Origin of the sequence: Mycobacterium gordonae (assembly GCF_002101675.1) — a bacterium.
Classification (GTDB): Bacteria; Actinomycetota; Actinomycetes; order Mycobacteriales; family Mycobacteriaceae; genus Mycobacterium; species Mycobacterium gordonae.
This window is the reverse complement of sequence record NZ_LQOY01000197.1, coordinates 1-57,181: the sequence shown is the minus strand read 5'-3', so window position 1 is coordinate 57,181 and position 57,181 is coordinate 1. Positions and strand designations below refer to the sequence as shown.

54 protein-coding genes and 1 pseudogene (1 of these 55 cut by a window edge) are annotated in these 57,181 nt (G+C 65.0%); 33 read left to right on the top strand and 22 right to left on the bottom strand.

What is annotated here, in order from left to right; genetic code table 11:
• From AWC08_RS24710 to AWC08_RS24675, 8 genes and pseudogenes are all read right to left on the bottom strand, one after another.
• Positions 1-358, bottom strand: partial view of a MarR family winged helix-turn-helix transcriptional regulator gene (locus tag AWC08_RS24710; protein ID WP_065136894.1) — the 5' portion only. Its footprint begins 137 nt before the window's first position; the window shows 358 of its 495 coding nt (coding positions 1-358); it begins with the start codon at positions 356-358; the stop codon falls past the left edge of the window.
• A gap of 88 nt (positions 359-446) precedes the next feature.
• Positions 447-613: pseudogene (locus AWC08_RS38635) on the bottom strand (peptide ABC transporter ATP-binding protein); the annotation flags it as partial.
• Positions 614-691: 78 nt separating this feature from the next.
• Entirely contained in the window at positions 692-1,399 is a 708-nt protein-coding gene (locus AWC08_RS24700) for a GntR family transcriptional regulator (protein ID WP_065136892.1), read from the bottom strand.
• A 100-nt stretch (positions 1,400-1,499) separates the two neighbouring features.
• Entirely contained in the window at positions 1,500-2,300 is an 801-nt protein-coding gene (locus tag AWC08_RS24695; RefSeq protein ID WP_065136890.1) for an LLM class F420-dependent oxidoreductase, read from the bottom strand.
• 17 nt (positions 2,301-2,317) lie between these two features.
• The gene (locus tag AWC08_RS24690) at positions 2,318-3,220 is read right to left on the bottom strand and encodes an alpha/beta fold hydrolase (protein ID WP_065136889.1); all 903 of its coding nucleotides are present in this window, start codon (positions 3,218-3,220) and stop codon (positions 2,318-2,320) included.
• Positions 3,221-3,357: 137 nt separating this feature from the next.
• Complete coding sequence (locus AWC08_RS24685) at positions 3,358-4,461, bottom strand: inositol-3-phosphate synthase (RefSeq protein ID WP_065136887.1); 1,104 nt, start codon at positions 4,459-4,461, stop codon at positions 3,358-3,360.
• 59 nt (positions 4,462-4,520) lie between these two features.
• On the bottom strand, positions 4,521-5,063 hold the full coding sequence (locus AWC08_RS24680) for a PadR family transcriptional regulator (protein ID WP_065136886.1): 543 nt from the start codon (positions 5,061-5,063) through the stop codon (positions 4,521-4,523).
• A gap of 127 nt (positions 5,064-5,190) precedes the next feature.
• Positions 5,191-6,066, bottom strand: a complete 876-nt coding sequence (locus tag AWC08_RS24675; RefSeq protein WP_065136905.1) for a DUF1707 SHOCT-like domain-containing protein — start codon at positions 6,064-6,066, stop codon at positions 5,191-5,193.
• A 124-nt stretch (positions 6,067-6,190) separates the two neighbouring features.
• Here AWC08_RS24675 and AWC08_RS24670 point away from each other — a divergent pair, with 124 nt between their 5' ends.
• The 10 genes from AWC08_RS24670 to AWC08_RS24625 all read left to right on the top strand — a co-directional run bounded on the left by AWC08_RS24670 (position 6,191) and on the right by AWC08_RS24625 (position 16,834).
• Entirely contained in the window at positions 6,191-6,625 is a 435-nt protein-coding gene (locus AWC08_RS24670) for a DUF5318 family protein (protein ID WP_065136884.1), read from the top strand.
• Positions 6,618-9,113, top strand: coding sequence for a transglycosylase domain-containing protein (locus AWC08_RS24665; RefSeq protein WP_372511556.1), 2,496 nt, complete (start codon positions 6,618-6,620; stop codon positions 9,111-9,113). Before AWC08_RS24670 ends, AWC08_RS24665 begins: the two co-directional genes overlap by 8 nt.
• Complete coding sequence (locus AWC08_RS24660; RefSeq protein WP_065136883.1) at positions 9,110-10,723, top strand: glycosyltransferase family 87 protein; 1,614 nt, start codon at positions 9,110-9,112, stop codon at positions 10,721-10,723. Before AWC08_RS24665 ends, AWC08_RS24660 begins: the two co-directional genes overlap by 4 nt.
• Positions 10,723-11,361 carry a DJ-1/PfpI family protein gene (locus AWC08_RS24655; protein WP_065136903.1) on the top strand — a complete coding sequence of 213 codons (639 nt, stop codon included), beginning with the start codon at positions 10,723-10,725 and terminating at the stop codon, positions 11,359-11,361. Before AWC08_RS24660 ends, AWC08_RS24655 begins: the two co-directional genes overlap by 1 nt.
• A 111-nt stretch (positions 11,362-11,472) precedes the next feature.
• Positions 11,473-11,763 carry a 30S ribosomal protein S6 gene (gene rpsF / locus AWC08_RS24650; protein ID WP_055578152.1) on the top strand — a complete coding sequence of 97 codons (291 nt, stop codon included), beginning with the start codon at positions 11,473-11,475 and terminating at the stop codon, positions 11,761-11,763.
• A 77-nt stretch (positions 11,764-11,840) separates the two neighbouring features.
• Positions 11,841-12,350 (top strand): single-stranded DNA-binding protein, encoded by a 510-nt coding sequence (locus AWC08_RS24645; protein ID WP_065136881.1) that lies wholly within the window; start codon positions 11,841-11,843, stop codon positions 12,348-12,350.
• 41 nt (positions 12,351-12,391) lie between these two features.
• Positions 12,392-12,646, top strand: coding sequence for a 30S ribosomal protein S18 (gene rpsR, locus AWC08_RS24640; protein ID WP_065046023.1), 255 nt, complete (start codon positions 12,392-12,394; stop codon positions 12,644-12,646).
• Between the two features lie 32 nt (positions 12,647-12,678).
• Positions 12,679-13,137 (top strand): 50S ribosomal protein L9, encoded by a 459-nt coding sequence (gene rplI, locus AWC08_RS24635; protein WP_065136879.1) that lies wholly within the window; start codon positions 12,679-12,681, stop codon positions 13,135-13,137.
• A gap of 485 nt (positions 13,138-13,622) precedes the next feature.
• Positions 13,623-15,002, top strand: coding sequence for a replicative DNA helicase (gene dnaB / locus AWC08_RS24630; RefSeq protein ID WP_065136878.1), 1,380 nt, complete (start codon positions 13,623-13,625; stop codon positions 15,000-15,002).
• Between the two features lie 140 nt (positions 15,003-15,142).
• Entirely contained in the window at positions 15,143-16,834 is a 1,692-nt protein-coding gene (locus AWC08_RS24625) for an SIR2 family protein (RefSeq protein ID WP_142283789.1), read from the top strand.
• A gap of 289 nt (positions 16,835-17,123) precedes the next feature.
• On the opposite strand, the gene AWC08_RS24620 is transcribed toward AWC08_RS24625, so the two are convergent.
• Positions 17,124-17,492, bottom strand: coding sequence for a hypothetical protein (locus AWC08_RS24620; RefSeq protein WP_065137572.1), 369 nt, complete (start codon positions 17,490-17,492; stop codon positions 17,124-17,126).
• A gap of 669 nt (positions 17,493-18,161) precedes the next feature.
• Here AWC08_RS24620 and AWC08_RS24615 point away from each other — a divergent pair.
• Positions 18,162-19,013 carry a lysophospholipid acyltransferase family protein gene (locus AWC08_RS24615; protein WP_082986816.1) on the top strand — a complete coding sequence of 284 codons (852 nt, stop codon included), beginning with the start codon at positions 18,162-18,164 and terminating at the stop codon, positions 19,011-19,013.
• Between the two features lie 422 nt (positions 19,014-19,435).
• Here the strand turns inward: AWC08_RS24615 and AWC08_RS24610 are convergent, their stop codons facing one another.
• Positions 19,436-20,275, bottom strand: a complete 840-nt coding sequence (locus tag AWC08_RS24610) for an SDR family NAD(P)-dependent oxidoreductase (protein ID WP_065137573.1) — start codon at positions 20,273-20,275, stop codon at positions 19,436-19,438.
• The gene (locus AWC08_RS24605) at positions 20,272-20,610 is read right to left on the bottom strand and encodes a hypothetical protein (protein ID WP_065137574.1); all 339 of its coding nucleotides are present in this window, start codon (positions 20,608-20,610) and stop codon (positions 20,272-20,274) included. Before AWC08_RS24605 ends, AWC08_RS24610 begins: the two co-directional genes overlap by 4 nt.
• A gap of 211 nt (positions 20,611-20,821) precedes the next feature.
• Between AWC08_RS24605 and AWC08_RS24600 the strand changes: the two genes are divergently transcribed.
• Positions 20,822-21,649 carry a MerR family transcriptional regulator gene (locus tag AWC08_RS24600; protein ID WP_065137599.1) on the top strand — a complete coding sequence of 276 codons (828 nt, stop codon included), beginning with the start codon at positions 20,822-20,824 and terminating at the stop codon, positions 21,647-21,649.
• Positions 21,650-21,676: 27 nt separating this feature from the next.
• Here AWC08_RS24600 and AWC08_RS24595 read toward each other — a convergent pair whose 3' ends face one another.
• From AWC08_RS24595 to AWC08_RS24590, 3 genes are all read right to left on the bottom strand, one after another.
• Positions 21,677-22,168 carry a TspO/MBR family protein gene (locus AWC08_RS24595; protein WP_065137600.1) on the bottom strand — a complete coding sequence of 164 codons (492 nt, stop codon included), beginning with the start codon at positions 22,166-22,168 and terminating at the stop codon, positions 21,677-21,679.
• A 539-nt stretch (positions 22,169-22,707) separates the two neighbouring features.
• The gene (locus AWC08_RS36780; protein WP_156781530.1) at positions 22,708-22,878 is read right to left on the bottom strand and encodes a hypothetical protein; all 171 of its coding nucleotides are present in this window, start codon (positions 22,876-22,878) and stop codon (positions 22,708-22,710) included.
• Positions 22,879-23,212: 334 nt separating this feature from the next.
• Positions 23,213-24,508 (bottom strand): PucR family transcriptional regulator, encoded by a 1,296-nt coding sequence (locus AWC08_RS24590; RefSeq protein ID WP_082986817.1) that lies wholly within the window; start codon positions 24,506-24,508, stop codon positions 23,213-23,215.
• A gap of 312 nt (positions 24,509-24,820) precedes the next feature.
• Here AWC08_RS24590 and AWC08_RS24585 point away from each other — a divergent pair, with 312 nt between their 5' ends.
• Positions 24,821-26,332, top strand: coding sequence for an aldehyde dehydrogenase family protein (locus AWC08_RS24585; protein WP_065137575.1), 1,512 nt, complete (start codon positions 24,821-24,823; stop codon positions 26,330-26,332).
• 144 nt (positions 26,333-26,476) lie between these two features.
• Here AWC08_RS24585 and AWC08_RS24580 read toward each other — a convergent pair whose 3' ends face one another.
• On the bottom strand, positions 26,477-28,132 hold the full coding sequence (locus AWC08_RS24580) for a long-chain fatty acid--CoA ligase (RefSeq protein ID WP_065137602.1): 1,656 nt from the start codon (positions 28,130-28,132) through the stop codon (positions 26,477-26,479).
• 254 nt (positions 28,133-28,386) lie between these two features.
• On the opposite strand from AWC08_RS24580, the gene phaZ reads away from it, so the two are divergent.
• The 9 genes from phaZ (at position 28,387) to AWC08_RS24535 (ending at position 37,998) form a co-directional block, all read left to right on the top strand.
• On the top strand, positions 28,387-29,208 hold the full coding sequence (gene phaZ, locus AWC08_RS24575; RefSeq protein ID WP_065137576.1) for a poly(3-hydroxyalkanoate) depolymerase: 822 nt from the start codon (positions 28,387-28,389) through the stop codon (positions 29,206-29,208).
• A gap of 93 nt (positions 29,209-29,301) precedes the next feature.
• Entirely contained in the window at positions 29,302-30,351 is a 1,050-nt protein-coding gene (locus AWC08_RS24570) for a PDR/VanB family oxidoreductase (protein ID WP_082986818.1), read from the top strand.
• Entirely contained in the window at positions 30,348-31,379 is a 1,032-nt protein-coding gene (locus AWC08_RS24565) for an aromatic ring-hydroxylating oxygenase subunit alpha (protein ID WP_065137578.1), read from the top strand. The genes AWC08_RS24570 and AWC08_RS24565 overlap by 4 nt, the downstream gene beginning before the upstream one ends.
• Complete coding sequence (locus AWC08_RS24560) at positions 31,376-32,233, top strand: SDR family oxidoreductase (protein ID WP_082986820.1); 858 nt, start codon at positions 31,376-31,378, stop codon at positions 32,231-32,233. Before AWC08_RS24565 ends, AWC08_RS24560 begins: the two co-directional genes overlap by 4 nt.
• Positions 32,234-32,328: 95 nt before the next feature.
• A complete protein-coding gene (locus AWC08_RS24555) occupies positions 32,329-33,618 on the top strand; it encodes a cytochrome P450 (RefSeq protein ID WP_065137580.1) in 1,290 nt (429 codons plus the stop codon).
• Positions 33,619-33,661: 43 nt separating this feature from the next.
• Complete coding sequence (locus tag AWC08_RS24550) at positions 33,662-34,060, top strand: SCP2 sterol-binding domain-containing protein (protein WP_065137581.1); 399 nt, start codon at positions 33,662-33,664, stop codon at positions 34,058-34,060.
• 27 nt (positions 34,061-34,087) lie between these two features.
• Positions 34,088-35,236, top strand: coding sequence for an NAD(P)-dependent alcohol dehydrogenase (locus tag AWC08_RS24545; RefSeq protein ID WP_372513492.1), 1,149 nt, complete (start codon positions 34,088-34,090; stop codon positions 35,234-35,236).
• Positions 35,237-35,316: 80 nt separating this feature from the next.
• On the top strand, positions 35,317-36,606 hold the full coding sequence (locus tag AWC08_RS24540) for a PucR family transcriptional regulator (protein WP_069434480.1): 1,290 nt from the start codon (positions 35,317-35,319) through the stop codon (positions 36,604-36,606).
• 78 nt (positions 36,607-36,684) lie between these two features.
• On the top strand, positions 36,685-37,998 hold the full coding sequence (locus tag AWC08_RS24535) for a LuxR C-terminal-related transcriptional regulator (protein WP_065137583.1): 1,314 nt from the start codon (positions 36,685-36,687) through the stop codon (positions 37,996-37,998).
• A gap of 23 nt (positions 37,999-38,021) precedes the next feature.
• On the opposite strand, the gene AWC08_RS24530 is transcribed toward AWC08_RS24535, so the two are convergent.
• A complete protein-coding gene (locus AWC08_RS24530) occupies positions 38,022-38,882 on the bottom strand; it encodes a MaoC/PaaZ C-terminal domain-containing protein (RefSeq protein ID WP_065137584.1) in 861 nt (286 codons plus the stop codon).
• Positions 38,883-38,887: 5 nt separating this feature from the next.
• Positions 38,888-40,750 carry a PHA/PHB synthase family protein gene (locus AWC08_RS24525; RefSeq protein WP_082986821.1) on the bottom strand — a complete coding sequence of 621 codons (1,863 nt, stop codon included), beginning with the start codon at positions 40,748-40,750 and terminating at the stop codon, positions 38,888-38,890.
• Between the two features lie 241 nt (positions 40,751-40,991).
• Between AWC08_RS24525 and AWC08_RS24520 the strand changes: the two genes are divergently transcribed.
• From AWC08_RS24520 to AWC08_RS24505, 4 genes are all read left to right on the top strand, one after another.
• Positions 40,992-42,134 carry an acyl-CoA dehydrogenase family protein gene (locus AWC08_RS24520; protein ID WP_065137586.1) on the top strand — a complete coding sequence of 381 codons (1,143 nt, stop codon included), beginning with the start codon at positions 40,992-40,994 and terminating at the stop codon, positions 42,132-42,134.
• 127 nt (positions 42,135-42,261) lie between these two features.
• On the top strand, positions 42,262-43,260 hold the full coding sequence (locus AWC08_RS24515; protein ID WP_065137587.1) for an NAD(P)H-dependent flavin oxidoreductase: 999 nt from the start codon (positions 42,262-42,264) through the stop codon (positions 43,258-43,260).
• Complete coding sequence (locus AWC08_RS24510) at positions 43,257-43,676, top strand: nuclear transport factor 2 family protein (protein WP_065137588.1); 420 nt, start codon at positions 43,257-43,259, stop codon at positions 43,674-43,676. Before AWC08_RS24515 ends, AWC08_RS24510 begins: the two co-directional genes overlap by 4 nt.
• Before the next feature lie 110 nt (positions 43,677-43,786).
• A complete protein-coding gene (locus tag AWC08_RS24505; protein ID WP_065137589.1) occupies positions 43,787-45,001 on the top strand; it encodes a cytochrome P450 in 1,215 nt (404 codons plus the stop codon).
• A gap of 4 nt (positions 45,002-45,005) precedes the next feature.
• Here AWC08_RS24505 and AWC08_RS24500 read toward each other — a convergent pair whose 3' ends face one another.
• On the bottom strand, positions 45,006-46,040 hold the full coding sequence (locus AWC08_RS24500; RefSeq protein WP_065137590.1) for a zinc-dependent alcohol dehydrogenase: 1,035 nt from the start codon (positions 46,038-46,040) through the stop codon (positions 45,006-45,008).
• Between the two features lie 91 nt (positions 46,041-46,131).
• Here AWC08_RS24500 and AWC08_RS24495 point away from each other — a divergent pair, with 91 nt between their 5' ends.
• Positions 46,132-46,908: an SDR family NAD(P)-dependent oxidoreductase gene (locus AWC08_RS24495; protein WP_065137605.1), complete on the top strand. Its 777-nt coding sequence runs from the start codon at positions 46,132-46,134 to the stop codon at positions 46,906-46,908.
• An 87-nt stretch (positions 46,909-46,995) separates the two neighbouring features.
• On the opposite strand, the gene AWC08_RS24490 is transcribed toward AWC08_RS24495, so the two are convergent.
• Entirely contained in the window at positions 46,996-48,087 is a 1,092-nt protein-coding gene (locus AWC08_RS24490; protein WP_197522026.1) for an SDR family oxidoreductase, read from the bottom strand.
• 138 nt (positions 48,088-48,225) lie between these two features.
• Here AWC08_RS24490 and AWC08_RS24485 point away from each other — a divergent pair, with 138 nt between their 5' ends.
• Together AWC08_RS24485 and AWC08_RS24480 are read left to right on the top strand one after the other, a co-directional pair.
• Entirely contained in the window at positions 48,226-49,098 is an 873-nt protein-coding gene (locus tag AWC08_RS24485) for an enoyl-CoA hydratase/isomerase family protein (protein WP_232008004.1), read from the top strand.
• Positions 49,095-50,504, top strand: a complete 1,410-nt coding sequence (locus tag AWC08_RS24480; protein ID WP_065137591.1) for an amidase — start codon at positions 49,095-49,097, stop codon at positions 50,502-50,504. Before AWC08_RS24485 ends, AWC08_RS24480 begins: the two co-directional genes overlap by 4 nt.
• Positions 50,505-50,523: 19 nt before the next feature.
• On the opposite strand, the gene AWC08_RS24475 is transcribed toward AWC08_RS24480, so the two are convergent.
• Both AWC08_RS24475 and AWC08_RS24470 read right to left on the bottom strand, forming a co-directional pair.
• Positions 50,524-51,552 carry a fused (3R)-hydroxyacyl-ACP dehydratase subunits HadA/HadB gene (locus AWC08_RS24475; RefSeq protein WP_065137592.1) on the bottom strand — a complete coding sequence of 343 codons (1,029 nt, stop codon included), beginning with the start codon at positions 51,550-51,552 and terminating at the stop codon, positions 50,524-50,526.
• Positions 51,553-51,637: 85 nt separating this feature from the next.
• Positions 51,638-52,306 (bottom strand): DUF998 domain-containing protein, encoded by a 669-nt coding sequence (locus tag AWC08_RS24470; RefSeq protein WP_085088335.1) that lies wholly within the window; start codon positions 52,304-52,306, stop codon positions 51,638-51,640.
• An 80-nt stretch (positions 52,307-52,386) separates the two neighbouring features.
• On the opposite strand from AWC08_RS24470, the gene AWC08_RS24465 reads away from it, so the two are divergent.
• Complete coding sequence (locus AWC08_RS24465) at positions 52,387-53,013, top strand: TetR/AcrR family transcriptional regulator (protein WP_065137594.1); 627 nt, start codon at positions 52,387-52,389, stop codon at positions 53,011-53,013.
• On the opposite strand, the gene AWC08_RS24460 is transcribed toward AWC08_RS24465, so the two are convergent.
• A complete protein-coding gene (locus tag AWC08_RS24460; RefSeq protein WP_065137608.1) occupies positions 52,998-53,633 on the bottom strand; it encodes a dihydrofolate reductase family protein in 636 nt (211 codons plus the stop codon). The two genes, AWC08_RS24465 and AWC08_RS24460, sit on opposite strands and share 16 nt — an antisense overlap.
• 154 nt (positions 53,634-53,787) lie before the next feature.
• Here AWC08_RS24460 and AWC08_RS24455 point away from each other — a divergent pair, with 154 nt between their 5' ends.
• The 3 genes from AWC08_RS24455 to AWC08_RS24445 all read left to right on the top strand — a co-directional run.
• Positions 53,788-54,603: an SDR family NAD(P)-dependent oxidoreductase gene (locus AWC08_RS24455; protein ID WP_065137595.1), complete on the top strand. Its 816-nt coding sequence runs from the start codon at positions 53,788-53,790 to the stop codon at positions 54,601-54,603.
• Positions 54,604-54,624: 21 nt separating this feature from the next.
• Positions 54,625-55,668: a glycoside hydrolase family 6 protein gene (locus AWC08_RS24450; protein WP_065137596.1), complete on the top strand. Its 1,044-nt coding sequence runs from the start codon at positions 54,625-54,627 to the stop codon at positions 55,666-55,668.
• Positions 55,669-56,168: 500 nt separating this feature from the next.
• Positions 56,169-57,181: PE family protein (locus AWC08_RS24445; RefSeq protein WP_142283788.1), on the top strand; the 1,013-nt coding region annotated here is incomplete at its 3' end.

The window sequence follows — 57,181 nt, the reverse complement described above, 5'->3', positions numbered from 1 at the left end:
GGTTGGCCAGCGACTCGTTGTGCACCGCCCGGCCCTGCGGCGTGATGTCGACGAGCACCGCGCGCAGATCCGACGGGTCGCGAGAGCGCTTGACCAGCCCGACCTTCTCAAGCCGGCGAATTGCCACCGTGGTCGTGGGGGTGCGAACCCGCTCGTGCGCGGCCAGGTCGGTCATCCTGATCGGACCCCGATCGAGCAGGGTGATCAGGATCGACAACTGAGCCAGTGTCAACTCACCGGCTACCGCCCCGCTGGTCGGATCGCCGCGGCGCAGAAGCGTGGACAGCTTGGACAAGGAGCGGTGCAACCCTTCCGCCAGCTCCGACACCTCCGGGGCTGTGGGTTCGCTGTCCGCCATAAACCGGCAGTCTAACCCGCGACGCCCGCGGGTGGAGACAATGCGTGAAGCGGGCGTGGCCGCGCAAGAAAAGTGCGGGTCACAGCACCTAGAAAAGGAACCGCTGTAGCCGCGAGGTCTCTGCGGCTTCGAATATCCGCTCCGGAGGCCCGGACGCTACGACTTTGCCGTGGTCTCATGGGGACCATCACCATCGTCGTCCCGTCGGCGCCCTGGATCCGCGAGGAGTTGCAGGACCCCCTGCACCCTCCCCGGGGTCCGACGCCGACGCACCAGTGCGGGCGATCGCCACCCGCATTGCCGCGAGAGCGTGGCGGTGCGGGTCGTTTTCGTTCAGAGCACGATCGGCGACCGCTCACGCGCGGCTGCCGGCTCAGCACATTCCTCGCGTGTGATGAAAACCCCGCGCCTGCACAGCTCGGCCACCATGGTCTTGGCCATCAGCTCGGAGCGCGCGATGCATGCCGCCCTGGCGGCCTCGGGGTCGCGCCGATGCAGGGCGGCATTCTCCTCTTCGTAAAACGGCAGCATGTCCTCGCGGCTGTGCTGGTAGGTCATGAAAAAGACGCGGGGAATGAGGTTCTGTGACGCCCGAATGGTGGCGTGCAGTCGCGGCCCGGCGTACTCGTCGTTTACCACCCGGCGGTACTCCCAGGCGATCTCGGCGAAGTTCCGCGGCTCCCTGGCGGCGCGCAGCGAGCGCAGCAGCGCATCCAGTTCACTCAGGATGCGTGGCGTCGGGTTGGCCGCAGCCCGGGCGGAGGCGATCCCGTTCAGCAGGCCATCGAGTTCGTGGTGTTCCAAGACGGTCGACTCGTCGAAGCGCTCGACGAACGCGCCGCGGTGGTACCGCGTGGAGACGATGCCGTCATGTTCGAGCTGGACCAACGCCTCCTGGATGGGGACCCGGCTGATGCCCAGTTCCTGGGCTATCTCGTTGCGGTCGACACGGTCACCGCTGCGCAGTTTTCCGGTCAGCACCAAGTTGAGAAGGTGCGTGACCACCTGGTCTTTTTCTTTGATCCCATACTTCTTAGGCATCAGTTCGTTACATCTCTTTTCGCCCCCCGACGGGCTCCAGCGCGGCAAGTTTCTCACGACTGGGCGGCAAGGTTGAGATGTTTCGCAGATGAAGCGCGGCTTAAGACAAACTGTCGCGCCATCGGCAGAGCGCCTCGGCGCCCGAAAGGTCGTAGTCGGGTCCGTCGCAGCCGACAGTCAGCATCGTGACCCCGAGTCCGGCCAGCGCTTCGGCGTTGCTGACCACCTCTGACCCGTTGCCGGCCGAGGCGGAACGTTCGATGGTGGCCGGGTCGCGTCCGACCGCCTCGCAGTGCTGGGCCAGCACCGCCGCCTTGGCCGGGAACTCGTCCTTGGAGGCGAAGCTGTGCCAGATGTCGGCATGCTCGGCCACCAGGCGCAGCGTCTTGCGCTCGCCGCCCCCGCCGATCAGCACCGGGATGTCCCGGGTGGGCGCCGGGTTCAGCTTGCGCAGACGCGAGGTGATCCGGGGGAGTGCGCTGGCCAGATCGTCGAGCCGGCTGCCGGCCGTGCCGAACTCGTAGCCGTACTCGTCATAGTCCTTCTGCTTCCAGCCCGAGCCGATGCCGAGAATGAGCCGACCGTCCGAGATGTGGTCCACGGTGCGGGCCATGTCGGCCAGAAGTTCCGGGTTGCGGTAGGAGTTGCACGTTACCAATGCGCCGATCTGGATGCGGGAGGTCTGCTCGGCCCAAGCCCCGAGCATGGTCCAGCATTCGAAATGGGCGCCATCGGGATCGCCGTAGAGCGGGAAGAAGTGGTCCCAGTTGAACGCGACATCCACGCCCATGTCTTCGCAGCGGCGGACGGCGTCGCGGATCTGGTCGTACTGCGGGGCGTGCTGGGGTTGCAGTTGCACGCCGATGCGGATGGGAAGGTCGGGGAGTACGGGGGAGGTCATAGAGACCACCGTAGGCCTCAAGCCGTGCCGATCACCGTGCGTAGGAGATCGATCAGGGCGCGCGGCTGGTCACTCTGCACCGAGTGGCCGGAATTCTCTACGATGTGCGCATCCTTGAAATACGTTGCACGCCGGCCGAGTTCGGCGACATCGTCGTCATTGACGAACCCCGAGGAGCCGCCGCGGATCAGGGTCACCGGCGCGGTCAGCGCATCGACGTCGTCCCACAACGTGCTGAAGTCTGGGAAGACCCGGATCGCGTCGTAACGCCAGGTCCAGTTGCCGTTGTCCAGTCGGCGCGAGTTGTGGAAGACGCCGCGGCGCAACGCCTTTACCTCGCGGTGCGGCGCGGCAGCGATCGTCAGGTCCAGCATGGCTTGGAAGCTGGGGAATTCGCGCTCGCCGTGCATCAGTGCGACCGTGCCCTGCTGCTCCTTGGTCATCTCGGAGTGGCGCTGCAACGCCGACGGGGTGACGTCGATGAGGACCAGTTCGTTGATCAGCTCCGGTGCCAGGGCGCCGAGTCGGATGCCCGTCAGGCCGCCCAGCGACATGCCGATAACCAGCTCGGCGTCGGGGGCAAGGTCACGCAGGACCGGCGCCAACGCGTCGGCGTTGTGCTGGGGTGAGTAGTCACCGTCGTCGCGCCAGGAGGAATGGCCGTGCCCGGGCAGGTCCACCGCGAGCGCGGGCTCGCCGAGACCGACGATCACCGTGTCCCAGGTGTGGGCGTTCTGACCGCCGCCGTGCAGGAAGACCACCCGCGGCCGGGTTCCGCCCCAGCGCAGCGCGCTGATGGCACCCGCGTCCACCCGCTCGACGGCAGGTAGCGGACCGGAGACGCCGGCCTGTTCGGCGTTCTCGGCCAGCAGGTCGAACTCGGAGAGCCCGGTCAGGTCGTCAGAGGAGGCGTCGGTCACGCCACTGACTCTACGAACCGGCGCAGGACCACCAATAGCTACCTGGCCGCAAAGCGCACCATCCCGCCTGAAGATCTGCAGACAATGTACGAGAAACCCTCTGCAAGACCTCAGTTTCGGCGAGCTACCCCGAGGCTCTAGCCCTCGTTGATGAACTCTTCGAGCTGCGTGCGCGCGATGTCGTCGGCCAGCTGCTCCGGCGGGCTCTTCATCAGGTATGCCGACGCCGGGATCACCGGTCCGCCGATGCCGCGGTCCTTGGCGATCTTGGCCGCGCGCACGGCATCGATGATGATGCCGGCCGAGTTCGGGGAGTCCCAGACCTCGAGCTTGTACTCCAGGTTCAGCGGCACGTCACCGAAGGCGCGGCCTTCCAGGCGCACGTAGGCCCACTTGCGGTCGTCGAGCCAGGCGACGTGGTCGGACGGGCCGATGTGGACGTTCTTGTCCTCGACCTTGCCGGCGAGTGAGCCGGTGAGGTTGGACGTGACGGCCTGGGTCTTGGAGACCTTCTTGGACTCGAGGCGCTCGCGCTCGAGCATGTTCTTGAAGTCCATGTTGCCGCCGACGTTGAGCTGGTAGGTGCGGTCCAGCGTGACGCCGCGGTCCTCGAACAGCTTGGCCATCACGCGGTGGGTGATCGTCGCGCCCACCTGGCTCTTGATGTCGTCGCCGATGATCGGTACGCCGGCATCCTTGAACTTCTTGGCCCACACCGGGTCGGAGGCGATGAACACCGGCAACGCATTCACGAACGCCACCCCGGCGTCGATCGCGCACTGGGCGTAGAACTTGTCGGCCTCTTCCGAGCCCACGGGCAGGTAGGACACCAGCACGTCGACCTTGTTGTCCTTGAGGACCTTCACCACGTCGACCGGCTCGTCGTCGGACAGCTCGATGGTGTCGGCGTAGTACTTGCCGATGCCGTCGAGGGTCGGGCCGCGCTGCACCACCACGTTGGTCGGCGGCACGTCGGCGATCTTGATGGTGTTGTTCTCCGAGGCGTAGATCGCGTCGGACAGGTCAAAGCCGACCTTCTTGGCGTCGACGTCGAAGGCGGCCACGAACTTGACGTCACGAACGTGGTACGGGCCGAACCGGACGTGCATCAAGCCGGGGACGGACGCCGTGTCGTCGGCGTTGTAGTAGTACTCGACGCCCTGAACCAGCGAGGACGCGCAGTTGCCGACGCCGACGATGGCGACTCGTACCTCAGTCGACGCCTGTGTGTTCCCACTCATTGGGCGTTCTCCTAACCTTCGTATCTTTGGATGTCTTGCGTTGGTTTCGTGCGAGGGGATTACGTCTGTTCGACGGTGTTGGGCGCTGCCCGCTCCGCGGCGATGAGCTCGTTAAGCCACTTGACCTCACGCTCGCTGGACTCCAGCCCGAGTTGATGCAGTTGACGGGTGTAGCGGTCAAACGAACTGCTGGCCCGCGCGACTGCTTCACGCAGGCCTTCCCGGCGCTCCTCGACCTGACGGCGCCGGCCTTCCAGGATGCGCATCCGCGCCTCCGCCGGAGTGCGGTTGAAAAATGCCAGGTGCACTCCGAAGCCGTCATCGGTGTAGTTGTGCGGACCGGTGTCGGCGACAAGTTCGGTAAAGCGGCGGCGGCCTTCGTCCGTGAGCTGGTATACCCGTCGGGCGCGTCGCACCGGCGTCCCCGCCGGCGCGGCGTTCTCGGCGATCAGCCCGTCGGCCTGCATCCGCCGCAGCGCCGGGTACAACGACCCGTAGGAGAACGCCCGGAAGGCGCCGAGCAGCCCGGTCAGGCGTTTGCGCAGCTCGTAGCCGTGCATGGGTGACTCGATGAGGAGCCCCAAAATAGCCAGTTCCAGCATCGATTCACCTCCTGTTACGTGGCTTGTTACGACGATACGACGCCTCGGGTCATAGTATCGCTCCGATATATTAGCGACAACAGCACCGTCCGTTAATGCGCTGTTAGTCACATTCGGGTGGCGCCGCTCAGCTCACGTAATGAACCTGCTTGACCGTGCCGTCCCCGGCCAGCTCGATGTAGCCACTGCCGTAGTCGCTGGAGACGTAAATGGTCAGCGACAGCGCGCCGGGAGTGGTGGGATCCTTCGCCGGTTCGACGATCAGGTAGCTCGATTTGACGTCCTGCTGCTTGATGCCGACGGTCTCGGGGGCCCCGCGCAGGATCCCCACCACCGTCTTGACGTCGAACTTGCCCAGGTCCACCAGCTCGCTATCGGTGCTGCTGTTGCGGGCGGAGCTGCTCGGATCGCCCCATCCGCCGCGGTAGGTGTAGTCGAGGACCCGCCGGTCGTCGGTGGGATCCTTGCGATCGATGGAGGCGTAGTCCGGATACACCAGCAGCCGGTAGCCCATGGTGTCGCCGAAACGTTTGCGGGTCTGCTCGAGCAGGCCGGTGAGGCCGCCGAGGGACTGCAGCTGCTTGGGCGGAGTCAGCACCACGGCCGCGATGCCGTCGGACTTGGCACCGGGGTCGGAGGTGAAGTCCAGCGGGGACGTGGTGTTGCCGTACAGGCCCCAGCCGATGCCGATTCCCAGCAGCACCGTGACGCCGAAGGCCGCGGCGGCCAAGCCTAATCCCGAGCGCCTGGCCTGCGTCTTGAGTTTCGGCATCTGGGCGGGGTGCTCACTCTCTGCGGACTGCAGATCGTCGACCAGGTGCTGCAGGTCACCGAGGGTGACGGCGTTGGTGGCGGCGCTGACCCGCTCCCGGTGCTCCTCCATCGACAACTCGCCGTCGTTGAGCGCCTTGTCGAGAATGTTGCAAGCATCCTGCCGGTCGCTGTCCTTGGCCCGCGTCGTCATCGATCCGCCACGGGCAGGTGCGCTCAACCATTTCGCCACGGGATGATCGTAGAAGTCGCGCCTGCGACCGGCACAGCCTGTGATCACCGGATACCTACACACCTGCGCGACAACAGGCTGAGTTGCCTGCCGGTGTCAGCGGCGGCGACGTACTCTGGTCAGCGTGCGACTGCAGCGACAGGTAGTGGACTACGCGCTTCGGCGGCGCTCACTGCTGGCCGAGGTGTACTCGGGGCGCACCGGTGTCTCCGAGGTTTGTGACGCCAATCCGTATTTGCTGCGCGCGGCGAAGTTTCACGGGAAACAAAGCCAGGTGATGTGTCCGATCTGCCGCAAGGAACAGCTCACGCTGGTGTCCTGGGTTTTTGGCGAACATCTGGGTGCCGTTTCGGGCTCGGCGCGGACCGCGGAAGAGCTGGTGCTGCTGGCGACGCGGTTTTCGGAGTTTGCTGTCCACGTGGTGGAAGTGTGCCGGACCTGTAGCTGGAATCATCTGGTGAAGTCCTACGTCCTGGGCGCGGCAGTGCCCGCCCACCCGCCGCGGGGGTCGGGCGGCAAGCGGACGGCGCGCAATGGCGCCCGCACGGCCAGTGAATAGCGGAGGGCGCCACCACCAGTCGTCCAGCGACAAACCGGATGAGTCGACGACATCGGATGGCGGCAAACACTCCGGCGGTGAGCAGCAGGCCGCGCCGCCGCCCCGGCGTCCGGTGCCTCCCGATGACCGGCTGACGACGGTCATCCCGACGGTCTCCGACAATCACCCCGGCCGGCACGCCGACCCGATCGACCAAGTCAAGGCGGCGCTCGATTCTCCCGCGCCCGCTGACCCGCTCGGGCAGGTCAAGGCCGCGCTGGACGCCCCGTCACGGCGGGCCGGGCGCGAACGGCTCAGCGGACAGCGACGTCCGCCTGCCGGACCGCCGCCGTCGGGCCCGGCCGGATCGGCCGGCGCCCGGGGTCCCCGACCGAAGCCGACCTGGTCGCAGCAGATCAACTGGAGATGGGTCCGGCGCTCGCTGTATCTGAGCCTGGCCGTTCTGATCCTGCTGCCGATCGTCACCTTCACCATGGCGTACTTCATCGTCGACGTGCCGCGGCCCGGGGACATCCGCACCAACCAGGTGTCGACGATCCTGGCCAGCGACGGCTCCGAGATCGCCAAAATTGTGCCGCCGGAAGGTAACCGGGTCGACGTCAACCTCAGCCAGGTCCCGGTCCACGTACGTCAGGCGGTGATTGCCGCCGAAGACCGCGGCTTCTACTCCAATCCGGGCTTCTCGTTCACCGGGTTCGCCCGGGCGGTCGGCAACAATCTGTTCGGTGGCGACCTGCAGGGCGGCTCCACAATCACCCAGCAATACGTTAAGAACGCGTTGGTCGGCTCCGCGCAGCACGGGTGGAGCGGCGTGATGCGCAAGGCCAAGGAACTCGTCATCGCCACCAAGATGTCGGGGGAGTGGTCCAAAGATGATGTGCTGCAGGCGTATCTGAATATCATCTACTTCGGCCGCGGCGCTTACGGAATCTCGGCGGCCTCCAAGGCCTACTTCGACAAACCCGTCGAGCAGCTCACCGTGTCCGAGGGCGCACTGCTGGCGGCGCTGATTCGGCGGCCGTCCACCCTGGACCCCGCCGTCGACCCCGAAGGCGCGCTCGCGCGGTGGAACTGGGTCCTGGACGGCATGGTGGAAACCAAGGCGCTGTCGTCCAATGACCGTGCGGCGCAGGTGTTCCCCAAGACGGTCTCGCCCGATCAGGCCCGTGCCGAGAACCAGACCACCGGGCCCAACGGGCTGATCGAACGGCAGGTCACCAAGGAACTGCTCGAGCTGTTCAACATTGACGAGCAGACGCTGAACACCCAGGGGTTGCAGGTCACCACGACGATCGATCCGCAGGCACAGCAGGCGGCGGAGAAAGCGGTGTCGAAGTACCTCGACGGCCAGGACCCCGACATGCGCGCCGCGGCGGTCTCCATCGACCCCCGCACCGGAGCGGTGAAGGCGTACTACGGCGGAAATAACGCGCTGGGATTCGATTTCGCGCAGGCCGGGCTGCAGACCGGGTCGTCGTTCAAGGTGTTCGCCCTCGTTGCCGCGCTCGAGCAGGGCATCGGTCTGGGCTATCAGATCGACAGTTCACCGCTGACCGTTGACGGCATCAAGATCACCAACGTCGAGGGCGAGAGTTGCGGGACCTGCAACCTGGCCGAAGCGCTGAAGATGTCGCTGAACACCTCCTACTACCGGCTGATGCTCAAGCTCAAGGGCGGACCCCAGGCCGTCGCCGACGCGGCGCACCAAGCCGGGGTCGCCGAGAGCTTTCCGGGTGTCGCGCACACGCTGTCCGAAGACGGCAAGGGCGGCCCGCCCAACAATGGAATCGTATTGGGGCAGTATCAGACTCGCGTGATCGACATGGCCACGGCCTACGCGACGCTGGCCGCGTCCGGCCTGTACCACCGCCCGCACTTCGTGCAGAAGGTGGTCAACGCCGAAGGCCAGGTCCTGTTCGACGCCAGCACCGCCGACAACAGTGGCGATCAGCGCATTCCAAAGGCCGTGGCCGACAACGTCACCGCCGCGATGCAACCGATCGCCGGATATTCGCGGGGCCACAACCTGGCGGGCGGCCGGCAGTCCGCGGCCAAGACCGGCACCACGCAGTTCGGTGATACCACGGCCAATAAGGACGCCTGGATGGTCGGGTACACCCCACAGCTGTCCACCGCCGTCTGGGTCGGCACGGTCAAGGGCGACGAACCTTTGGTGAATGCCTCCGGCGGCGCGGTTTACGGCTCCGGCCTGCCCTCGGACATGTGGAAGGCGACGATGGACGGCGCCCTGAAGGGACAGCCGAACGAGACCTTCCCCAAACCAACGGAGATCGGCGGTTACGCGGGTGTGCCCGCGGCGCCTCCGCCACCGCCGCCGCCACCGTCGGAGACGGTGATCCAGCCGACGGTCGAGATAGCACCGGGAATCACCGTGCCGGTGGGCCCGCCCACCACCATCACCGTCCCGCCGGCCGGCCCGCCGCCGTCGGTGCCACCGCCGTCTGACGTCCCGCAACCACCCCCGTGAGCGAGCGCGCCACCATATCTCCGCGGCCGCTGGCCGACGACCGCCGTAGCGCCGACAATCGCGACTGCCCCAGCCGCACCGACGTTCTGGGTGCCGCGCTGGCCAACGCGGTCGGCGGACCGGTGGGCCGGCACGCGCTGATCGGCCGAACCCGGTTCATGACGCCGGTGCGGGTGATGTTCATCATCGCGCTGGTCTTTCTGGCGCTGGGGTGGTCCACGAAAGCCGCCTGCCTGCAGAGCACCGGCACCGGAACAGGCGATCAGCGGGTAGCTAATTGGGACAACCAACGGGCCTATTACGAGTTGTGCTACTCCGACACAGTTCCCCTCTATGGGGCAGAGTTGTTAAATCAGGGGAAGTTTCCCTACAAGTCCAGCTGGATCGAGACGGACGGCAGCGGCACCCCCCAAGTCCGCTACGACGGTCAGATCGCAGTGCGCTACATGGAATACCCGGTGCTGACCGGGGTGTACCAGTACGTCTCAATGCGTTTGGCCAAGGCCTACACCGCGGTGAGCAAGGTACTGCCCGTCCCGGTGATCGCCGAAGTGGTCATGTTCTTCGATTTCGCCGCCTTCGGATTGGCGCTGGCCTGGCTGTTGACCGTGTGGGCCACGGCGGGCCTGGCCGGTCGCCGCATTTGGGATGCCGCGCTGGTGGCCGCCTCACCGCTGCTCATCTTTCAGATCTTCACCAATTTCGATGCCCTGGCAACGGCTTTCGCGATGGGCGGCCTGCTGGCCTGGGCGCGGCGCAAACCGGCGCTGGCAGGCGTGCTGATTGGCTTGGGCGCCGCGGCCAAGTTGTATCCGCTGCTGTTCCTGGGCCCGCTGTTGGTGCTGGGAATACGGTCGGGACGACTTCGCGATGTCTACCGGACCACGCTGATCACGGCGGCGACCTGGCTGGCCGTCAATCTGCCGATAATGGTGCTCTTCCCACGGGGGTGGTCGGAGTTCTTCCGGCTCAACACCCGTCGCGGCGACGACATGGACTCGCTGTTCAACGTGGTGAAGTCGTTTACCGGCTGGCGCGGCTTCGATCCCGCACTGGGGTTCTGGGAACCACCGACCATCTTGAACAGCGTCGTGACCGTGCTGTTCGTGTTGTCCTGCGCCGCAATCGCTTACATCGCCTTGACCGCCCCGCAACGGCCTCGCCTGGCGCAGCTGGCGTTCCTGGTGGTCGCGGCCTTCCTGTTGACGAACAAGGTGTGGAGTCCACAGTTCTCCCTGTGGCTGGTCCCGTTGGCGGTGCTGGCCGTTCCGCACCGCCGGGTTCTGTTGGCGTGGATGACAATTGACGCGCTGGTATGGGTGCCCAGGATGTATTACCTGTACGGCAATCCGAACCGTTCGCTGCCCCTGCAGTGGTTCACGACCACGGTGCTGCTCCGCGATATTGCGGTGACGGCGTTGTGCTTGTTGGTCATTCGCCAGATCTATCGGCCGGAGGAGGATCTGGTGCGCTGGGAGGGTCGTGTCGACGATCCGGCCGGCGGTGACTTCGACCTGGCACCGGACAATCCGCCCGCGTGGCTGCCATCCTGGTTACGTCCGGCCCGCCGGCCGCGGGTCCCGGAACCCGAAGTGGTCGGGCAGAGCTGATGCAGGTCGCCATTCCGGTGTTCCCGCGGTTCACGGCACTCGATGCCGTCGGGCCTTATGAGGTGCTGCAACGCATTCCGTCGATCGACGTGGTCTTCGTCGGTCATCAACGCGGTGAGGTGCGCACCGAGAACGGCATGCTCGGCGTCACCTGCGACGCCACCTTCGACGAGGTCGCCGCCCCCGACGTGGTGGTGGTCCCCGGCGGGATCGGAACCCGGGTGCTGGTCGATGACGAAACCATCCGCGGCTGGCTGCAATCGGTGCACCCGGGTACCAGCTTCACCACATCGGTGTGCACCGGAGCACTGTTGTTGGCCGGTGCCGGATTGCTCGACGGCTTGACTGCGACCACGCATTGGCGCGCGGCCGACGAGCTGAACCGATTGGGTGCGCGGTATGTGCCCGAGCGGGTCGTCGAACACCTGCCGCAGCGGATCATCACCGCCGCGGGAGTGTCCAGCGGCGTGGACATGGCCCTACGGCTGGTCGAGTTGCTCGTCGACCGGGTGGCCGCCCAGGCCGCTCAACTGCTCATCGAGTACGACCCGCAGCCGCCGTTTGACTCCGGCGCGCTGGCCAAGGCCGACGAGGCGACACAGGCCAGGGCGCTCGAATTCATCCAGTCGCGGAAGTGAATTTCGGGTCAGCCCGGCCATCCGGTAGCCTGGGGCGGTTGCCGACGCAGGCGACCCTCCTGCCACGGAGGTTCCGTGGCCGCCCAGACCAGAGGAGGTGATGAGGTCCCTATGCGTCCATACGAAATCATGGTCATCCTTGACCCCACGCTCGACGAACGCACCGTAGCCCCGTCGCTGGAGACGTTCCTGAACGTTGTCCGCAAAGACGGTGGATCGGTCGAAAAGGTCGACATCTGGGGCCGGCGACGGCTGGCGTACGAGATCGCCAAGCACGCCGAAGGCATCTACGTTGTCATCGACCTGAAGGCCGCCCCCGCGACGGTCTCCGAGCTCGACCGCCAGCTGAGCCTGAACGAGTCGGTGTTGCGCACCAAGGTGATGCGCACCGACAAGCACTGACCGCCTCTGTCGGAGCAGGCGCCTAGGCTGATCCAAGGCTCGTACACCCACCCATCAGGCGGACCCAGGAGGCAATTATGGCTGGTGACACGACTATCACTGTCGTGGGAAACCTCACCGCTGACCCCGAACTGCGGTTCACGCCCTCGGGTGCGGCCGTAGCGAACTTCACGGTGGCATCCACCCCGCGGATCTACGACCGTCAGAGTGGGGAGTGGAAGGACGGCGAGGCGCTGTTCCTGCGCTGCAACATCTGGCGTGAGGCGGCCGAGAACGTGGCCGAAAGCCTGACCCGGGGCGCGCGGGTGATCGTTACCGGGCGGCTCAAGCAGCGTTCCTTCGAAACCCGTGAGGGCGAGAAGCGCACCGTGGTCGAGGTTGAGGTCGACGAGATCGGGCCCTCGCTTCGGTATGCGACCGCCAAGGTCAACAAGGCCAGCCGCAGCGGCGGCGGCGGCTTCAGCGGCGGCGGCGGCGGATCACGGCAGGCGGCGCCGGCGCAGTCCGGCGGATCCGGCGAGGACCCGTGGGGCAGTGCCCCCGCTTCGGGTTCGTTCGGCGGCGGCGACGACGAACCGCCCTTCTGACTCCCTAACTTCCACAGCACAAGAACGGAAAGATTGACACCATGGCCAAGTCCACCAAGCGGCGCCCGGCTCCGGAGAAGCCGATCAAGGCGCGCAAATGCGTCTTCTGCGCCAAAAAGGGCCAGAACATCGACTACAAAGACACCAATTTGCTGCGGACCTACATCAGCGAGCGCGGCAAGATCCGGGCCCGCCGGGTCACCGGCAACTGCGTGCAGCACCAGCGGGACATCGCCGTCGCGGTGAAGAACGCCCGCGAGGTCGCGCTGCTGCCCTTCACCTCCTCGACGCGCTGATCACCGCGCGGCCCAACGAAAGTACGTAAACGATGAAGCTGATTCTCACGGCTGACGTCGACCACCTCGGTTCCGTCGGCGACACGGTCGAAGTCAAGGACGGGTACGGCCGTAACTTCCTGCTGCCCCGTGGTCTGGCGATTGTCGCCTCGCGCGGTGCGCAGCGGCAGGCCGACGACATCCGCCGCGCCCGCGAAACCAAAACGGTCCGTGACCGCGAACACGCAAACGAGATCAAGACCGCCATCCAGGCGCTCGGATCGGTCTCGTTGCCGGTGAAGACGGCGTCCGACAGCGGCAAGCTGTTCGGCTCGGTCACGGCCGGTGACGTGGTGGCCGCCATCAAGAAGGCCGGCGGCCCGAACCTCGACAAGCGGATCGTCCGGCTGCCCAAGGCCCACATCAAGGCCGTTGGTACGCACCCGGTGGTGGTGCACCTGCACCCCGAGATCGACGTCGAGGTCGCGCTCGAAGTCGTCGCCCAGAGCTAACTCGCTTCGCCTGCCCGGTGTGGCCCTTGCGGCCGCACCGGGTTTTGTGCTGCCTTGAACCGGCTTCGCGGAGCGGCATTCTGGCGAACTGTTCCGAAGCGCTAACCCGGGGGTGGGCGTAACCCCGCATTAACTCCGCCAAAATCTGGCGGAAAACCAACACGCCCGGCGCGATAACCTGCGCCGACACGCCGTAGAGATTCTTGTCCACATAAATTCGGCGGCGTTGTATGGCGGTTAGCAGCACTGATAGACAAAAACTCCGCTTTGATCCACAGGTTCTCCACACCCCGTTCAACACAGGCGTTCAACGATATGCACACTCGATCCACAGCTTCATGAACAGGCCTTGTTGGAGTCCTGTCCAGCAACGTTTACGTTTCATCCGGCGCGAAGCTAGGGGGTGGGGGTCGGTGCCATGACTTACTCTCGGAATGTCGGTAGTCGAATGTATGTTCGGTGGGCGAGTCGAAGGGAGGTGGTCTGTGGCGGTCGTCGATGACATGCCCCACCCTGGGATGGATACCCCGCCACCCAGTGAGGACTACGGTCGCCAGCCTCCTCAGGATCTCGCCGCGGAACAGTCGGTGCTGGGCGGGATGCTGCTGAGCAAGGACGCCATCGCCGACGTGCTGGAACGGCTGCGGCCCAGCGACTTCTATCGCCCTGCCCATCAGAACGTCTACGACGCGATTCTGGACCTGTACGGCCGCGGTGAGCCGGCGGACGCGGTGACCGTGGCCGCGGAGCTGGACCGTCGTGGATTGCTGCGTCGCATCGGCGGGGCGCCCTACCTTCATACGCTGATCTCGACCGTCCCTACGGCCGCCAACGCGGGCTACTACGCGGGCATCGTGGCCGAGAAGGCGCTGCTGCGCCGCCTGGTCGAGGCGGGCACGCGGGTGGTGCAGTACGGCTATGCGGGTGCTGACGGTGCCGATGTCGCCGAGATCGTCGACCGGGCTCAGGCCGAGATCTACGAGGTCGCCGAGCGGCGCACCTCCGAAGACTTTGTGCCGCTCGAAGACCTGCTGCAGCCGACGATGGACGAGATCGACGCCATCGCCTCCAACGGTGGCATGTCGCGCGGTGTGCCGACCGGGTTCACCGAACTCGACGAGGTGACCAACGGGTTGCATCCCGGGCAGATGATTATCGTGGCGGCGCGGCCGGGGGTGGGGAAGTCGACCCTGGGGTTGGATTTCATGCGCTCGTGCTCGATCAAGCACCGCATGGCCAGCGTCATTTTCTCTCTGGAAATGAGCAAGTCCGAGATTGTGATGCGCCTGCTGTCTGCGGAGGCGAAAATCAAACTGGCCGATATGCGTTCGGGTCGGATGAACGATGACGACTGGACCCGGCTAGCACGGCGGATGAGCGAAATAAGTGAAGCGCCACTGTATATCGACGACTCGCCGAATCTCACTATGATGGAGATCCGCGCCAAAGCGCGCCGTCTGCGACAAAAGGCCAACCTGAAACTCGTCGTCGTCGACTACCTCCAGCTGATGACATCGGGTAAGAAGGTCGAGTCAAGACAGATCGAAGTGTCCGAGTTTTCAAGGCATCTCAAGCTTTTGGCCAAGGAACTTGAGGTTCCGGTGGTGGCGATCAGCCAGCTGAACCGTGGTCCCGAACAGCGCACGGACAAGAAGCCGATGCTGTCGGACCTTCGCGAATCGGGATCACTAGAACAGGATGCCGACATGGTAATCCTGCTGAACCGCCCGGACGCATTCGAACGCGATGACCCACGTGGCGGAGAAGCGGATTTCATTCTCGCCAAACACCGTAACGGTCCGACCAGGACCGTGACCGTTGCGCATCAGTTGCACTTGTCGCGGTTCGCCAATATGGCGAGGTGAGTACAAGAGAGCAGCTTGTAGGTTCCCGGATCCCGTGTCACTTTCCCAATTGAATTGCCGCCAAATTGTCGCTTGCGACATGAAAGCGGGAAGGGTCTTGTTCGGTTAGGCCTGGAGGGCCGGAGATCGATTCGCATGACGTGGCTGTTGCCGAGAGTGCGCCGCCTGCAGTCTTAGATGAGTTGGTGCGCGCTGGTGTGGGTGTGCATCAACTGAGCGATTTTGTTGCGATTTGGGCGGCTCAGAAAGCATCGTTCGGGTGGTTTTTCGGTGCCGGTATTTCAGCTTCGGCGGGTGTGCCGACGGCTACGGCGGTGCGGGATCGGCTGTTGTGTGAGCGTTACGCCATTGAGCACCAACTTGTTCGGCAGGGCTTCGACGAGTCGGATCCGACGGTGTTGCGGAGGGTGCACCATTATTTCGACGGGCGCAACGGCATGCCCACGTTGGGCAGTGACGGCGACTACTCCGCGGCCTTTGAATTGGTCATGCCGGATGAGGCGGCGCGCAAACGGTACTTGGAGGACTTGTTCGGTGGAGCGCATCCGGGTTTCGGGCATCGAGTCCTGGGTGGCTTGTTGGTCGCGGGCTACTGCAATTTGGTCATCACCACGAATTTTGACCCGCTGATCGAGCAGGGCTTCACTGATGCGTTGCGTCGGGGCACAGTTACAGGAGAGCGTGTTGACAGGGACGAATTGAACGTCGCGGGTTTGGAGTCGTCGGCGCGTGCTCGGGTGGCTTTCCAGTCGCAGCGGTGGCCATTGGCGGTCAAGCTGCACGGGGACTTCCGGGAGCGTCGGTTGATGAACACCGAGCCGGAACTTCGTGAGCAGGATAGGGACTTGCGGAGCTTTGTAATCGATGCGAGCCGCACCTTCGGGATTGTGGTGTGTGGTTACAGCGGCCGAGATGCGTCGGTAATGAAGATGTTCCGCACGTCTGCGTCCGTCCCGGATGCGTGGCCTCAAGGCTTCTGGTGGATGGTGCGTAGCCCCGATGCGGTACCAAACTCAGTGCGGGACTTGCTGCTGGAGTTGGCGTCGAAGGGTGTGGCAGCGCACCTAGTGGTTGCGCACAGTTTCGACGAGACGATGGGCGCGATCGCTCGGCACGCGGTGGTAGAGCCGCAGATGCGTCGCTACCTGGATGAATTACGCCCACGGGGTCGGGTCGTCGCGTCAGCTCTGCCGAAACCGTCTAGACGGTGGCCGGTACTGCGGTTCAACGCCTTACCCATCGCGGCAGCCCGCATCGAGGTGGCTCGCGTCGCAATTCCTGCTGGCTGGCGCCGCTCGGACGCGAGAGCGGCACTGCGACCGCGACCGAAATGGCCCGTGGTGGTCTGCGGACCGGGGGAGGTGCTCACTCTGGGCGACGCTGATGACGCGCGGTCGGACCTTGCATTTGCCGGGGTGCAGCGCGGGCTCGCTCCGCCCGGGGAGGTGGGCACCGCAGGGATCAATCCCCTTGCGGTCGACGCGCCGCCACATCACCACCGCGTGCTGGTGCAAGCGATCGCGAAGATGCTCAGTGAGACGTTGCCCGTCCGTATGCAGACCAGCAAGAGCGGATCTGCGCGACTGATCGTGCAGGCCCCGCGCCAGGGCGAGCCCAGCCAACTTCGCGACCGTGCGCAAGCAATTGCGGACTGCGTACGGGGAGGCACTCTACGGGGACTCGCCCGCCCAATGTGGCCTCAAAGACGGCAAGCGGCGCCGGTTCGCGGAGGAAGTGGGTCTCGACTTCGACATTCAGGCAGATCGCGCGTGGCTGCTCTTTCGACCGCACACGTGGGTCGAACCGCCGCAGATTCCCGTCGCGGATCGTGACATTGACCCGGCGACCCCGTGGGTGCCGCGACGCAGCCTCCATGGCGGCAGGCCCGGAAGGACACTCGGGGACGACACTCAAATCCTGCGTGGCCAGCTGAAACCCCGCACACCGGCACTTCGGACAAGTCACTTTCCGGACCCACCAGCAACTACCTTACAACGACACCGAAACGGGCCCCTTGACACAGAGAGGCGCCACTACGACGAGCTCACCTCACTATCGGAGATAGCCGGACCTCATCGGAGCAATGAGCAGGTCCAGGCGGCGCCCCCGCGGCGGGCGCGACTACGCCTGACCCAAACTCGGCCGGTACTGAGCCGCCTCGGCCTCGGCAGCAAGCAATGCCCCCAGCTCACCCTCCTGCTGGGCGACAAACACACCGATCACCTGCCGGCATACCTCCGGCACGCTCACCCCACGCATATCGGCGATACGTTTCAGCCCGACGAGCATTGACGTAGACACGTGAAACTGCACAGCGAACTGACCGCACGAACCATCCTCAGGCGGCGACCCCGGACCCACCACCACAGGTTCATCCACCCCGTACTCGTCCACCTCGGCCCGCCGAGCTCGCTCAACAACCCCACCACCGGCGCCGCCACCAACGCCGTCGGCCGGGTCCCGGAACTCCTCATGACTGAACAAACCCATTCCGCCAACGCTAGACCTCGCAGGATTCCCAGGCCGCCAACCAAGCGACGCCGTTCGCAAGAGACCTAGGCAGGCGAAGCGGGCACCGTACGGTTCTCGGATTCGCCATGAAAAGTGGAGACCCTCTCGCCACTTGACCGGTAACTCACCGAAGCCGACCGGGGTTTCTGCAACAAAGATTGACGGGGTATGGAAGTAATCGATCCTTTGTCATAGTGGCCCGACTTGTCGATCTTCCCTGAATCTCGACAACCCGCTGCTGTCGGGACAGTTCGGGCCCGTTGCGTCTATTGCCACGGTAGAACCCCCGTCGCTGCCGAGCGCACCCATTGAGGAGGTGCCGCACACTGAATTGATGGACACGATGTGGCTGCGAAACCGAGTCTTCGGCAGGGGACTCGACTCGGAGTGAGTATCGGGGTACTCGAGTTTCGCCGTGGCGACCGCGACGTTGTCGGGGGACGCGACTCTCGATAGCGCGGGCTGGACCGCATGGTGTGCGGAAATCACCTGGACTGCGAGACAAGCCTCGGCTGAAACAACACGAGACACACCGAGGATCTACCCGCCGAACTGAAGATTGTTCAGTATCGAGATGCCCAATGGTCTTTGAATCCTTGACGATACTGTTGTCCTTCAGTTCCTGCTGAGGCGAAAGGTGTCTAGCCGATGGCGCTTGAGGAAGATCGCGACGAAGTCGAGGAACTTGCGGATGCGCTGCTCGCCGCAGTCGAACGGAGCGCCGGGGACGGGGACTCCGGCTTGGACAAGGCCCTCGGGGCGTTCCGTCGCCGGGCAATCGAATTCGTGCGACGCTACAACCGACTGCAGATCGACTTTGAGACCGAGACATTCAACGGCCCCGTACTTTTCGTCGCCAACCACGGATTCGGCGGGATTTTCGATCTTAATGTGCTGGCCACCGGTGCCGCGCTGGAGGACCTGGCGCTGGACCGACCGGTCACCTTCCTCACCCATCAACTGGCATGGACTCTGGGCGTGGGGCCGCTGGTCGAACAACTCGGGGCCCGGCCCGCCAGTCACGAAAGTGCGCGCCAGGCATTCGAAGAAGGCCACCACGTCGTTGTGTTCCCCGGCGGAGACCTCGACGCCTTCAAGCCTTTCTCCGACCGCAATCAGGTCATCTTCGGCGGCCGCAGCGGCTTCGCGCGACTGGCCCTCGAACAGCAGGTGCCGATCGTCCCAGTCGTCACCGCGGGCGCCGGCGAGTCGTTGCTCGTGCTCGCCGACGGTGAACGACTTGCCCGCGTCCTGCGGCTGGACAAGCTGTTCCGGATGAAGGCGCTGCCGATCTCCCTCTCACTGCCGTGGGGACTGAGCGTCGGCGGGGTGGGACTCCTCCCGTACTTGCCGCTTCCCACCAAACTGCGCACGCGGGTACTTCCGGCCACTCAGGCGCGGCCGGGTGAGGATGCCGAACTCTTCGCTAAGCGAATTCACACCGCGATGCAGGACGCGCTGACCGAGATGACCGATAACCGACGGCCCCTTATCGGTTGAAGAACCCCCTGCCGCCTCAAGGTCAAAAAAGTTTCGCTCCAACGTAATTCGAAACCAATGTCGACGTCGAAGCTTGGTGAGCGGCAGCGACGGACTCGGCCCGCCAACCGCAGTCGTGGCACGTTCGAGCCGCGTCGTGGCAGCAGCGTTCTCGCTCAACACATTTGGACCCAGCCCAACCGTTTGCCGTGAGCTGGGCTCGACTATTGCCAGTCAGGTCTTCGCCCGCAATAGAACGGCGTTGCCGAAACAGTGACACAGCAGCAACGCATGCCGACAGTCGACCACGCGCCGGCTTGATGCCGACCATCGAGATCTACTTGGTGGGGCCGCGCGCCACACCCGACGCGCCGGCGCCGGTGAGCTGGTGTCCTGTGAGATCGGCTGGCCGGGTTGGGTGTGTGTCTCGCTCCGGCGGCCGATCAGGTGGGGAAATCTGCGCTGCGAGAAAGGCTTTGGTTGACCCGGATGTCGGCCAGGGTCTGTTCCAGGGTGTCGATCACGGCGTCGTATCCGCTATTGCCCAGGACCAGCCGGCGGGGCGGCGGATCTTGAGCCATCGCCGCGATCACCGCACGGGCACCGCGGCGCGGATCGCCGGGCTGCACGCCGTCCATCTCAACGAAGGCGGCGCGGACCTGCTCCAGCATGTCGTGATATTGCGGAATCGCCTCCGCTACAGGCTCATTCGCAAAGCCGGCGTAGGCGTTCGTGCGGAACGCTCCTGGTTCCACAGCCAAGACGGAGATGCCCTGTGCGGCGACCTCGTCGCGCAGGGCATCGGTAATGGCTTCGATGGCGAACTTCGTCGCACTGTAGTAGCCAAATCCGGGCGCTGATACAAGCCCGGCCACCGAGGACACGTTGACGATCCACCCGTTTCCGCGGGCGCGCATCCCCGGCAGCACCGCACGTGTTACCGACAGCACTGCGAAGAAGTTCAGTTCGAACATTGCCCGCACCGAGGATTCGCCCATGCCCTCGATCGATCCGTACCAACCGCGGCCGGCGTTGTTGACCAGCACGTCGATGCCGCCGAAATGCTCCTCTGCGGCATGCACCGCACGCTGCACCTGGGCCGCGTCGGTGAGTTCTAGTGGCACGACGAGAAGGCGCTCGCCGTACTGGTTGGCCCACGTCGCCAACTCGTGCGGGCGCCGGGACGTGAGCGTCACGCGGTCACCGGTCTCCAGCGCCGCCTCGGCGAACGCCACTCCGAAGCCGCCGGGTGTGCCCCCGGTGATGAACCATCTTTTGCTCATGGTTCGATCACCAACCGGCTGATCGACGTGCCGTCCAGCGTGAAGCGGTAGTGCAGATCGGCGACCCCGCCGGGGAAGTTGCCTTCCAGGTGCTGCCCGACGTCAACGGTCGTGTCGGTCGTGGTCGCGCCGGTGAACTCGGAGGTGTAGGTGTACTCGCCGGCCGCGGCGGTCAGCCAAGCCCCGATTTCGTGACGGCCCGTGTAGTCGCGGCCTTCGTCGGTCACGATGGCATCGGCGGTGAACGTGTCGACCGCTCGACCGTCCTCTGGGGTGGTGAGTGCGGTCATGAATGTCTTGATGGTGTCCGGGAGCGCATCCCATTCTGTGGTCATGACCCCACGGTGGGGCTTCCCCTAAGGGGAAGGTCAACCGTGGACCGGTGAATGCGTGCCCGTACCCCAACAGCCAGGCCCCCGGTTCCCCAGGGAAGCCACTGACGGGACTGGACCTTCGGACTCACGCCGCAATGTTGACCTTGCCCTAGGGGGAGACTGCAGGATGGCCTCACCCTTACGCATGCGGCGGAACGCAGAGGAGGATGCCATGGGCGCACGGGTCTCGATCGGTGACTTCGCCGTGATGACCAGCTTGAGCAGGAAGGCGCTCCGGCACTACCACGACATAGGCATTCTCGAACCAGCCCACATCGATTCTCACACCGGCTACCGCTTCTACGACACCAGCCAGGTCGATCATGCACACATCATCCGCCGGTTCCGATCGCTCGGCATGTCTATTCCCGACATCAAGGCGCTGCTGAGCACTGACGACGCCGCGGCTCGCACCGAGATCATCACCACTCATCTCGAACAGATGGAGGTGCAGCTGCAACAAACTCGTGACGCCGTTGGAGCGCTGCGCGAGTTGCTTGCTCCCGTTGGCGCCCCCGCCCACGTGGAAGTGCATCACAAGCCAGCGCTCGCCGTCTGGTCCATCGGCGCCACCATCGAGGTTTCCGAGATTGACAACTGGTTCGGAGTGTCGCTGAGGACTTTGCGCGACGCAGTTGAGACGGCGGATAGCGCACCTCTGGGGGTCTCGCCGGGTGGCCTCTACGACCGTGCGCTGTTTCTTGAATCACGCGGCGAGGCAACCCTCTTCGTCCCGGCGCCGCATTCCGCGCACCCCCCGGAAGGGGTACGTGCCGAGGTCCTGCCTCCGGCCGAGTTCGCGGTGCTCACGCACTCCGGTGGACACGAAGGCATCGACCGCAGCTACGGGGCTCTGGGACGATATGTGAACGAGCATCTGATCAGCAACCAGGGCCCGATCCGCGAACACTACATCGGTGCCACGCCCTCAGCTCCGACAACGTTCACCGCCACAGAAATCTGTTGGCCGATCTTCAGCACCACCCCGTCGGCAGAATGACAGCAGTCCGCGGCCAGCTGAGGCGTCTCACTTGTTGAGTTGCCACACCGCCAGGTTCAGGCAGAGCGCGAAGGTGGTCCAGAGAAGGTAGGGCACCAGCAACCATCCGGCGACCGGGCTGCGGCGAAAGAACAACACCACAGTGGCGCCCAAGACCACCCAGAGGATCGCGATGTCGACCAATGCGATTCCGCGCCAGCGCAGTCCGAAGAACAGCGGGGTCCAGGCCGCATTGAGGGCCAACTGCGCGGCGTACGTGGCGAGCCCACTGCGGGTCGCGCTCAAGGGTCCGCTGCGCCACACCAACCAGGCCGCCACCGCCATCAGCGCATAGAGGGTGGTCCATACCGGCCCGAACAGCCACGACGGTGGCGCCCACGACGGTTGTCGCAGGCGGCCATACTGCTGGGCGCTGTTGGCGGCGAGCCCACCCACCCCGGCGGTCAGCATGACCGCCAGCAACGACAAGCCCAGCGCGACGAAGTTCTTCGCTCCCCGCTGGTTGGCGGCATCTACCATGGGACCACCGTAACGACCGAGTTCGCCCGCCAGCGGCCGGGTGAGGGGCTGATGTGGAGCATCATCGACGTTGACCGCGACCCGGTTCTGCGCCATAGCCCACGCAGAGGGGCACCCAGCCATACATTCTCCGCGTGGAGGTCCGAGGTGAGGAAGGCCCGAAGACGGCCGACCCGATCACCGACCGCTTTCCGCTGCGCGGCGCGCTCGTCGGCGCTAATCGAGTTGCCGAACTGACCTAGAAGGACCGGGCGATGGGGCGCGCCCTGGCGACGCAACCAACAGGATGGTCAACTCGCTGAGCGGCATCACCGAACGCATCCCGCGCCGGCGGTCGACGCGGACGGCTGTGCGTGCGTAGCGCACCGTGGACCGGGACGCCGTCGAACAGTGAGCCGAACCCCGGCCTATTGATCGACGCCGAAGCTCCGGCTTCTGAACCGCCAAAGCTCAGGCACGGCAGCGCCTTTGAGGCAACCCGCCAGGCACGGGGACAACTCCACCCGCATCAGCCGCATCGTGTGACACTTCAGACGACCCTATGCCGCCGCGGGCTGTATGCCGGTGCCGACCGCCTGCGGCTTTTGGTTCACTGAACGCCAATCACGGTAATCGTGCCAGGCGGTCACGAGACCGGGGACGAGCACCGGGCTAAATATCGCCAGGCAGAAACCGATGATGGTGAGGTAGCTGCCGATGATTGCCAACATATTTGTCGCCTCAATTCTAAGTCGAGTGGTCAGATGAGCTGTGCTCTGTGAGAAGCTCTTGTTCAATTCGTCGCAAAGCTATCCGCACCACAGCACAGAGACGATGTGTCCAAGAGCCCAAACTGTTGTCCTGCGGGGACAAACGCCGGGGTCGCTGCTAATCCGAGTCCGCGAAGTTCCGTCGACGCCCAAGCTTGGTGAGCGGCAGCGACGGGCCCGGCCCGCCAACCGCAGTCGTGGCACATTAGAGCCGCGTCGTGGCAGCAGCGTTCTCGCTCAACACATTTGGATCCGGCCCAACCGTTTGCCGTGAGCTGGGCTCGACTATTGCCAGTCAGGTCTTCGCCCGCAACAGGACGGCGTTGCCGAACCAGTGACACAGCAGCAACGCAAGCTCGACGTCAAGCCGATCGTTTGCGATCCCACGTCCGCGCCTAGTCAGCGCCCGCCCCACCCGGTACTTGACCGTATTGAAGTGTAAAACCAACTCTTCAGCGGCAAGCTTGTAACTAGCGCCGCAGTTCAGAAACACTCGCAGTGTGTCGCGCAGTAATGCGTCGTTATCCGTCGGGCTGGCCAGTTTGCCGAGCACATCGGTGACCCACTCCCGGGCTTGGTCGAGATCTCCGCCGAGAAGCGCGGCGGCCGCTAATCCTGGGTCGCTACTGGCCAGCGCAACGGCGCTTGACTTTCCGCAAGCCAGAGCGAGGGTCCGCGCAGTCTCGGCCTGGTCGTGCGATCGACGAAATCCGTCGACACCAGGGGCGAGCGAACCCATCGTCACATTCGGTGATTCTCTGCGTTGCAACGCATATCGCTTCACTGCATCGGTGATCTCGGCCGGCGCGCTTTGAAACGGCAACCATGCCCATGCGCTGGCACGGTCGGTAGCGATAAATAGCGGGGCGGCAGTGGCCTTGACAGCTGCCCCCAACCCCCGCACGAAACGGAGTAAGCGATTCAAGTCATCCGCCTCGGGGCTGGCAACCGGATACCACAACGCCAGCCCCACATGATGCCAATTCAGTGGATAGCGAATCGCGTTGGTAGCCCAATCGGCATCAACATGCGAGCCACCGGCCAAAACTTCTCGAACCCGCAATGCGCGCAAACTGTTGTTGGACTCGAGCCACCGCTCCCGCTCCTCCTCGTAGATGGCGATAATCTGCTGGGACATCCAATCGACGTAGATGAAGAGCATCTCCGTGATCGCCTCCACCACACTGACTCGTGATTCGGGCGCGATATCGATGCTGTGCAGCTCCCCGAAGACCAGGTGAGTGAGTCGTCGCTGCCCCAAACGGTATCCGCGGATCAGTGCCGTCAGTGGCACTCCTTGTTGAGCAAGACGTCGAGTGTGCTCGATCGCCGCGGTCGGCGCTCGCACGTCGTGGACCGAAATGTTGTGGCGCAGTGCGTAAAGGATGGTTTCCACATTGCCCTGAATGGCGTCGTCCAAGAGTGCTATCTGCGACTCGTCACGCGTCTCGGGAATCATTTCGGGAATCTCTTCGCGAACCGACACCTCAATCAGCGAGACCGCATCGGGCACCTTGTCGACGAGGCGCGCCGCAAGCTCGGCGACGCACCGCTCCACATCGCCGGCCCGTGTATTCATCACAGTGTTCATACATTCCCCGAAACACGCCGGACATCGCTGACCGGGAAGGCCCCGGAAAGGGGAGTTTCGCGGCCGTTGCGCGCAGATCGCTCGGCATCGGCCCGTCGCCGAGCGAAACGTACCGCCTCAATAGCTCGTGCCACACCTGTACGAACGGGGTGCTTTTATCTCCTTATTGGAGCGCTGTGTGCGGCCGGCATAGGCAGGGGTCCGGCCGCTTCTTGCGACAGAGCTATCCGAACACTCCGTTCGAGCGATGGTGCGTGCCAGGGCTCGACGGTTCACTGAATTCATCGGGAATCACCAGACGCTGAGGTGGCAATGAACATCAAGCACTATCAAATGCTCATCGACGGCAAGCACGTCGACGCCGACGAGATGGACGAGATAATCGACCCAGCAACTGAAGAACTGTATGCGACGATCGCCAGGGGGACGGTCGAGCACGCCGACGCCGCAGTTGCCGCGGCGCGGGCTGCGTTCGAGTCGGGTACGTGGTCGCGGCTGGCCCCCAGCGAACGGTCGCGCATCATGACTAATATCGCCGACCGGATCGGGCAGGAGATCGACGATCTGGTCGAGCTCGAGATCCACACCAACGGAGCTACGGTGCGGCAGGCGACGGTGTTCCATGTGGGTTATGCCGCCCCTCATTTTCTCTATTTCGCTGAGCTTGCAGCCTCCTACGAATGGCAGCGACAGGTACCTACGGCGGCCTACCCGACGCTGTCAACGAATGTCCTGCACCGCGAGCCCATCGGAGTGTGCGCCGCAATCGTGCCGTGGAACTTTCCGTTGCTCCTTGGCATTTGGAAGATCGGGCCCGCGCTGGCGGCCGGCAACTCGATCGTCGTCAAACCCGACGAGAAGACGCCTTTGACGCTCCTACGCCTCTGCGAGATCGCACAAGAGTGCGGTGTTCCCGACGGGGTGATCAACCTCGTTACCGGGCCCGGGCCCGAGGTCGGTGCGCGGCTGGCCGAACACCCCGATGTCGACAAGGTCGCATTCACCGGATCGACCGCGGTCGGACGCGAAATCATGCGGCTGGCCTCCGGCACCGTCAAGAAGGTGTCACTCGAGCTCGGCGGTAAAGGCGCGCAGGTGCTGTTGGACGACGCCGATCTCGACGTGGCTATCGACGGTGCGCTCTTTGGCTGCATGTTGTACTCGGGCCAGATCTGCGAATCGGGCACCCGGTTGCTCGTCCCTGACGACATGTACGACCAAGTAGTCGACCGGCTGGTCGACCGCGCATCGGCACTGAAACTCGGCGATACCACCGACCTTGATACCGACGTCGGTCCGGTCATTTCGGCCAGACAGCGTGACCGGGTACTCACCTTCGTCGACGGCGCGAAGCACGATGGCGCCAAAGTCGTTCTGGGGGGCGGGGTTCCATACGGAGATCGTTTCACCAAGGGGTACTGGATCGAACCGACGATTCTTACCGAGGTCAACAACGACATGGACGTGGCCAGGGAGGAGATTTTCGGCCCGGTCCTGTGCGTCCTGCGATACTCCGACGAGGCAGACGCGATTCGCCAGGCCAATGACTCTCCATATGGGTTGAGTGCCGGGGTCTGGAGTACCGACTATGAGCGGGCCTTGGCAGTCGCGGCGCAGCTTCGGGCAGGCACGGTCTGGATCAACAACTGGCACCAGATCGATCCGGCCCTGCCATTCGGGGGTTACAAGCAAAGCGGACTGGGACGCGAACTGGGACAACACGCGCTCGACGAGTACACCGAGGCCAAGCACGTCCACGTCGACCTCACCCAGACACTCGAACGCCACATCTTCGACGCGTTGCTCTCGGAACCGCCAAGCTGAACATCCGCGGGCGAGCAACGTCGGGTCCCTGCGGGTTTCGCCCGGGGCCTAGGTCGACGCGGATTGGTGCCTATGTGCACGGAAACGTGCGACGCGAAAAGGCGCTGGCCCGCCGGTCATCTCATGCCGGCGGGCCACCGGTCATCAACCCTTCGGCGGCTGCGCCCCCACCGCCCGCCGCCCGGCCAGTCGGCCTTCGGACAGTTGCTTGCGCAGTTGCTTCTTGTCGAATTTGCCCACGCTGGTCTTGGGTACTTCGGTGATGTAGGCGTATTCGTCGGGCAATTGCCACTTGGCGAACTGGCCCTGAAGGTGTGCATTGAGCGCCTCGGGAGTGGTGAGCTCCCCGCTGTTCAGGACAACACATGGCAGGGGCCGCTCAGTCCAGCGCTCGTCCGGCTTTGCGATGACGGCAGCTTCCAAGACTGAAGGATGAGACATCAGCGCATTCTCCATCTCGATGGAGGAAATCCATTCTCCGCCAGACTTAATGACGTCCTTGGTGCGATCGGTGATCTGAATGTAGCCAAGCGCGTCGATCGTCGCGACATCGCCGGTCCGTAGCCAGCCGTCGTGAAACTTGTCTTCGCCGGCCTGCTCGTCGAGGTAGTAACCCGACGCTATCCATGGCCCGGCCAGCTCGAGTTCCCCGGATTGCTCGCCATCCCAGGGAAGTTCACGACCAGCGGCATCGACGATGCGAGCCTCAACAAGGGGTGTGATGCGGCCGGTCTTGGCTCGGTAACGCCAATACTCCGCACCGCTCGCGCCGGCCGGGGCTTCGGCGATCGCGACCAGCGGGCTTGTCTCGGTCATGCCGAATCCCTGCACCAGCGGAACGCCGAAGGCTTCCTCGAATCGCTGCATCAGCGACAGCGGGACGGCGGCGCCGCCGCAGGCGACCCGCCGAAGCGATGCCAAGGCCTGCGGTTCGAGTGCCGTCCTGCGCAAGACGTCACTCCAGATGGTCGGGACGGCCGCGGCGAAGGTGACCGCTTCGGCGGAGATCAGCTTGACCAACGGGTCGGCCTGCAGGAAACGGTTGGGCATCACCAGTGCGGCGCCCAACATGCCGCACGTATAGGGCAGACCCCAGGCGTTGGCATGGAACATCGGGACCACCGGCAACACCCGGTCGGTGGACCGCACGTCAAGGGTGTCGGTGAGGCATTCGGCCATGGCGTGCAACACCGTTGAGCGGTGCCCGTAGAGCACACCCTTCGGATTGCCGGTCGTCCCGCTGGTGTAGCACAAGCTTGCCGCGGCGGTGCCTTCGATCGCGGGGTAATCGAAACCATCGGCCTGGCCCGCGAGCAACTCCTCGTAGTCAACCGCCCTGGGCAGCCGGACCGCGTCGACGGACCCGCCGATGACGACGAACTGTTCGACGACATCGATCGCAGGAAGAATGCGTTCGAGCTGAGGAAGCAATGAGTCGTCGACGATAATCACGCGGTCCTGGGCGTGATTGATGACGTAGACGAGTTGCTCGTCGGATAGTCGGATGTTGAGCGTGTGCAGGACCGCGCCCATGCACGGCACTGCGAGATACGCCTCGAGGTGCTGCTGGTTGTTCCACGCGAAGGTAGCCACGCGATCACCTGGGCGAATCCCCATAGCCTGCAGAGCATTAGCTAGCCGGTCGGCCCGTCGTACTACCTCGCCGTAAGTGGTGCGAGCCACCGATCCCTCGGCATCGAGCATCGTCACCACCTCGACACCGGAGTGCATCGTCCGCATGCGCCGCATGACGTGTTGAATCGTCAGCTCGAATTCGTTCTGAACCAGCGATTGCACCATCGGGATCCTCGTTTCCACGCGAAGGCGGCCGACTACCGGTACCGCCATGAGATGGACGCGCTGCTGTGAACAGACCGCGCGCATCAATAACCACGCTAGAAACCCATAGGCTGCCCGGCGATCTCCCGTTCGTGGGAACAGCCTCTGCCATCTGGTTCGGTGAGCTGCCTGGCGGTTGCTGGTGCAGGTAGCGTCCGCGCTTGACAAACAACGCAGGGCGGCCGCACGCGGTACAGCTGCGCAGAGAGGAAACAATGGAAATCGCCCGTGAACAGACTGGTTCGGATCTCGACACGAGAGTTATCGACATCGACGGGCATCAGTTGCGCGTCGCTGTCCGGGAAGGGACGTCCGACCGGCCACCATTGTTGCTGCTCAACGGTTTAGGGGTGCGCATCGAGGGTCTTCAACCCTTCGTCGATGCGCTGAGCCCGGACGCCGGTGTCATCCGCTTCGACGTGCCGGGCACTGGTGAGTCGTCCACCCCGAGACTGCCGTACCGCATGTGGCAGGTCGCGCGACTGACCGGCCATCTGCTCGATGTGCTCGACGCTCCGGTGGTCGACGTGTTAGGCGTTTCGTGGGGCGGAGCTTTGGCGCAGCAGTTCGCATTTCAGCATCGCCGGCGGTGCCGGCGATTGATCCTGGTGAGCACTGCGGCGGGCGCGTTCATCCCTGGTCGCCCACAAGTCGTGCGGGAAATGTTGACGCGCCGCCGGTTTGACGATCCTGAGCATGCCCGCGACGTGGCGCCCATGATTTACGGCGGCAAGGCCCGCACGGCCGGTCAGGCCCCGCCTCTGTTCAACCATATGCGAAATGACAGGCGTGGGTTGTTTTTTCAGCAACTGGCTGTACTGGGTTGGACCAGCATCCCCTTCGCGCGAATGATCCGGCAGCCGACGCTGGTTCTGAGCGGCGACGACGATCCCATCCTGCCGCCGTTGAATGGCAAGCTACTGCGATCGCTGATTCCGAATGCGCACCTGCATCTTTTCAAGGACGGTCACCTCGGATTGCTCACCAGCGCGGACGAATTGGCACCGCTGATCGAAAGTTTTCTCGATCAGCCCTGACCTCGATCAGGTTGTCAACGCCCAGCCTCGCGGTCGGTCCCGGCGAGATCGGAGCGTCCGCCCCCCGATCGAGGGACGTGGGTCCATCTTCTGATGGCTGGTCCGGCGCTGGCGGGCGGACGAAGCTCGATCCAGACGGTTAGCACCGACAGAAGTAAAGGAGTTGGGGTGAGCCAAGTCCCGCAAATGCAGGAGCGAACGGTCGAACTGATCGTCGCTTCGCGTGAAGTACTGGCCGACGATGTCGTAGGCCTCGTACTTGAAGACCCCAACGGGGCGGAGTTACCGGATTGGAATCCGGGTGCACACATCGACCTGTTACTGACCGACACGTTGGTGCGTCAGTACTCACTGTGCTCGAGTCCCAGTGACCTCCGACAATGGAAGGTGGGCGTATTGCTTGACCGCAACGGCCGCGGGGGTTCCAAGCATGTCCATCAGGTCCTCGAAGAAGGTGCCTCTGTTCAGGTGCGGGGGCCCCGTAACCACTTTCCCTTGCAACGCGCCCCGCGCTACCAGTTCATCGCCGGCGGTATCGGCATTACTCCGATCATGCCGATGATTGAGGTAGCCGAGGCCGACGGTGCCGACTGGCACCTGCTCTACGGTGGCCGCCAACGCTCCTCGATGGCCTTCCTGAAGGAACTGTCCCAATACGACGACCGGGTCACCATTTGGCCTCAAGATCAGGACGGCATTCTCGATCTGGCAAGTGTGTTGGCCACCCCGCGCGAGGACACCCTGGTGTACTGCTGCGGACCCGAGCCGCTGCTGAACGCCGTTGAAAAGGCTTGTGAAATCTGGCCACGAGCTGCATTGCACGTCGAACGTTTCGCTGCCAAGCCTGCCGACCAAGCGTCGTCGCAGGACGCGCTCGATGAGTTCGAGGTGGTCTGCCAGCGGTCCGGCATCACCATCGAGGTCGGCGCGGGCGACACGATCATCGACGCGTTGCGGGCCAATGGCGTCAGCATGTTGGCGTCGTGCATGGAGGGTATCTGCGGCACGTGCGAGACGCCGGTGCTCGAAGGAACACCCGATCACCGCGATTCGGTGTTGAACGATGATGAGAAAGCGGAGAACGACTGTCTGATGGTATGCGTCTCACGCTCGCGGACCCAGCGATTGGTGCTCGACATATGAAGACCAACTACCCACAGGACTGCTGGTATGTCGCAGCCACCGGTGACGAGCTCACCGATCGCCCCCTGCGGCGGCGCATCCTGGATCGTCCAATCGTGCTGTATCGCACTACATCCGACGGCGTGGTCGCGCTCGCTGATGTCTGCGGGCATCGCGGCTACCCCCTTTCGCGGGGGCGACTCGTCGGCAACAACATTCAATGCGGCTATCACGGAATGCAATACGACCCCAACGGCGTGTGCGTCCTGGTGCCCTCGCAGCCACAACCGCCCTACGGGGGCTGTGTTGCGCACTACCCGACCCGAGAAGTAGGTCCGTTCGTGTGGATCTGGCTGGGTGAACCCGCGCGCTCCCAGGCGCGTTCGGTTCCCGCGCTACCGTGGCTGACCGGGCCGGGCTGGGCATCCTCGGGTGCGGCTGCTCACGTCGAGGCAAACTACATGCTGCTGCACGAGCACTACCTCGACCTCACCCACATCCCCTGGGTACACCCCGAGGAAACACCTCCGACCGTCGGACACGTGCCGCCGCTCGATGAGATTGAGGTATCGGAGACTGCGGTGACGTTCTCCCGCGAGATTCCGTTGGCCCCCTTGGCGCCGTGGGAAACGCAGGCCACCGGCCTGCCGCCCGCGGGTTACTACCGCCGCCGGCACCACGGCACATTCATCAGCCCCGCCGTACTTGCCGAAGGTTGGGATCTCTACAGCGATCGCGGCGACAAGTTCGGCCACATTCGCATTCAAGCCGTGACCCCCGAGACACCCTCGACCACACATCTGTTCTGGCGGTTCGCCCACGACTACCGATTGGACGACGCCAGCGTGGGTCAACACCTGCACGACGTCTTCGAACACGTCATGCGCGTCGACGTCGACGTCATCGAAACCTTGCAAGCCAATGTCGGCGACGCAGGGGCCGGCCAAGGGTTCAAGGTCGCCGCCGACGCTGGGGTGCTCAAGGCACGAAGCATTGTCGGTTCGATGCTCGACCAGGAGAACCCGCGTCGCGCTCGGTCGTCGCGGTGACGGGCCCCCGCGGGAGCGGCCTCAGCAGGCTATTGGCGCCGGACCTCCTCAAAGAAGCATCGGTATTCATCACCGGCGGTGGTAGCGGCATCAACCTCGGAATCGCTCGATGCTTCGCGCAAGTGGGTGCCAACGTCGCCATCTGTGGCCGTACCCCAGAACGGTTGGACCTCGCGGCGCAAGAACTACGCGGTTTGGGTGCGCGGGTCTTCACGGCAGTGGCGGATGTTCGCGATCCCGATGCGGTTGCCGCGGCAGTCGCGAATGCCGGGGCCGATCTTGGGCCGTTGTCCACGGTCGTCGCCGGAGCGGCGGGCAACTTCATGTCATCCGCAGAATCGATGTCCAGCAAGGGATTCCGTACGGTGGTCGAAATCGACCTGGTCGGCTCGTTTCATGCCGCGCAGGCGGCGTTCGATCAACTCAAGCAGACCCGCGGCAGCGTGTTGTTCGTTTCGGCGGGGCAAGCCGACAGTGCCTACCTCTATCAGGCGCATGTAGGTGCCGCCAAGGCTGGAATCGACAGCCTGATGCGACATTTGGCGATCGAGTGGGGTCCGCTGGGGATCCGTAGCAACGTCATTGTTCCCGGGCCGATCGAGGACACCGAAGGCATGAAGCGACTTGCTGCCCAAGCCGGCCGGCAGGCCTGGACCGACAGCATCGCTCTGGGGCGCTACGGAACGGCCGAGGAGGTCGGCGCGATGGCCGTGGTATTGGCGTCGCCCTTGGCGTCGTTCGTCACCGGAGCGCGCATCGTCGTCGACGGCGGACTGGCGTTGTCGGGCTCGGGCCTCGTCAACCGTGCGATGGCGCAATCGGTGGCCGCCGGACAGGCACCGCAGGTCCGGTGAGTGCGGCCGCTTCTCCGATGGCACCCCCAACGAGAGATGCGGTTGCCCCAAGTGCCGGATCGTCAAGCGGTTTGCTCGATGGCACCGTTCTAGGCATGACCGCAATTGCCGACCATCCCACGATTACCGACCCTGACCTGGACCTGTCGGCCCGGTCGTTTTGGGCGCAGGATTTCGAAACACGCGACAAGGCGTTTGCCCGTTTCCGCAACGAAAACCCTGTCCCGTATCACCGGCCGTACGAGTCCACGTTGCTGCCCCCTCAGGACGACACCCCCGGCTTCTGGTCGGTGACCAAGCACGCCGACTGCCGCTACGTCTCGCGCAATCCCAAGCTCTTCTGCTCCGGCAAGGGCGTCCTCATGGAGGACATGCCCGAAATCGTGATCACGGCCACCGCCTCGTTCCTGGTGATGGACGGCGAGGCGCACCGCAAGTTGCGGGGCATCGTCGAGCAGGCCTTCACCCCCCGCAACGTCCGCAAGCTCACCCAATGGATCGATTGCCATGCCAAGGACCGCCTCGACGAGATCATCGATCGCGGCGAGGGCAACTTCTCCGAGGATTACGCCAAATACGTTCCGGGACGGATCTTTGCGCACTTCTTCGGCCTGGATCGCGACAGCGAAGAACAGCACATCGTGATGGAGGCCGCCGAACGCATGCTGGCCTGGGACGACCCACGCATGGCCCTCGGCCGTGACGCGTTGACCACCCACGCTGAGGAAGCCGAACGCATTCAGGAGATCGCCCTGGCGCAAGCCGAGAAGCGCAAGAAAGAACCCAAGGACGACCTGATGAGCTGGGTCGTCAACGCGGAATTCGAGGGACAGAAACTCGAGGACTGGGAGATCGCCGCGTTCTTCTCCCTGCTTGGTTCGGCAGCCAACGACACCACCCGTCATTCCATCGCCCACGCGGTCCGCCTTTTCTCCCAGCACCCCGACCAGAAGGCCTTGCTCGTGCAGGATCTCGAGGGCCGGGTCGGCATGGCCGCCGAGGAAGTCATCCGCTACTGCACTCCGGTGATGCACTTCCGTCGCACGGCCACCGAGGACGTGCGGATCCGTGACACCGAAATCAAGGAAGGCGAGCACGTAGTGATGTGGTACTGCTCGGCCAACCGTGATCCTGATGCGTTCGACGCACCCGAGAAGTTCAACATCCTGCGCTCCCCGAACGATCACATGGGATTCGGTGCCGGTGGGCCGCACTTCTGCCTCGGGAACGCGCTCGGCCGACAGATGCTGCGGTCGGTACTCACCGAGATCTACACGCGCATACCGGATATCACGCTGACCGGTGAACCTGACTTCCAGATCAACAACTTCATCCATGGCGTGCACGCGCTGCCCGTGAAATGGACACCGCCTACGTCTCGTTGATCGGCGCCCGCCGGTTGATACCAACACCCGCAGGAGAGGAATCATGGGTTACTACACCAATGCCGAGGAGATCTACGAATACCTCGGAGGCGTCTTCCGGGCCGCCAACGACACCGAGGTCGGCTCCAAGCTCAAGGCCGCCGACATCGACCTACAGATCTATTACACCGATCCAGACGCCTCGATGACCGTCCACCTGCGCGAACCGGCCATCGAAGTCGCCGAGGGCGCCGATGACGGCGAGGCTGACGTCAAGCTGTACATGCCGGCCGACATCGGCAACAAGTTTTGGCGCGGCGAATACAACCTTGGCGTCGGCCTGGCCAAGGGACAGGTCAAGGCAAAAGGCCCGGTCAACAAGATCCTCAAGCTGGTGCCGCTGACCAAGCCGCTGTTCCCGGTCTACCGCGACCTGGTGGCCGAAAAAGACGCTGCCCTCTGACCCGCCCCCAAGCTTCAGGAGAATGCGTTGATAGACGCCACCGCCGACATCTGTTCGGCCGCAGCCTATCCGGGCACCCGCACGGCACGTGCGGCGATCCTGCGCGAAGAAGGCCAACCGCTATCGGTCGAGGATGTGGAGCTTGCCGAGTTGGCAGACGACGAGGTGCTGGTGCGCATCGCCGGCGTCGGCATCTGCCACACTGACATCTCCGCCGCCAACGGCATGGTGCCATTACCGTTGCCCGCCGTCCTCGGCCACGAAGGCGCAGGGACAGTCGAAGCGGTCGGAGCCGCAGTCACCACCCTGGTCCCGGGTGACCACGTGGTGCTCAGCTTCGCCTACTGCAACGAGTGTGCCAACTGCAAGAAGACGCCCGCCTACTGCGAACTGTTCGCCCCGCTGAACTACTTCGGTGAACGACTCGACGGCACCGTCACCCTGCGCGCCGGCGAAGAGGAAGTGCACGGCAACTGGTTCGGCCAGTCCTCCTTCGCCAGCCTGGCAATCACCAGCGCGCACAACGCCGTCAAGGTGCCGGACGATCTCCCGCTGGCGCTGCTGGGTCCGTTGGGCTGCGGCCTGCAGACCGGTGCAGGTGCGGTGATGAACGTGCTGCGACCCGAGCGCGGCCAGAGTCTGGCGGTCTTCGGTCTCGGTGCGGTCGGCCTGGCCGCGGTCATGGCCGCCAAGGCGCTCGGCTGCGAACACATCATCGCCGTGGATCTCAACCCGTCCCGACTGGCGACGGCCGCGGCGCTGGGGGCCACGGCCGTCTTCAACCCCGCCAACACCAAGGACCTGGTGTGGGATGTGATGAATGCGGTGCCGAATGGCATCGATTGCTCGCTGGACGCGGTCGGCAACAACACCGTCATCCGTCAAGCGCTCGAAATCCTGCGCTCACCGGGGCACTGCGTCACCGTTGGATTCCAGGGACTGCAGCACGACATCACGATCGACCAAGGGCACCTACTGCTGGGCCGGCGCCTGTCCGGCGTTATCGAGGGCGACGCGGACCCCCAAACCTTCGTGCCCGCCCTGATTCAGCTGTACCGCGACGGGAAGTTCCCGTTCGACAGGTTGATCGAGACATTCCCCTTCGAAAAGATCAACGAGGCTATCGACGCCGCGGTCGGCGGCGATGTCGTCAAACCGGTCGTGGTGTTCGACTGATCAAACATGCCATTGTCGGCGTGGAAGAGCGTGCCGCGATGCTACGGTCTGCTCGTCGGAATACCCGCCGGGAGGCGTAGGTGGCTCAGGACTCGGTGCGCATTACACCTGAGGACGCCGCAGCGGTGGCCGCGAAGGTCGACGTCACTGACCTGGCCGAGCGCATCGGGTTGCGGGCGGTCCAGGTGATTGCAGAACTGCGTGACACCGAAGACAGGGACCTGGAGCAACTCACTGTCGAAGCCGCGATGAGCAACGTGTACGCGGTCTTGCGCGGGTTTGCCGCCGCCGAGTCGGCGGACTCAGCCCAAGCACCCGAACCGACCTTGAACTGGGTCTCGACGTTGGCGCAGCGGGGTATCGCGGTCGCGGCGATTCCGCGGTGCTACGTCATCGGCCTCGGGTTGTGTGACGCCGCGCTCAGGGAGGCCGTGTATCACCTGGGCGTATCCGAAAAGGCGAAGTGGCAATTGACCAATGCGGCGTCGGAGTACCTGTTTCGCTACTGCGAGAAGGTGTCCGGCGATCTCGTCGACCACTACGCGCGGGAACGCGAACTGTGGGTGCGCGGTGCGGATTCGTTACGAGCGGAATTGGTGACGGCGATCGTGTCGGGGCGACCCGTCGACCCGCACGTGAGCAGTGCCGCGCTGGAATACAACCTCGACCGGCCCCACGTCGCGGTGGTGGTGTGGTCCGACCCGCACAGTCCGGACAAGCCTCCGCTGCAGGCGCTCAAACGGGCTGCGGCCGAGGTCGCGCGGCACCTCAAGGGCATTGAGTTGCTGGTCGTGCCCGGCGGTGCGTCGATGGTGTGGGCGTGGACCAGCGGCCCGGTGGTCACCGACTTGCTGCCCGAGGGGATGCATGTCGACATGCCGTTGATGGCGGCCGTCGGCGGGGTCGGGCATGGGCTGGATGGCTTCGTGCAGTCCCATCGGCAGGCTCGGGACGGGCGACGCATGAGCGGCGTGTTCTCCCTCCCGCCAGGCACGGTGACCGTGCACCGCGACGTCGCCTTAGACGCGCTGGTGACGCGGGACCTGTCGGCGGCAGGAGTATTCGTCAGGGCCGAGCTCGGCGAGTTGAGCTCGGACTCCGAGCGCAACCGCCGGTTGCGTGCGACATTGACCGCCTATTTCGAAGAGGGCCAAAGTTGGGGTCGCACCGCCGAGCGGCTTGGTGTGCACCAGAACACCGTCATGTACCGCGTTCAGCAGGCCAAGGAGCTGCTCGGCCGGCCGCTCAACGAGCGGCGATTGGAGCTGGAGGTCGCGTTGCGCCTGGCCGAGGCCAGTCGCAATTTGAGCCCCGGTGCGCTGGCCAGTGCCGGCCTGCCCGATCGTGCGCGACCGGCTTCGGCGCTGTAGTCCCGTTCCAGAGGTCGCAGACGGATTTGGAAGCCGCTTACATGTTGCGGTGACCTGCGCCTCTTTAGCTTTGTAAATATGACTACCGCCACGATCGACTTGGCAGCGGCCCTCGATGGCCCAACTTCCAGCGCCGACGACTCGCCGCCGGTTCGCCCGATCCGTGTGCCAGACGGCGATGTGTGGACTCAAATCGGCGAACCCCTGCGCGACTCGGCGCTGCGCGATCGGGTCGTCGCGGCGCTGCACCGCTTCGGCGATCTAGTTCCCGGCGCGGGCAGCGTGGACGCGGCTGCCAACATCGATCGCAACTTCGGCCGGATTCAGGCAGCTCTGACCCGCGCCTACGACCAACTGGCCAAGTTGGGTTGCGAACCTGCGTTGCCGGTGATCACGCCGGCGGCAATGCGGCTGATCGAGCTGATGACCGAGATCGGTGCGCTGCAGGTCGAAGTGGCTCAGGCACAGGTCCAGCAGAAGAACGACCGCTACGCCGCCGTGCGCAACGCCTTGTCGCGGCTGCATGGCATCGATTCGATCGAGCAGATGCTCGAGCGCGCACCGACTGAGTTGTGCCGCTGCGGATTCGACCGGGCCATCATCTCCCGCGTCGAGGAATCGACATGGTGGGTGGAAGGCGTGCACGTCAAGTCCGACCCTGAATGGGCCAGCGACATCGCGCGTGTGGGCCGCGATCATCCCGTGCACATCGACCATCTGCTGATCGAGAGTGAGATCATGCGCCGCCGTGCCCCTGTCCTCGTCGGGGACGCGCAGCACGATCCGCGTACCAACGCGGCCATCGGTCAGGCGTCGTTGTCGCGGTCCTACGTGGCCGCGCCGATCATGCCGGACGGCCGCATCATCGGGTTGTTGCACGCCGACTGCTACAACAGCCGGCGACACGTCGACGAGGACGATCTGGCGGTGTTGTGGATGTTCGCCGTGGGATTCGGCTTCGCCTACCACCGCACGATGCTCAGCGAACGACTTCGCGCGGCGCGCAATGAAATTCAACGTCTGGCCCGCGGGATAGCTTCGGCGGCGGACGATCTGTGCACCGTCGAGGCGATGCTGGGTCGCCCGCAGGCTGCGTCTGACGCAGCATGCCCGCCGGTGGCTGCGTCCTTGGCGGCCGATACCAGTATCGAGATCCTGCTGTCGCGGCGCGAAATCGAGGTGGTGTCGTTGATGGCCCAGGGCATGAGCAACGGCGCGATCGCCACCCACCTAGTCATCTCCGAAGGCACTGTGAAAACCCACGTGAAGCACATCCTGCGAAAGCTGAAGGCCTCCAACCGTGCCGAAGCGGTATTCCGCTACATGCGGATGGCCGCGGTGCACGGAGCAACGCCCGCCGCCCAACGCCGAACACCCGGCCGCGGGTACTAACGCCACGGTGAGTCGCCGGCGGATCAGCGCACCTCGACGACTGCATGGGACAACACCGCGGTGTCGCGGTCTTTGCACACCGCATCGACGAGGACGGCGCCGTCCACTTCCCACATGCGGGCGACGACCGTCTCACCGGGATAGACCACGCCGGCGAAACGGGCACGATAACTCAAGACCCGGCTGACGTCGCCGCCGAGCACTCCGTCGACAACGGCTTTGCAGACGATCCCGTAGCTGCACAATCCGTGCAGGATGGGTTGATGAAAGCCACCGCGACGGGCGAAGTCCGGGTCGGCGTGGATCGGGTTCATGTCCCCGGACAGCCGGTAGAGCAGCGCCTGCTGCGGCAACGTTGTGCAGGCGATCTCGACATCGGCTGCCCGCTTTGGCTTTTCGGGCACAATAGGGGAGGGGCGCGACGCAGGCCGGCCGAAGCCACCCTCGCCGCGCACGAACGCGCTGAATCGGTTGGTGCACAACGGTTGCGCGCTATGTGCGTCACGGGTGACCGCTTCCAGCACCACCAAGGCGCCGCTGCCCTTGTCGGAGACGTCGCTGATGGTGGCCGACGTGCACACCTCGGCAGCGACCGGAAGCACCCCATGAAGTTGGAGTTCCTGTTCGCCGTGCAGCAGGCGGGTCAGGTCGACGTCCATGCCCGGCAGGTTGAGCATGTCAGGCAGCATCGGAACCGCCGGGATGACGCCGTAGGAGGGCAGAACCTTCAGTGCGCCTTCGTAGGTGTAGGCGAGTTCGCCCGGATCTGTCGGCGTTGCGCCGGCGCCCAGGCCCAAGTGGTAGAGGATTACGTCGGTCTCGCTCCACGTAGTGCGTCGCTCCGGAAGGTGGGCCCCAAGGACCTTGTCGACATCGATGGGCACCGGCCTCAACCTCGCGACTGTTTGAGGACGTAGGTGCCCGGCGCGGGTGTTAGCGGCGGGTAGTCGTCGTTACCGAGATGGGCTGGGGCAGCGACCCTTTCACCGCCCCGCTGCACCAGCCATGGTGCCCAGTCCTGCCACCACGTACCTTTGTGCATCTGCGCCGACTGCAGCCATTCCTCGGGGGTGGCGCACGATTCGTCGCCGAGGCGGTATGACGACTTGGGGTTTCCCGGGGGGTGGATGACCGCAGCGATGTGTCCGCTGGTCGACAGCGCGAAGCGGGTTTCGCCGCCGAGCATGGCCACGCTGCGATAGCAGCTCGGCCAGGGGGTGAGGTGATCGGTCTCGCCGCCGGCGACGTAGGCGTCGCAGGTGATCTGAGTCAGGTCGATCGGCGTACCCAGCACGGTGAGCGCGCCGGGTTTGACGAGCGGGTTGGAAAGTCCGATTTCCATCAGATCGCCGTGCAGCGCGGCCGGCATGTTCATCGAATCCTGGTTCCAATACAGCAAATCGAATGCCGGCGGCTTATTGCCCAGGTAGTAGTTGTTGACGAAGTTGTTCCAGATCATGTCGTTGGGCCGCAGCCACGCGAAGGTACGGGCCAACTCGGTGCCGGCGAGGTATCCCTTGCGTTTGACCTTGGCCTTGGCGGCGTTGGCCATGTCGGGGGAGGCGACCGACAACACGGGGCCGCCGCGGCGGACGTCGAGCACGGTGACCATCAGACTCAACGTCGCAACGTGGTCGATGCGGCCGAGGGCGGCTAGGTGCGCTACGGCGGTGGTGGTGGCGATACCGCCGGCGCAGAACCCAACGACGTGCACCGCGTCGGCACCGGTGACCTCGCGGGTGGTCTCGATGGCCTCGACGATGGATCCCACGTAATCGTCCAAATTCCACGCCGCGTCGTCGCGCCCTGGGTTGGCCCAAGACAGCGCAAAGGGTTGTAGCTCATGATCGCCCAGGAACTCGACCATGCTCTTGCCCGGCGAGAGATCGACGACGTAGAACTTGCTGATCATCGGCGGAATCAGCAGTACCGGCGTCTTGACGACCTGCTTGGTGCGCGGTTGGTACTGGATGAGTTCGAAACGCTTCGCGCGGTGGACCACTGCGCCGGGTGAAGCCGCGAGCGTCTCACCCACTCGGAAGGGGGTGGTGTCGACGTTGGCGGGTAGCTTGACCGGCGAGCGGGCATCCCGCACCGCAGCGCGGGCACCGGCGACGAAGTTCTCCCCGCCGCGGTCGATCGTGGTCTTCCACACCGTGGGATTGGTCAGCGGAAAATTCGTCGGCGCCAGTGCGTCGAGGATGTTGTCGACCACGAGGGCAAGCCGTTCATGGTCGGCCCATTCCAAGTCTGGCTCATCGGCCAGCGCACGGACGAAGTCGCTGATACTCAAGTAACCCTGACAGATCCGCCGGAACAGCCAGCTCTGTTTCCAGGCGGGGTCGCGGAAGCGGGAGTCGCCTTTGGCCGGCACGCGGTCCGATTCGCCGGTGACGACCTTCGCCAAGTCGGCGGCCACCGCGGCGGTGTGCCCGACGACGTGTCCGGGACGCTTGGCCAGCCCGCCCAACGCCTTGAGGAACTCCGACCCGGGAAGGAAGCGGTTCTGCTGATCGGCGGCCTGGGCCATCAACTGATCCAGCCCGACGTTTTGCACCTGCCCGGTGCCGTCGGTGATCTCAGGGCGTTTCGTGCGTTGGCGCGCAGTCGCGTCCTCGGTCGTCAACGCCGCACTGGCCGGCACCGCCGAAGGCGACGGGTTGGCCGCCGTCTTGCGCGGTTTGGCGACGTTGTTCCTCGAAGAGGTAGGCGGTGTCTTTGGCGGGCTGGGTCGTACCGGCGGTGCACTCATGACCCCACGTTATGAAGACGCGGCCGTGCGCGGGACCTCCCATTCGCTGTAACTCACTCCCCCGAATGGGCTGTCGTCATTCAAACAGCTAGGCACGGAGCAGGATTCGCGGGCACGCTGACTGTGCTAGGCGTTGCTGCCAGCCGCCGATGGCGGCCAGTCCGCGGTGAGCACTGCGGGGGCGAACGCGTTCAGATCGGCCAGGAAATGTTCGGAGGCACCGTGTCTTCAGGAGTGCACTGTGTCGGTTGACCGGCTGTTGCCCACCGACGAGGCGCGCGAGCTCATCGAATTGACGCGCGCCGTCGCCGACAAAACACTCGACCCGATTGTCGATCAGCACGAATCCGCGGAAACCTACCCCGACGGGGTCTTTCCCGCGTTGGGTGCTGCGGGACTCCTGAGCTTGCCGTTCCCGTCGAAATGGGGTGGCGGCGAACAGCCTTACGAGGTTTACCTGCAAGTCCTAGAGGAGCTTGCGGCGCGCTGGGCGGCCGTTGCCGTCGCGGTCAGCGTGCACAGCCTCGCCTGCCATCCCATGGCGATGTACGGCACGGAGGCCCAACGTCAGCGGTGGATGCCCGACATGCTCGGCGGACATATGGTCGGCGCCTACAGCCTGTCGGAAGCCGATGCCGGCTCCGATCCGGCCGCGTTGTCCTGCAAAGCCGCCCGGGTCGAGGGTGGCTACCGCATCAACGGGTCCAAGGCTTGGATCACCCACGGCGGTGTCGCCGACTTCTACACCCTGTTCGCCCGCACCGGTGAAGGCACGCGCGGGATTTCGTGTTTTCACATCCCGGCCGGGATAGACGGGCTGAGCTTCGGCAGACCCGAGGAAAAGATGGGCCTGCACGCGGTGCCGACGACGACCGCCCACTACGACGACGTGTTCGTTCCCGACGAACTACGCATCGGCAACGAAGGCCAGGGCCTGGCCATCGCGTTCAGCGCCCTTGACGGTGGACGCCTCGGCATCGCCGCAGTTGCCACCGGGTTGGCGCAGGCTGCGCTCGACGAAGCCGTCCGATACGCCGGGGAGCGAAAGACATTTGGCCGCCGCATAATCGAACACCAAGGCCTGGGATTTCTGCTTGCCGACATGGCGGCCGGCGTCATCAGCGCTCGCGCGACCTACCTTGACGCTGCCCGGCGACGCGACGCCGGCCGGCCGTATTCGGCACAGGCCAGTGTGGCCAAATTAGTCGCCACCGACGCCGCGATGAAGGTGAGCACCGACGCGGTGCAGGTGTTCGGCGGTGCCGGTTACACCCGTGATTACCGAGTCGAGCGCTATATGCGCGAAGCGAAGATTACCCAAATCTTCGAGGGCACCAACCAGATTCAACGACTCGTCATTGCCCGCGCCCTCGAATCGACATGACACCTACCAGTGCGCGTCGATGCGTTCAGGTTCGAGACGAAGGGATATCGGTGGAAATCAGAGACTCGGTCGCGAGCGTGACCGGAGGATCATCGCGGCGTCCGCGCGACGATGGGAGAACGGGCCGATGACGATGACGACGAAGTTTACCCGGACCTTCGGTGTCGAACATCCCATCGCACAAGGCGGCATGCAGTGGGTCGGCCGCGCCGAACTCGTTGCTGCCGTGGCTAACTCGGGCGCTCTGGGCTTCATCACGGCGTTGACTCAGCCCACACCGGCCGATCTGGCCAATGAGATCGCCCGGTGTCGTGACCTGACGGCCAAGCCGTTCGGGGTGAATTTGACCATCCTCCCATCGATCAATCCGCCGCCGTATGAGGAGTATCGGAAGGTGATCATCGACTCGGGTGTGAAGGTCGTTGAAACCGCCGGCTCCAACCCGGCACCGCATCTGCCCGTCCTCCACGACAACGGCGTCAAGGTCCTGCACAAGTGCACTTCGGTGCGCCACGCCGTCAAGGCGCAGGACCTAGGGGTCGACGGCATCAGCATCGACGGCTTCGAATGCGCCGGCCATCCTGGTGAGGACGACGTACCCGGCCTTGTCCTGATCCCCGCCGCCGCCAGGCAGATCCAGATCCCCATGATCGCCTCCGGCGGATTCGCCGACGGACGGGGGCTCGTGGCGGCCCTGGCGCTCGGCGCCGACGGCATCAACATGGGATCTCGGTTCATGTGCACCGTCGAATCGGCGATCCACCCGAATGTAAAACAGGCCATCGTTGACGGCACCGAACGAGGCACCGAGCTGATCTTCCGCACCCTCAACAACACCGGCCGCGTCGCCAGCAACACCGTCTCGCGGGAAGTCGTCGACATCCTGAAATGGGGAGGAACCTTCGAGGACGTTCGCCACCTCGTCTCCGGAGCCCGCGGCCGAACGGTCTACGAGACAGGTGATCTCGAAGCCGGCATCTGGTGGATCGGAACGTCGATGGGTCTCATCGACGACATCCCTACCGTAGGAGAACTCGTGACACGGATCGTCGACGAAGCGCAGGATCTGATCACCGGGCGACTGGCAGGCATGCTGGCCGGTGCGACCGCCGCGGTGGCGTCGTGACCGCGCCGGCCGTCGAACGCTGGTTCGAATTCATGAACAGCGGCGATGCCGAGGTTCTCGACGATCTGCTGGCCGAGGACGTGAGGTTCTACTCACCAGCGGTGCACCGGCCCAAACAGGGGCGAGCCGTGGTGACCGGGTTTCTTATGGCAGCGGAACACCTCTTCGCCGGTACCGATTTCCGCTATGTCGCGCAATGGGTCCAAAGCGATTCCGCCGTCCTGGAATTCGCCGTCGAGCTCGATGGCATGCAGATCGAGGGCGTGGACATCGTGCACTGGAACGCCGATCACCGGATCACGTCGTTCAAAGTCATGGTGCGCCCCCTCAGGGGGCTGCAGACGGTGTCGACGCGCATGGCCGAAACCCTGGAAGATATGCGTCCGGCTGGGCCGCCGCCCGCGCACGGTCAATAGCTCCGCCACGGCCACGCTTGGGGTCCGAACTCGACACGCAGGCCCGGCCTCCGGGTCAATCTGGCTCAAGCTTCGCCACGACCGGCCCAGCAGTTGCTACCGTCCACGCCATGACCGCCACAATCGACCCCGTCGACTTTTTCGGTGACGCGGCGATCCAGGACCCCTACCCGTTGTATGCCCGGCTGCGGACCGACGGTGGTGTCCACCGAGTCGGAGATTCGGATTTCTACCTGGTGAGCAGCTGGGCGGCGATCACTGAAGTGGTCAACAGGCCGGACATCTATTCGTCGAATCTCACCGCGACGATGACTTTCAGCCCGGACAAAGGGGTCGCCGCCTTTCCGATGGAGGGTGTCGGGGGCCGCACCCACATCCTGGTCACCGCCGACGACCCCGTGCACGCCGCACATCGCAAGCTGATGCTCGGCCAGTTCACCGCCAAGCGAGTGCAGGCCTTCCAGCCACTGATTGTGGAGGTCTTCGAAAAGCTCTGGGCCACCGCGGCTCTCGACGGCGGGATTGAGTGGATGGACGGCCTCGCCAACCGGCTGCCGATGACCATCGTCGCCGACCTGATCGGTGTCCCGGAAGCCGACGCTGACCAGCTGGCGCGATGGGGGTATGCCAGCACCCAACTGCTCGACGGCCTGATGGCGGGCGACGAATTGGCCGCCTCGATGGCCGCCATCGGCGAATTGAGCGCCTACATCACCACGCGCCTGCAGCAAGCCGCGGCCAACCCGGGTGACGACCTGATCGGCGCGCTCGCGAAAGCACAAGCGGCCGGCGAGCTCGACAACTTCACCGCGCAGCTGATCCTGGTGTCCCTATTCAGCGCCGGCGGAGAGTCGACCGCATCGCTGCTCGGCACCGCGGTGGACATCCTGGCCACTGACGGGGAGCTGCAGCGAAAACTACGCGACGAGCCCGAACTGCTCGGAGTGTTCATCGAGGAGACCCTGCGGCTGGAGCCTCCGTTTCGGGCGCACTACCGGCACGTCTTGAAAGACACCGAGTTGGCGGGTAGCCCGTTGCCGAAGGACTCGAAGGTCCTGCTGCTGTGGGGGGCGGTCAATCGTGATCCGGAGCATTTCGAGGCCCCGAACGAATTCCGGCTGGATCGCCGAAACAGCAAGGCGCACATGAGCTTCGGCAAAGGTATCCACTTCTGCCTGGGTGCGCCACTGGCACGGCTGGAGGCCACGACGGTGCTGCGGATGCTGCTGGACCGCACGGAATGGTTCGACGCCGCCGAAGTCGGCCCGTGGCTACCCAGCGTGCTCGCCCGTCGTCGCGAGTTTCTGCGGTTGACCTTCAAGTGATGCGTCAGGAAACGGTGACCATCACCTTGCCGCATTCGCGGCTGTCGCCGAGCAGGGCAAGCGCCGCGTCAACCCGGTCAAGCGGGAAGCGGTGGGTGATCAGTGCCGAGAGGTCCCGGCGGGCCAACAGGTCGACGGCGTCGGCGAAACGGGCCGGATATTCCATGGAGCCGCGAATCGTCAGCTCCTTCATCAGCACACCGAGAAAATTGACCGGCACCGGCTGGTAGTGCAACGCCACCACGCTGATCCGCGCGCCCGGTCCGGCCCGATCGATAATCCCGGTGAGCACCGCGTCCGACCCCGAGGCCTCGATGAATGCGTCGGTCGCAGGTGCGTGTCCGTAAGCCAGGGACCGGGTCCCGTGCAGGCGTTCCAATTCCCGCCACACTTTCGTCTGGCTCGGATCGATCGAGGCTGAGGCGCCAAGGAGTTCGGCGAGCCGCCGCCGCTCCGCGGAGAGATCCACCGCGACGATCCCGCTCAGCCCGCGATCCGCCAGCGCGGCGATCGCGGCCAAACCGATTGGACCGCAACCGAAGACGGCAACATTATCACCCGGACCGACATCGGCCTGCTCGGCGGCGTGCATTCCCACCGCGAGCGGTTCGGTGAGCGCTGCGACGTCCATCGGCATGTCATCGGGAACCGCGATGAGCCGCCCACCGGTGGCCGCATCGCGGACCAGCACGACGTCGGCCAGACCACCGGCGGCGCTGCCCCCACCGATGCGGCCGGAGGCGTCGTTGCCAGGATGCACCACCACCCGCTGGCCCGGTATCACCCCGTCGACCTCGGCGCCGACCTGCATGACCACGCCTGCGAACTCATGGCCGAGTGGCATGGGCTCCCCGCCTGGTCCGGCCAGCCCGCCGAGGCGGATGTAGGTGAGGTCACTGCCGCAGATGCCGCAGGCGTGTACCTCGACGAGAGCATCCCGCGGACCGCAGGACGCCACGTCTACGCGATCAACAGACACCGTCCCTGGTGAATGGACGCGGACCTGCCGGGTGGTGGGAACAGAAGGCGCGGATGTCATTAGCCCGCGACACTAAGCCCAACGGTGTCGTTCAGACAAGGTCTGTGCAGGCCCGGCAGGCGCCGACACCGCAACACGTAATGTGCTCAGCGTGGATATCAATGGAGCTAGCGCAATCGTCACCGGTGGAGCCTCGGGTATCGGAGCTGCGACGGCCCGCCAACTCGCCGCCAAAGGCGCCCGGGTCGTCGTCGCCGACTTGCAGGCCGAACGCGGTCAGGAACTGGCACACGAGATCGGCGGCGTGTTCGTCACCGTGGACGTGACGAACACCGAGCAGATCGAGGACGCCGTCAACACCGCAGCCGACCTCGGCCCACTGCGGGCGCTCGTGAACTCAGCCGGCGTCGGCTGGGCGCAGCGCACCATCGGCAAGGACGGTGAATTCGCGTCCGCGCACAACCTGGACGCCTACAAGAAGGTCCTCGCCATCAACCTGGTCGGCACGTTCGACTGCATCCGGTTGGCCGCCACCGCGATGAGCCGCAACGAGCCGACCGAAAGCGGCGAGCGCGGCGCCATCGTCAACATGACCAGCGTTGCGGCGTTCGACGGTCAGATCGGCCAGGCGGCCTACTCGTCGTCCAAGGGCGGTGTCGTCGGTTTGACCCTGCCGGTGGCACGCGACCTGTCCGCGGTCGGCATCCGCGTGAACACCGTGGCGCCCGGGCTCATCGATACCCCGATCTACGGCGAGGGCGAGCACGCCGAAGCCTTCAAGGCGAAGCTGGGTCAGTCGGTGCTCTTTCCCCACCGCCTGGGCAAGCCCGACGAACTGGCGTCCATGGTCATCGAATTGATCACCAACTCCTACATGAACGCCGAGGTCGTCCGGGTCGACGGCGGCATCCGGATGCCTCCGAAGTAGCGGGCCGCGCGAGCGCGCGCGTGTTGCCGGGGACACGCCGCTGCCGCTGGCAATTTGTGGTCGCTCGCGCCCAGAAGGGCATGCCCACTAGAGCTTGGAAAGCCCCGGGATCCGTTGCACCAGACCGTCATCGAGCATCTGCTGGAAGTGGTCGCTGATGGTCTCTTCGACCGGCCGGTACTTCAAGCCGAGTTCCTTCTGGCTGCGCGAATTGTCGAAAGCCAACGGGTAGCCCACGTTGCGGTCGACGAACTTTCTGGTGATGCCGACAACAGGAGCGATGACCTTGAAGACCGCCTTGGGCGCCGTCGTTCTCGGAAACGCGTAGAACGGACCGAACCGTCGGCGCAGGATCTTGCCGATCTGCAGAAAGGTCAACGTGGCGGCGTTGGCGATGTAGCGTCCATGCGCCTCGGGAGTGAAACCGGCGAGCAGGTGGGCTTGCGCAACATCTCGCACGTCGACCACGCCGGTGGCCATGTCCGGCGCCCCGGCCAGCATGGTGCCGTCGTAGAACTGCTTCATCGTGCTCAAGCTGGCCGAGTCGCTGGCGCTGGTCAGCGACGGGCCGAGCACCAGTCCGGGGTGAATTGTCACCATGTCCCAGCGCTCCTGCTCCTGCTGGTAACGCCAGGCTTCCCGCTCGGCCACCGTCTTGGAGTAGGGGTAGGGCTGATGGTCGGCACTGCTGGTGGTGTTCCAGTGTTCCTCGGTGAAAACGCCGTTGGGGACATCCCGTGACTCCCGGGCGTCGCCGTAGATCGCGACCACGCTGCTGGTCAGCACCACGCGCTTGACGCTGTCGGTGCGGTTGACCGAATCAAGTACGTTGCGGGTGCCCTCCAGCGCCGGCCGGACCAGGGCCTCCTCGGCATCGGTGAAGCCGGAGATGAGGAACGGCGAAGCGGTGTGCATGACGAGCTCGCACCCCTGCATCGCCTCGTCGAAACTGCCGGGCTCCAGTAGGTCGGCTTTGAAAAGCTTGAGCCGGCCGGGGTGGTCGTCGGACAGTTTGTGCAGGTGCTCAAGGCCGGACGTCTTGTCGGGATTGCGCACGGTGCCGTGGACGGTGTGCCCGGCTTCGAGCACCGTACGCACGATCCAGCTGCCGATGTAGCCGCTGGCGCCCGTGACGAGCACCGGCGCGGCAGGGTCAATCGTGGTCGAGGATCGGCTCATGGAGGTTGTTCCTCTCTCGCGGGACGCATCGCAAATGCTGCTGTTCGGACCCTAGCGCGATGAGCCTGCGGAACCTACCAGACCGCCGCTGTATCAGATAGATTCCCGCAGCCGAGAGTGATCACTAGACTGGCCGTCGTGGCCGGGACAGACGCCCAGGGCGGCGTGGAAGATGGCATCCGCCAGTTGATGCAGAGCGACCCACCTGTGGACGCTGTCATCGATCGCGTTGCGCTGCAACGGTATCGGGGCGTCGCGGTGGTCACACTGAGTCATCCGCAAGCGCAGAACGCGCTGAACCTGGCAAGCTGGCGTCGCCTGAAGCTGCTGTTCGACGACCTCGCCAACGAAACCGAACTGCGGGCGGTCGTGGTTCGTGGCGCCGGTGGCAAGGCGTTCGCCGCAGGCGCAGACATCAAAGAATTCCCGGACACTCGGATGACGGTGGTGGATGCCACCGATTACAACGAGGCGGTCGCCGCCTGCCTGAGAGCTCTGTCGGCAGTACCGGTTCCGGTGATCGCAGCGGTCCGCGGGCTTGCTGTCGGGGGCGGCTGCGAACTGACCACGGCGTGCGACGTCCGCATCGCAACCGAGGACGCGCGATTCGGCATCCCGCTGGGCAAGCTCGGAGTCATTCTCGGCTTTACCGAAGCCGAAGCCGTTGCCCGCCTCATCGGTCCCGCAGCGCTGAAGTATTTGCTGTTCAGTGGCGAGCTGATCGATGTGAACGACGCCGCACGCTGGGGACTGGTCGAAAAAGTAGTTGCCCCAGACGATTTGGCAGAAGTGACGGCTCGACTCGTCGGCCAGATCTGCCGGCAGTCCGCAGTCACGATGCGTTCGACGAAGGTGGTGGCCAACATGTACGGCCGGGCCTTGACGGGCGCCGACACCGATGCCCTGATCCGATTCAGCGTCGAAGCCTACGGGGGAGCCGATGTGCGAGAAGGCGTCGCGGCCTTCAACCAGCGCCGCCCACCCCGCTTCGACGGCAGTGCGACGGTGTGACGTCGCTGCGCGAATCTGACGACGAGATCTGGAGACTCGAACTCACCGAACTCGCCGAGCTGATTCGCACCCGGCAATTGAAGTCGCAGGACGTGACCGACTCGACGCTGCGTCGAATCGAGAGGTTGGACCCGCGTCTGAAGAGCTACGCGTACGTCACCGCGGAGGCTGCCCTGAGCGCGGCGCGTGCTGCTGACGCGGAGATCGCCCGGGGACGATACCGCGGGGTTCTGCATGGCGTGCCGATCGGTGTGAAAGATCTGTGCTACACGGCCGACGCTCCAACTGTCGCGGGCACCAACATCTTTCGAGACTTTCGCCCGTCACACGACGCCACGGTGGTCGCCCGGCTGCGCGCCGCCGGCGCCGTGATCGTCGGCAAATTGGCCATGACGGAGGGTGCCTATCTCGGCTATCACCCCAGCGCCGAGATACCGGTCAATCCATGGAACGCGGCAGCGTGGGCGGGTGTGTCCTCGAGCGGTTGCGGCGTGGCCACAGCCGCGGGACTGTGTTTCGGCTCGATCGGATCGGACACCGGGGGATCGATCCGGTTTCCCGCGAGCGCCTGCGGCGTTACCGGGCTCAAACCGACGTGGGGCCGCGTCAGCCGGCACGGAATAGTCGAGCTGGCAGCGACTTTCGACCATGTCGGACCCATCGCCCGGAGCGCTCTCGACGCGGGGGCAATGCTGACGGTCATCGCGGGACCTGACCCTCGTGACCCCACTTCGTCACCCGAGCCCGTCGTGGACTATGCCGCGGACCTGACCTTGACGCGACCGCCCCGCGTCGGAGTGGACTGGGCACAGCTGGCCACCTTCGACGAGGACACGACGTCGATGCTGGCGTACGTCGTCGAGACGCTCACCGGTATCGGGTGGCCCGTCGTAGAGATCGAGTTGCCCGCGCTCGACCGTGTCATCGCGGCCTTCGCCAAGCTGCGGGCGGTGGAGACGGCGCGCGCACACGCCGAAACCTATCCGTCCCGTGCCGGCGAATACGGCCCAATTTTCAGCGGGATGCTAGAGGCCGGGCGCGCCGTGACCGCGCAGGACTACCAGGGGTGCTGCCAGCAGCGCCGCGAATTCACCGCCTCGCTGCGACGGGTGTTCCGGAGCGTGGATCTGCTGTTGCTGCCCAGCCGGGGTATCGGAGCCGCGACCTTGGCAGCGATGCAGGCGCTGGGACAGGACGCGGCATTGACCGCGGCGACGGCCCTGCCGTCCGCGCCGTTCAATATGAGCGGTCACCCGGCGATAAGTTTGCCCGCCGGCGTCACGCGTGACGGAATTCCGATCGGGTTCCAGTTCATCGGGCCCGAGTTTCGGGAGCGATTTCTGGTGTCAGCCGGCCACGCATTCCAGCAGGTCACCACGTTCCATCGCCGACGCCCGCAGCTGTGACCGGTGCTCGGTGAGCCCGTCAGCTGAACCGCACGTGCAGTGTCGCCAGCCCGAAGATCTTCCGGCCGGCCGACTTGGCGCCGACGATGATGACACCGGACCGCGTTTCGGGATCCAGCGACTTGATCCGGCCGCTGAACTCGATGTCCGCACCCTCGAGGGCCGAGACGATCGCGGGCTGGGAAAGCCGCACCGAGTAGCGGGTCACGGCACCGGGGTCGCCCGTCCAGGCGGAGGCGAATCCGGCGCCAAGACCCATGGTGAGCATGCCGTGGGCGATCACGTCGGGGAGTCCCGCTGCCTTGGCGAGGGTCTCGTCCCAGTGAATCGGGTTGGCGTCGCCAGCCACACCGGCGTAGTTCACCAGGTCGCCCCGGGACAGTCGGGTGTGGCGCACCGGTAACTCGTCGCCGACCTTCACCTCGTCGAAGGACGGCGTGCCCGGCGTACGTGCCGTGTCCTCGGCGATGCGGACCTCACCCTCGGGGCGCACCGTCTTCACGTAGGCGGCGTGGGCTTCGCCGGTGTCGAGGATGTTGACGTCGTGCATCATCGCTTTCTGAACCGCCGCCTTGACGGCCGGATCGAAGTCCTCGGCGGTGATCCCCACGACCGTCGTGTGCAGGGTGTGCACCCGTTCGCCGGCCGTGTCGGTGTAGGTGTTGGTCACGGTGATCATGTCCCGGCCGGCGATTCTGCGCACCGAGGTCAGTTCGACGTCGATGCGCAGTTCATCGCCCGCCACGATCGGACGGTGTTGCTCGAAGACTTCTTCGGTCTGCAGATAGGTGTCGTAGCCGACGACCACTTCCTCGAACATGCGGCGATTACAGGTCATGCCCGGGACCGACGTGAACGTCAACGGCGCCACCAGCCCCGAATAGCCCAGCTCTGCGGCGGCGGCAACATCCCAGTGGGCAGGGTGATAGTCCTGCACAGCGCGGGCGTACTCACGCACCTTCTCCCGGCCCACCTCGTAGGTGTAGTCCATCTGGTAGTAATGGCCGACCCGAGATTCGAGCGTCGAAGCCTCTGCCGCTGCGGTCATGAGTGTTTGCCCAACTGTTCTGTCGGCGGGTTGGTCGGGGCCGACCACAGCACACTAGCGCGCCGGCTCTGAGCAAACGGCGCCGCTACGGACGGCCGACGTGGCGGTACAGCGTGACGCTGACGGCCGGGAGCCACGCCCACGCCAGGACGACGGCCGCGGTGAAGGCCAGAATCGATACGGTGCCACCGGATCCGGAGGCCAAGGCCAGGAAGGTGGCCGCAAACGCGATGGCGGTGAGGCGCGAGAACCATGCCCACCCCGTGCGGCCGGGCGTCTTGGCGAACCAGCCGCCGAGCACGAAGCAGGTGGCGACCAGGCAGACGAAGCCGGCACCGGCGACGGCGAAATGGACCAATCCGTGCCAGCTGGGCTGACCGATGCCGGGCGGCGTACCGGGCGGGAACCCGTCGGAGGGGTCGGCGCGGAATACGGCGGCGACCATCAGGGCCAGCCCGTAACCGCCGAGTAGGCCGGCCGCCCACGCGGAGCGGCGGCCGCGGCCGAGTGTCCGGCCGACCCCGACCGCCGCTGCGATCGTCATCGCGCCGGTCACCAGGAAGGTCGCGATCTGAATCCATCCGAGGTCGCCGTTGGCGAGCTGGCTGGCCGCATGCCGCGTCGGGTCGAACCCGTCGCGGGTCGCGGCCTGTATGGCGACCGACAGGACATAAAGCGGGCCGGTGATGACGCCATAGCCCAGCAGCGACTTCGTAATCCGGTCGGCCAGAGGCGGGCAATCAGTGGTGGTCATGGCGGTCCCTCGTGTCACTATGAAACTAGACCGTACAGTACCAAAGAACTAGACTGTCCAGTACTGGTAGACGGAGGGACATGACCGAGCCAGTCGGCCGTTCGGCCCGAAAGCGCCTGACCATCCTGTCTGCGGGACGGGAACTCTTTCTTGGCAACGGCTACCAGGGCACCAGTGTCGACGCGATCGCCGCGTCGGCTGCTGTCTCCAAACAGACGGTGTACAAGCACTTCGGTGACAAACACGAGCTGTTATTGGCCATCGTCAACGACGCGCTGGACAGCACGGTGTCTGCGTTTGTGGAACGCGCGTCGATCCTCGCTGAAACAACCGACCTGGAACCCGATCTGACCGCGTTCGCTGCCGACTACCTGCGCGCGGTGTTGCAGGAACACGTGGTGCAGTTGCGGCGGCTGGTGGTCGGGGAAGCCAACCGCCTGCCCGAGCTCGCCGCGCTCTACTACGAGCGGGCCCCGGCCAGAATGCTGTCGGCCTTCGCCGACTGCTTTGCCCGCCTGGGTCGGCGTGGTTTGCTGGACGTGCCCGAACCGGCTACCGCCGCAGAACACTTCGCGTTCCTGGTAGTCGGGCGGTGCATCGACCAGGCGCTGTTCTGCGGTGGCCCCCAAGTGGAATCCGATATCGATATCGACCGCCACGTGCGGTCCGGCGTGCGGGTGTTCCTCGCGGGTTATCGGCCCGGCTGACGAGCATGGTTTGCGGCGCTCATGTCTCCGGTTGCGGGAGTGCCGTCAGCGAGTGCGTAACGCAGGTAGACCGTGCCGGTGGGACTGGCTACCGGTGGCTCGATCAGTCTGAGGTTGGTGGGCACCGAGCCACCGTCGAATACCTTCTTGCCCACACCGAGCACGATGGGGTGGACCCAGAGGTCAAGGCGGTCGAAAAGTTTCTCGCGCAGCAGGGTCTGCACCAGGTTCAAGCTGCCTACGACTTTCACGTTTCCATGGCGATCCCGGATCTCGCGCACCGCGCCGGCCAGGTCGGGGCCGAGTTGGGTGGAGCCGGACCACGACAGGTCGGGCCTGCCGCGGGAGGCCACGTATTTCGGGACGCTGTTGAACAGCGTGGCAATCGCGCCGTCCCGTTGGTGCGGCCAGTAGGCGGCGAAGATGTCATAGGTCCGCCGGCCCAGTAGCAGGGCTTCGGTGCCCTCGTAAGCGGCACCGACCTGAGCTCCGGTGACCTCCTGCATGAGGGGTGCCTGCCAGCCGCCAAAGGGAAATCCGATCGGGTCCTCGTCCGGTCCGCCCGGCGCCTGCCCGACCAGATCGAGAGTGGCGAACAGCTCAATATGGATGTGGCCCACGGCTTCTCCCAACATGTGTTGGATAACTCGGTCGCAGGGTCAGACCGGTGAGCGTCGACAAAATCATCGCTACGTGCAACCGGTCACACCCGATGAGATAGAACGGTAGGAGCTACCCGACTGCTTCACCGTAGATGCCCAGAGGAGCTCAGCCATGGAATCCGTCAAGGGAAAGAACGTTTTGGTCACCGGCGCCGCAATGGGCCTCGGCAAGCTGTTCGCCACGCAGGCCGTCAAGGAGGGCGCTGCCTCGGTGGTCCTCTGGGACGCCAACGAGGCCGCCTTGAAGGAGACCGCAACCGAGCTGGAGGCGGCCGGGGGAACCATCCACTACGACACCGTCGACGTCACCTCACAGGACCGGGTCGCCGAGGCCGCGGCGCAGGTGCGTGCGACGGTCGGCACCATCCACGTGCTCTTCAACAACGCCGGCATTGTCCGCGGCAACGGTTACTTCTGGGAGAACCAGCCGCGCGACTTCATGCTCACCCTGGAAGTCAATTCCATCGGCCCCATGCTGGTGGCCCGCGAATTCCTGCCCGCGATGATCGAGGCCGGCACCGAATGCCGCCTCGTCAACATCGCGTCGTCAGCCGGGCTCAACGCCATCCCCCGCATGGCCGCGTATGCCGCCTCGAAGTGGGCGGCGATCGGCTTCTCCGACTCCGTGCGGTTGGAGCTCGAACAGGCCGGCCACGACCAGGTCAAGATCACCACCGTGTGCCCGACCTACATCAACACCGGCATGTTCGACGGCGCCAAAGGCATCCTCTTCACCCCGATGCTCGAGCAGGAAGACGTCGTCAACGAGACCTGGAAGGCGATGCTGCAGGGCAGCCCGTTCGTCGTCATCCCGTGGACGTCGAAGATGAACAAGGTGCTCAGCGCGGTGCTGCCGATCCGGTTGCGCGACTTCTATCTGCGGCGCGTCGGCGTCTACAACTCGATGGACGAGTTCAAAGGACACTAACTCTCAAGCTGTTGTTGACGATTGGCGATTATCACAATTCGGCATTATTTTACTGGCGTGACGTCAACAGCTGCAGGTGCAGTTTCCCGGTGGATCGCCCCCTTCCTGACGGCCGCGGCCGTTGCTGCCACGGGTCTGGTGGGCTCGACGCAGCCCGCACCGGCCCCGTCGATGCGACTGGTGGATTCGTCCAACCCGCTCGCCGGACAGTCCTTCTACGTCGACCCCGCGTCGGCGGCGATGGGCGCCCACAATGCCAATCCGGGGAACGCGCAGCTGACCGCCATCGCCAATACACCGCAGGCGTACTGGCTGGATCAGGCATTCCCTGCTGGTTCGGTCGGCGGCCGGGTCGCGTCGTATGCCGGCGCGGCGCAGGCGGCCGGCAGCATGCCGATCTTCGCGCTGTACGGAATCCCGCATCGCGACTGCGGTAGCTACGCATCCGGCGGGTTCGCCTCCGGCGCGGATTACCGGGCATGGATCGACAGCATCTCCTCCGGGCTGGGCGGCTCGCCCGCGGCGATCATCGTCGAACCCGATGCCCTCGACATGGCCGACTGCCTGTCGGCAGACCAGCGCCAGGAACGCTTCGACCTGATTCGCTACGCGGTGGACACGCTGACCCGCGATCCGGCCGCCGCGGTCTACGTCGACGGCGGACACTCCCGCTGGTTGAGTGCCGAGGAGATCGCCAACCGGCTTAACCAGGTCGGTGTCGGGCGCGCCCGGGGATTCAGCCTCAACGTCTCGAACTTCTTCAGCACCGACGAGGAAACCGGTTACGGCGAGGCGGTTTCCGGCATGACGGGCGGCGCGCACTACGTCATCGACACGTCGCGTAATGGTGCCGGTCCCGCGCCCGACTCCGCGCTGAGTTGGTGCAACCCCTCCGGCCGTGCTCTCGGCACCCCGCCCACCACGGCGACTGCGGGCGGGCACGCCGACGCGTACCTGTGGGTCAAGCGTCCCGGCGAATCCGACGGATCGTGCAACGGCGGCGCCTCGGCGGGCCACTTCGTGAGCCAGTACGCCATCGACCTGGCTCAGAACGCCGGCCAGTAGAGCGGTCAGGCCTCACCCGGCCGAGAACACCAAACCCGAAACACCGCGGCGGCGCTACGAGCCGCATGTTAGGTGGTCGGTTGTCCAGGCTGCCCACCGTGAGTCGCTAACTGTAATGGTCTATTTGATGTCAGCTCCGGAGACACGAATAACCTTTTAGAACGCGATTCCATTTCGAGGATGTGGTTTATTCACCTCGATTTCCGAGGGTGCGCACCTGGTGCCCAGTCGCCCATAAGGACAAATCGATGCTGGTGGCCGGCGCGGCAGTCGTGTCGCGAATTGCGCCGCTAAACGCCCTGTCACCGGGCTGTTTCCAGCTTTTGTAGGCTTGGGCCGGACAGCACCTGCCGGTCAATGCCTTTTTGATTGTTCAATGGACGCCGAGGCGCCAAGCAGCAGTTCTGCAGAATCTGAAAAAGGTGCAGACAATTCTGCACTACAGGCGTAGCGTGCGCGGCGCAGTTGTTTCTGTTGACGGGGAGGCCCGGGAGGCCACTATGTCGTCCTTTGTGATCGCAAATCCTGAGTTGCTGACCGCGGCTGCGGCCGATGTCAGTCAGATTCGTGAGGCCCTGCGGGCAGCCAGTGCCGCGGCCGCACCCTGGACGACGGGCATTGCCCCGTTGGGCGGCGACGAGGTGTCGGCGGCGATCACCAAACTGTTCGGTGGCTACGGACAGGACTTCCACGCGCTCAGTGCGCGCGCTGCGGTGTATCAGGCCGAGTTCGTCCAGACGCTGCTGACCGGGTCGGGGGCATATGCGGCTGCCGAGGCGGCTAACGCATCCCCGTTGCAGGTGCTGGAGCAGGGGGTGCTGGGCGTGGTCAATGGGCCCTCCCAGCTGCTCACCGGACGTCCGTTGATCGGAAACGGAGTCGACGGTGCGCCGGGGACGGGGCAGGCCGGGGGCGACGGCGGGTGGCTCCTGGGCAACGGCGGCCGTGGCGGCTCCGGTGCGCCCGGTCAGGCCGGCGGGCATGGCGGGTCGGCCGGGTTGTGGGGGGCTGGTGGCGCCGGTGGCGCCGGTGGGAACGCGACCGTTTCCGGTGGCGCCGGCGGAGTCGGCGGTGCCGGCGGGGCCAACGGGTTGTTGGGTGGCGGTGCCGGCGGGGTTGGCGGCGCCGGTGGAGTCGGCGCCGCTGGTGTTTCGGGATCCGGGTTAGCCGGTGGGTCTGGAGGTGACGGTGGCGCCGGCGGAGCGAATCGGCAGCTCTTCGGAGTTGCCGGGGCGGGCGGTGCCGGTGGGGTCGGCGGTGCCGGGGGGACAGGCATCGCGGGCAGTGGCGGGCCGCTGGGTATGACCGGACAGCTCGGCGGGATCGGCGGGACCGGCGGGACCGGCGGTGTCGGCGGTGCGAACCAGGCCCTGATCGGTGGGGTAGCCGGAGCTGGCGGTACTGGCGGGTTGGGCGGTGCTGGCGGCTCGGGTGGCCACGGTGGCAACGCGATGATCACGGGCTTGACCGGCGGCGACGGCGGGCTTGGCGGGGTGGGCGGCACAGCAGGGGC

Bases quoted from the DNA above. Each gene is read 5' to 3' on its own strand.
- AWC08_RS24610 (WP_065137573.1), bottom strand. From the start codon at position 20,275: ATGAGCAAAAGATGGTTCATCACCGGGGGCACACCCGGCGGCTTCGGA.
- rplI (WP_065136879.1), top strand. From the start codon at position 12,679: ATGAAGCTGATTCTCACGGCTGACGTCGACCACCTCGGTTCCGTCGGC.
- AWC08_RS24695 (WP_065136890.1), bottom strand. From the start codon at position 2,300: ATGACCTCCCCCGTACTCCCCGACCTTCCCATCCGCATCGGCGTGCAA.
- AWC08_RS24500 (WP_065137590.1), bottom strand. From the start codon at position 46,040: ATGACATCCGCGCCTTCTGTTCCCACCACCCGGCAGGTCCGCGTCCAT.
- AWC08_RS24605 (WP_065137574.1), bottom strand. From the start codon at position 20,610: ATGACCACAGAATGGGATGCGCTCCCGGACACCATCAAGACATTCATG.
- AWC08_RS24685 (WP_065136887.1), bottom strand. From the start codon at position 4,461: ATGAGTGGGAACACACAGGCGTCGACTGAGGTACGAGTCGCCATCGTC.
- AWC08_RS24550 (WP_065137581.1), top strand. From the start codon at position 33,662: ATGGGTTACTACACCAATGCCGAGGAGATCTACGAATACCTCGGAGGC.
- AWC08_RS24535 (WP_065137583.1), top strand. From the start codon at position 36,685: ATGACTACCGCCACGATCGACTTGGCAGCGGCCCTCGATGGCCCAACT.
- AWC08_RS24470 (WP_085088335.1), bottom strand. From the start codon at position 52,306: ATGACCACCACTGATTGCCCGCCTCTGGCCGACCGGATTACGAAGTCG.
- rpsR (WP_065046023.1), top strand. From the start codon at position 12,392: ATGGCCAAGTCCACCAAGCGGCGCCCGGCTCCGGAGAAGCCGATCAAG.
- AWC08_RS24580 (WP_065137602.1), bottom strand. From the start codon at position 28,132: ATGGTGCAATCGCTGGTTCAGAACGAATTCGAGCTGACGATTCAACAC.
- AWC08_RS24590 (WP_082986817.1), bottom strand. From the start codon at position 24,508: ATGAACACTGTGATGAATACACGGGCCGGCGATGTGGAGCGGTGCGTC.
- AWC08_RS24615 (WP_082986816.1), top strand. From the start codon at position 18,162: ATGGCGCTTGAGGAAGATCGCGACGAAGTCGAGGAACTTGCGGATGCG.
- AWC08_RS24525 (WP_082986821.1), bottom strand. From the start codon at position 40,750: ATGAGTGCACCGCCGGTACGACCCAGCCCGCCAAAGACACCGCCTACC.
- AWC08_RS24455 (WP_065137595.1), top strand. From the start codon at position 53,788: ATGGAATCCGTCAAGGGAAAGAACGTTTTGGTCACCGGCGCCGCAATG.
- phaZ (WP_065137576.1), top strand. From the start codon at position 28,387: ATGGAAATCGCCCGTGAACAGACTGGTTCGGATCTCGACACGAGAGTT.
- AWC08_RS24505 (WP_065137589.1), top strand. From the start codon at position 43,787: ATGACCGCCACAATCGACCCCGTCGACTTTTTCGGTGACGCGGCGATC.
- AWC08_RS24620 (WP_065137572.1), bottom strand. From the start codon at position 17,492: ATGGGTTTGTTCAGTCATGAGGAGTTCCGGGACCCGGCCGACGGCGTT.
- AWC08_RS24465 (WP_065137594.1), top strand. From the start codon at position 52,387: ATGACCGAGCCAGTCGGCCGTTCGGCCCGAAAGCGCCTGACCATCCTG.
- AWC08_RS24515 (WP_065137587.1), top strand. From the start codon at position 42,262: ATGACGATGACGACGAAGTTTACCCGGACCTTCGGTGTCGAACATCCC.
- rpsF (WP_055578152.1), top strand. From the start codon at position 11,473: ATGCGTCCATACGAAATCATGGTCATCCTTGACCCCACGCTCGACGAA.
- AWC08_RS24600 (WP_065137599.1), top strand. From the start codon at position 20,822: ATGGGCGCACGGGTCTCGATCGGTGACTTCGCCGTGATGACCAGCTTG.
- AWC08_RS24570 (WP_082986818.1), top strand. From the start codon at position 29,302: ATGGCTGGTCCGGCGCTGGCGGGCGGACGAAGCTCGATCCAGACGGTT.
- AWC08_RS24700 (WP_065136892.1), bottom strand. From the start codon at position 1,399: ATGCCTAAGAAGTATGGGATCAAAGAAAAAGACCAGGTGGTCACGCAC.
- AWC08_RS24565 (WP_065137578.1), top strand. From the start codon at position 30,348: ATGAAGACCAACTACCCACAGGACTGCTGGTATGTCGCAGCCACCGGT.
- AWC08_RS24490 (WP_197522026.1), bottom strand. From the start codon at position 48,087: ATGAGCCGATCCTCGACCACGATTGACCCTGCCGCGCCGGTGCTCGTC.
- AWC08_RS24555 (WP_065137580.1), top strand. From the start codon at position 32,329: ATGACCGCAATTGCCGACCATCCCACGATTACCGACCCTGACCTGGAC.
- AWC08_RS36780 (WP_156781530.1), bottom strand. From the start codon at position 22,878: ATGTTGGCAATCATCGGCAGCTACCTCACCATCATCGGTTTCTGCCTG.
- AWC08_RS24680 (WP_065136886.1), bottom strand. From the start codon at position 5,063: ATGCTGGAACTGGCTATTTTGGGGCTCCTCATCGAGTCACCCATGCAC.
- AWC08_RS24595 (WP_065137600.1), bottom strand. From the start codon at position 22,168: ATGGTAGATGCCGCCAACCAGCGGGGAGCGAAGAACTTCGTCGCGCTG.
- AWC08_RS24655 (WP_065136903.1), top strand. From the start codon at position 10,723: ATGCAGGTCGCCATTCCGGTGTTCCCGCGGTTCACGGCACTCGATGCC.
- AWC08_RS24645 (WP_065136881.1), top strand. From the start codon at position 11,841: ATGGCTGGTGACACGACTATCACTGTCGTGGGAAACCTCACCGCTGAC.
- AWC08_RS24585 (WP_065137575.1), top strand. From the start codon at position 24,821: ATGAACATCAAGCACTATCAAATGCTCATCGACGGCAAGCACGTCGAC.
- AWC08_RS24475 (WP_065137592.1), bottom strand. From the start codon at position 51,552: ATGACCGCAGCGGCAGAGGCTTCGACGCTCGAATCTCGGGTCGGCCAT.